Source organism: Homoserinimonas sp. OAct 916 (assembly GCF_003260275.1).
Classification (GTDB): Bacteria; Actinomycetota; Actinomycetes; order Actinomycetales; family Microbacteriaceae; genus OACT-916.
In genome coordinates this window covers 57,108-114,283 of the sequence record NZ_QJHB01000010.1, presented here as the reverse complement: position 1 = coordinate 114,283, position 57,176 = coordinate 57,108, and the positions used below count along the sequence as shown (strand labels likewise).

Below are 57,176 nucleotides of genomic sequence, written 5' to 3'. Positions count from 1 at the left end.
ACTCGCGGTGGACTGGCCGACGTGGCGTGCCGCATCCTGGCGGCACTGGGCCAGCTGCCGCGTGGTGTTGTCGAGCACACGGAGCGCGAGATCTGGATGCTCGACCAGTATCGCCCGAAAATCGGCCACCGCCAATCGCAGCGCACAGGTGGTCGATAGGGCGTCGGCGCTGTCGAGGTAGAACTGCTCGACCATGGCCTCGCCGCCGAACAGGTCTCCTGGGCCGACCACGTCGACGATGCGGCGCCTGCCGTCGATCCATGAGTGGGCGAGTTTCACCTGTCCGGACGCAACGATATAGATGTGTCCGGCCGCGTCGCCAGCGGTATAGAGCGCGTCGCCGGCCGCCCAGGAGAAAGAGAGGATTCGTTCGTCCAGGGCGTCCAGCTGATCGGGGGTCAATCCCTCCACGAGAGGGAGCGCCGCCAGGATGCGGCGACGAAGCGGTCGTGGGCAATCGTGCGGCTGGGCCAAGCTGGCACGCACGGGAGTGCGGCGCCTGGGCGTCGGGAGGCTCATCTCGTCGATGAGCGCGCGGCGGCGGTCTGTTTCGCATTGGCGCGGCGCCTGGTCGCGAGGTATCCGCTGACCCAGCCGACGCCGAACATCAGCACCAGGATCAACCACTGCGGTGACTGAACGCTGACCCAGAACAGCTCAACCGAGACCGGTCCGCGATTTTGCACGATGAAGAGAATCGCAACGATGACAAGAATGATCCCGATCCAGTGGGAAGGCTTGACCTTCGACCAGAAGCTGGGCTTCGACGAGCTGTCTGACACGGGGCCACCTTCACGATTTCTTGAGGCATCGCCGAGTCGCGTGGGATTCACACGACCCGGCGATGGCGGAGTTTTCAGGAGACGATACCCGAACACTGACTCAGGTCAGTGTGGCTCAGGTCAGTGTTGCTCAGGTCAGTGTTGACCCGGGACAGCATCGACCAAGTTCAGCATCGACTCAGGTCATCATAGGCTCAGGACATCATTGGCTCAGGACGGTATTGGCTCAGGACGGTATTGGCTCAGGACAGTGCCTTGGCCTTGAGGGCTGCGAACTCGGAGGCGTCGATCGCGCCCGAATCCAGCAGGGCTTTCGCCTTGTGGATCTCATCAGCAGTGCTACTGCCTGCCACCTCGCGGATGTACTGGTTGGCGCTCTCGTGGGCGCGCGCAACCTCGGCCTGTCGACGCTCGGCCATTCCTCGACCGCGCGCGATCAGGTAGACGAGCACCGTGAGGAACGGCAGGAAGACCAGGAAGATGATCCAGATCGCCTTGAACCAGCCATTGAGGCTTGAGTCGCGGAAGAGGTCGATGATCACGTTGAACATTGCCATCAGGTAAACGAGCACAGCGAAGATCCAGAAGAAGAGCCAGATCACGTTCCAAATGTTGCTCCAGAAGTCGGCCATAATGGTGCTCCCTTTCGATGGCGATATTTGCTCAGTCGCGACGACGCGACGCGAAATCTAATCGAATTCTACTGCGACCGGGACTTATGTGCGGGATTTGGCACCCCCGTTTATCGAAGGGTTCCGCGAGGGAAGTGATTACCGCGTAGCCTGACGTGGTGCAGAAAACGATGATGGAGCTCGACTCCACCCCGGAGCGCCTCTCGGCCCGCGACACCACCGTGATCGCACTGTTGCTCGTGTCGGCGTTCGTGGTGATCCTGAACGAGACGATCATGAGCGTCGCGCTGCCGGTGCTGATGGCCGATCTGCGCATCCCTGCGAGCGCCGCCCAGTGGTTGACCACGGCCTTCCTGCTGACGATGGCGATCGTCATTCCGATCACCGGGTTTCTGTTGCAGCGTTTTCACACCCGGTCGATATTCATCGCCGCAATGACGTTCTTCAGCATTGGCACCCTGATCTGTGCGCTCGCGCCCGGCTTCGAAGCGCTGGTGGGTGGGCGGATCGTGCAGGCCTGCGGCACTGCGATCATGTTGCCCCTGCTGATGACCACGGTGATGACCCTCGTCCCTCCGTCTTCGCGCGGCAAGACCATGGGAAACATCTCCATCGTCATGTCGGTGGCTCCGGCGATCGGCCCCACACTGTCGGGGCTGATCCTGCACGTGCTCGACTGGCGGTGGCTGTTCTGGTTGGTGCTTCCGATCGCGATCATCGCGCTGGTGATGGGGGCAGCGCGAATTCAGAACGTGACCACGCCGAGGCGCCTGGCAATCGATGTGCTCTCGGTGATGTTGTCGGCGTTCGCATTCGGCGGCCTGATCTTCGGGCTCAGCAGCCTCGGCGAGGCCGCGCGCGGCACGGTGCTCGTGCCGCCCTGGATTCCTCTGGTGACCGGAGCCATCGCCCTGGTCTCATTCATCACACGTCAACTGTGGCTGCAGCGAAGCGACCGATCCCTGCTCGACCTGCGCACGTTTCGTTCGTCGAACTTCACGGTCGCCACCCTCATGCTCGCCATCAGCATGCTGTCCCTGTTCGGCATGATCATCGCACTGCCTCTCTATGTGCAGAACGTGTTGCAGATGGACGCCCTGGCCACCGGCCTGCTGCTCTTCCCGGGTGGACTGCTGATGGGGTTGCTCGCCCCGCTCGTCGGGCGCATCTATGACGCGCGGGGCCCACGACTGCTCGTCGTCCCCGGTTCGATCATCGTCAGTGCGGTGTTCTGGGGCGCGACCCGGATGGATGAGAACACACCGTTCCTCTTCGTGCTCGTTCTGCATCTGGGCCTGAGCGTTGGCCTCGCGCTGCTCTTCACCCCGTTGTTCAGCGCCAGTCTCGGCTCGCTCAAGCCCCAGTTGTACTCGCACGGCAGCGCGATCATTGGAACTGTGCAGCAATTGGCGGGTGCCGCGGGCACCGCCTTGTTCATCACCGTGATGACGGTGCAGTCAGTGGCGTTGACGGCGGAGGGGGCCACTGGTGTGGCGGCCGCTGCAGGGGGTATTCAGTCGGCATTCATGGCCGGTGCGATTCTGTCGCTACTTGCGGTTGTGGCTGCGTTCTTTGTGCGCAAACCCGCAGACCACATCGAGTGAGGTGTCTCGGGCGCACGGGCGCCATCCGGCCCTTGTGATTCGGCAGGCCCACCCAGTTTCGTGACGCATTGGGTTGCCCGGCCTCCCGTGCTGGTGCCGGCCCGGCCGCTCGCGAAGGAGGTGCAGCTGTCCTCATCATCCGCTGACGCCGTCCCAGCGACACGCGTTCGAAGCAACCTCCGGAGCAGTCCGCGCACGCGGAGATGATCCAATGTCGGTGGCCGCTGACAGGGTGTGGTTGAGGGCCGCGACTGCGGTTTTCGCATTCAAAGATGAGAGTTCTTGCACATATTGTGCGAGAAGTACGAGAAATTCGACGGGATTTCTACATTTGACAGAGGTTTTGCACGAGAGCATCCCCCGGAGTGGGTATTTGTCGCTGGGGTACCACGACGTAGCCTCGCAAGTGGGCCTCAGTTCAATTGGGCGAGACCGATGGGGAGAAGGAATGCTGGAATGAACGTGGACATTGGGGTAACCGACCGCACGGCGGGCGTCATCCTCGGCGCGGCAACCGGAGATGCACTGGGCGCCGGATATGAGTTCGGTCTACCGCTTGGTGCAGACGACGAGGTCGAGATGCGCGGTGGGGGACCGTTCAATTGGGCGCCCGGTGAGTGGACCGATGACACCTCGATGATGTTCCCCATTCTGGAAGCCGGTGTGGCCGGCCGAGACCTTACCGACGAATCCGTTCTGGATGCCATCGTCGCGGGCTGGGTCGACTGGGCGAAGACCGCTCCCGACGTGGGCAACCAGTTGCGGGCCGTATTGTCTGGGGCCGAACCGCGCGCATCCTCCGCCCGGTCGATGGCGCGACTTCACCACGAACGCTTCGGCCACTCGGCTGGCAACGGGTCGCTGATGCGCACCGCCCCGGTCGCTCTGGCCTATCTGCACGACCGTGATGGCCTGATCGACGCTGCGCGCGTCATCAGCGACCTCACGCACTACGAATCTGACGCCGGAGACGCCTGCGTACTGTGGTCGCTGGCGATTCGGCACGCGATCCTGCACGATGAACTGGATGTGCGGAGTGGTTTGGACGCACTACCTGTGGAGCGACGGCAGTTGTGGGCGGATCGCCTCGACGAGGCCGAGGTCCATGAGCCGAGCCACTTCTCGCGAAATGGCTGGGTGGTGCAAGCACTGCAGGGCGCGTGGTCGGCAATCTGGCACACGGGAGACTCTGATCCAGAGCTGAGGCACGACCGCACACACCTGAGGCGTGGAATCGAGGCTGCGGTGCGCGGAGGACGTGACACGGATACGGTTGCGGCGATTGCAGGCGCACTGCTCGGGGCTCGCTACGGTGTTGGCGCTGTCCCGACAGAGTGGCGTCTGCTCCTGCACGGCTGGCCGGGGGCGACGGGTGAAGATCTCGAGCGATTGGCCGTGCAGACGGCACTGGGCCGGGACACCGTTCCGTTCACGTGAGGCACGGCTGGCCCCGTGGCTTGAGAGCCGTGCGCTCCCGTTGAAACGGTTCGCGCACGTTCAAACTGTCGCGTTGTGATCCACGAGGCGCGAAGCGCGTAAACTACCGCGAGTCATTGTGCGGGTGCCTGCTGCCGTTCCCTTGACGCCTTTTCGCGAATCGTCTGGTCGGTGATGGCTGGGGTATCCGCGATGAAGAGGCTCAACTCCAAACCGCTGACGACTGTTGCCGGGTGGGGGCCACCCGCGAGCAGGCGGTCTGTCCAATCGTTTGAGAGTGGCTGGCCAGAGCCGACCAGCACCACGTTTCCAGAATCGCGCAGTGCGAAGGTATAGGCGTTGGTCAGCGCGGTCACCGAAGGCACGGAACGGGCGAGTGTCGCGCTCTGGGCCCGGGCGAACTCGAGACCGACCCCGTCCATCACGTTGACCAGCATCACGCCATCTGGCGAAAGGAACTTCGCCACGGCGGTGAAGAATTCGACCGTGGTCACGTGCTCGGGGGTGTGGGCTCCACTGAAGATGTCGACGATGATCACGTCGACGCTCCCGTGAAGGTGGGTGGGCAGCTGGTTCAGGGATTCTCGCGCATCGAGGGTGTGAAAGTGGAGGTCGGCGCGACAATCTGGTGCGAGCGGCAGGTTTTCCAGTACGAAGCCGACCAGGTCTGCCTCTACTTCGACCACATGTTGTTCGGAGCCGGGGCGGGTGTGGGCGATGTAGCGGGGCAGCGTGAGCGCCCCACCCCCGAGATGCAGCGCGGTGATCGGCTGGCCGGGAACGGCCACGGCGTCGATGACATGGCCCATTCGCTGGATGTACTCGAAGAACAGCAGGCCGGGGTTGTCGAGGTTGACGTGCGACTGCGGTACATCGTCGATCTGCAGGGTGAACGATCCCGGCGTGAAGATGAACGGGTGGATGGCGGCACCGAGGCGGCTCGAGCTGAGCACCAGGTACGGGAAGTCATCCATTCTTCAAGGGTAGCCGTGGAAGATGTGCGCCTGGTGGCTGTGCCAGGCGATCAGTCGCGAAGGGTCTGGATCGGGATGCTCGACGTGTCGTCGTAGCGGCGATCCCGGCGGGGGATGAAGGAGGCCAGCGCGACACCCAGCACCGCGATCACCGCGGCGGTCAGAAAGATGGTTTGAAAAGCCCCCTGGGTGGGGATGGCGACACCCTGTCTGGTGACCGACTGGGTGGACAGAATGATCCCGACGAAGGTCGCGGCGGAGGTGGAGCCGAGGGTGCGCATGACCGAGTTCAGCCCGTTGGCTGCTGCGGTCTCGGTCGGAGGCACCGAGTGCATGATCAGGGTGGGCATGGCCGCATAGGCGAAGCCGACACCCACTCCGACGACGGTGGAGATCATGATGATGTGCCACACCTCGGACATCCAGAAGAAGGCGAGTGCGAAGGCAACCGCGATGATCGCGCCTCCGAGCATGAGACTGGTGCGCGGTCCGCGTGCGGTGGACAGCCTGGCCGCATACGGGGAGACGAAGAACATCACCAATCCGTTCGGCATCAGGCAGAGGCTGGCAATCACAAGGCTCTGGCCGAGGCCAACACCCGTCGACGTGGGAGACTCCAGCAGCACGGGCAGGGCCGCGGCCACGGTGAAGAAGGTGAAACCGACGGCGATCGAGCCGAGGTTGGTGAATAGCACCGGGCGCCTGGCGGTGACCCGCAGGTCGATCAACGGGTCGACGGTGTTGAGTTCGAACAGGCCCCAGACGACCAGGATCAGGACGCCCCCGATCAGCAGGCCCAGGGTGAGCGGGTTCGTCCAGCCCCACTCCGACCCCTTCGATACCGGAAGCAATATGCCGGTGAGCCCGACCGCGAGCCCGATCGCGCCGATCCCGTCGAAGCGCCCGGCTGTGCGCAGCGTCGATTCCGGAATGATCCAGAAGACCAACCCGAACGCGACCACCGCAAGCAGCGCCGCCAACCAGAACAGGTAGTGCCAGTCGAGGTTCTGGGCGATCACGGCCGAGACCGGCAAACCGATCGCGCCTCCGATTCCCAGGGTGGCGCTGACCAGGGCGACGGCGGCCGCGAGACGTTTCGGGTGCACCACGTCGCGCAGGATGCTGATGCCCAGGGCGATCAGGCCCAGGGCGACGCCCTGCAGGGTGCGACCGATGAGCATCGGAACCAAGGAGAACGACAGTGCGGAGATGATCGAGCCGATCACCATGATCGCCAGAAGGATCAAGGCGACCCGCTTCTTGCCGAACATGTCGCCCAGCCGCCCACTGATCGGGGTGGTCACCGCCGCCGCGAGCAGCGTGGAGGTGAGCACCCATTGCGCATCCGCAACATTCGTGTTCAACAATTGCGGCAGATGGGGGATCACCGGGGTGACCAGCGTCTGCATGAACGCCGCGATCAGGCCGGTGGCGGCGAGCGTGGCGATCATGGCCCGGTCGCTGGGAATGCGCGTCAGCCGGCGCCGTTCCCTGTCGCTCAGCCACTGGTCATTCGCACCCGTCATGATTCCCCAACTCTAACCGCGCACGTGCCCGTCACACGGTCATCTGAAGGTGGAGGGCATGCAGGTGGTGCCGCATCCACCTGGGACCGCCCAGCCGCACGGTAGCCTTGCACGGTGACGAATCATTGGGGGCGCGTTGTGAGTCTCGCCGTCATCGGTGTTCTCGTCGGCTTCTTCTCCGGACTCTTCGGCGTCGGCGGCGGCATCATTCTGGTTCCGATGCTGGTCGGGTGGCTGGGCTTCGACCAGCGCCGCGCCAGCGGGACGAGTCTCGCCGCCATCCTGCCGACGGCCGTATCCGGCATGATCACCTATGCGATGCAGGGCTCGGTCGACTGGATCGCCGGTGCCTGCCTGGCCATCGGGGCCATCGGCGGCTCGCTGCTCGGAACCTGGCTGCTGAGCCGCATCCGCCAAGACATCCTGCGCTGGATTTTCATCGCGTTCATCGTCCTGGTCGCCGTGCGCATGTTCTTTCTGGTTCCGAACCGAGCGGTTGAACTGCAGTTCGATCTCGGAGAGGTTGTTGCCCTGCTGGCCGTCGGATTCGTGACCGGAACCCTCTCCGGGCTGCTCGGCATCGGTGGTGGCGTCGTCGTGGTCCCCTCTCTCATGCTTCTGTTCGGCGTCGGAGACGTCGTGGCCAAGGGCACCTCATTGCTGATGATGATCCCGACCTCGCTCACGGGCACAATCGCCAACGTGCGCCGTGGAAACTCAGATCTCCGCGCCGCCCTCGTGATCGGCTGCCTTTCTGTTCCGGCGTCGATCGGCGGGGCAACGCTGGCCGGAGTGTTGCCGCCGCTTCTCAGCAGCGTGCTGTTCGGCCTGTTGTTGCTCTACAGCGCGGCCCAACTCGGCCGGCAGGCGTTGCGCGCACGGCAAGTACGCCGCCCCGTTCCGGCACCGTAATCTCTGCCGAGCGCCCGACCACCCTCCTCCGGAACCCGTCGCAGATCCACAGCTAAAACGCGGGAACAGCGGGTACCGTTGTCTCGCGTGGCTGGGGGCGGCATCCGATCTTCGATGACGGATGATCCGACGATCCTCCTTCTCGCGATTGGCAACGGTACCCGGTACGTATACGACAGAACTGACTCTCCAGCGGAGCGCACCTCGGCCCCAACTTCTCAAGAATGTTCCGGTTTGGACCTGGCGGGCGTTGATGACGCACGTCGGGCCGAGGGAGAAGCGCCGGTTCAACGCAGAACCGGTTCGAGAGGTGGACTACCACCTCGATATCGATTTTGTGGGACACGGCCACCGCGACCAGAGGCTCGACGTGATCGTCCCCCACCAGGTCGACAGCGTGGACGAGAATACCATGAGACCGGACGGCCTGGGCGCGCACAACGAGCGCCAGACCGAACCCGCGGTCGCGGATCGGGAGCAGGTAGGCCTCTTGCCGGTGTATGTGTACCTTCACGGCGGGGGCTGGACCTGCGGTGACAAGAGCGCGACGCTCAAATACTGTGCCAATCAGGCGATCGGTGGCATGGTCGTGGTCAACGCGAACTACCGCAAGGCCCCGTCGCACCACATGAAGCACATGCTGCAGGACGGCATGGCCGCATTGGACTGGGTGCGGGAGAACATCGCCTCATTCGGCGGTGATCCGACCCGGATCGTCCTCGGCGGCGATTCAGCCGGTGGGCAGATCTCGTCCCTGCTGGGGGCGGCCATCCATCGGCAGGATCTCGCCGATCGCTTCGAACTGGAGCAACCGGTTCAGCCCGACCACCTGCGTGGCATCATTCAACACTGCGGTGCGGTCGACCTCTCGGTGCTGTTCACCCCGGGCTCGTTCCTCGGCCTCGGCTTCCTCAAGGTTCAATTGCCGAAGCACCTGTGGCGCGGCGACCTGTTGCGTGCCGCCCGACTGCTCTCCCCGATCGAATGGCTGTCGCCCGGTTTTCCCCCGCACTTCGTCACCACCAGCGAACGTGACTTCTTCTACGGTGCGAATCTCAACTTTCTGCAACGGCTTCGGGCAGCGTCGATACCGGTCGAGACGCTCGTCTATGACCGCAGCCACAAGCGCGCCGGCCATACGTGGCAGCAGAACTTTCGACACCCGGAGTCGCAGGAGGTCTATCGCCGCGTGCGGGGCTTCGTGGGGAGGGTGACTCAGTTGCCGACGGCCCTGCCGGCAGTGTCGCCGGCACTGTTGCCCGCCTGAGCAATCCGTCGATCAGCTGACGTGCGCTGTCAGCTGACGTGCACTGTGGGCCTCAGGGCCGGGTTGTGCTCGGCCTCGCGCAGCACCTCTCGGGTCACCGGGGCCACTTCACCGCCGCCGGTGAACAGGAATTTGAACATGTTCGAGACCGGGTTGCCCTCGGTCCACTCGAAATAGATCTCCGGCACGACGCCTGTTGCATCCCGAATCTCCAACAGGATCGAGGCGATTGTGTTGGGAATGTTGCCGCTGACCACGCGCAGTACTCGGTAGCCGAAGCACATCTCGCCGTGGACTGCCAGATCTTCTTCAAAGTCAGAGGAGTTGCCGGTGTTCACCTCGACGAAGATGATCGGAGAGCCACGCGGAATATTGCTGTCGCGTTTCTCCTCCCGACTCTTGAGCCGGTACACCCCGGCCGAGTCTCCGCCGGGTTCCTTCGCGATGATCCTGATCACGCCCTGGGATTCCGCGTCGTCGAGGACGAAACCCAATGCGGCGTCATCGAGGGTGATCGATGTCGCGCGCAACTCGAACGAACGCCCCACCCGGGAGATCAGCGAGACCACCATGATGCCCAGAATGAACAGGGCGCCGATGCGCAGGCCGTCGGGGCGTTCGAAAATGTTGGCCACCGTGGTGTACAGCAGCACCAGGGTGATCAGGGCGAAGCCGATGGCCCGTACCTGCTGGCCCGCCCGCCGGGCAGAGAGGGTGACTGCGATGGCGGCAGTGGTGATGAGCACCAGCACGCCGGTCGCATAGGCGCCGCCCTGCGCGTCGACATCAGCCTGGAACACCAGTGTGATGACCACTGCGATGGCTGTGAAAACGAGCACGAGGGGGCGTACCGAACGGGCCCATTTCGGCGCCATGCCGTATCGGGGCAGGTAGCGGGGCACCAGGTTCAGCAGGCCGGCCATGGCCGAGGCTCCGGCGAACCAGAGAATGGCGATGGTGCTCAAGTCGTACAGTGAGCCGAATCCGTTGCCCAGATATTCGTGGGCCAGGTAGGCCAGCGCCCGGCCGTTGGCCGCGCCACCCGGTTGGAACTCGGCCTGCGGAATCAGCAGGGTGGTCACGATGCTCGAGGAGATCAGGAACCCGCTCATGATCACAGCTGCCGTGGTGAGCAGGTGCTTCGTGCCGCGGATGCGTCCGGCGGGTGGCGGCGCCAGCCGATCAGCGGTGTCGATCACGTCTCCTGGGTCCCCGGTGATCTGTGGCATCACAGCAACGCCGGTCTCGAACCCGCTCAGCCCCAGGGCGAGTTTCGGGAAGACCAACAGGGCGATCGCGATCATCAGCCACGGGTCGCCGTGCTGGGCGTTGAGCGCGGCCCACCAGTCGGTGACCGTCGTCGGGTGGCTGAAGACCTGGCCGAACGCGACCGCGATCACCACCAGGTTGAAGGCGAGAAATACGCTGACCAGGCCGACCGCGATCCGGATGGCCTCCCGAAAGCCGCTCAGAAACACGAAGCCGAGCAGGCCGATGAACACCAGCGTGATGGGAACGTTGCCTCCCTGGAACCATGCCGGGGTGAATGGGTTCTCGATGACGTGGGCCGTGGCATCCGCGGCCGACAGTGTGATCGTGATCATAAAATCTGTGGCGGCGAATCCGAGCAGTACCAGAACGAAGATCTTTCCCGCCCACCACGGCAACAGGCGTTCCAGCATCGCGATCGACCCGGATCCGCGGTAGCTCTCCCTGGCCACTCGGCGGTACACCGGCAGCGCGCCGAACAGGGTCAACAGCACCAACACAATTGTGGCCATCGGGGAGAGCAGGCCCGCGGCGAGCGCTGCAATGGCCGGCTGGTAACCAAGCGTGGAGAAATAGTCCACACCGGTCAGGCACATCACCTGCCACCACGGGTGGGTCTTCTCACCGCGCGAATGGCCGTGCGGCCCGACGTGGCTGCCCGCCGAGTCGACCAGCCCGTGCAGCAACCAGACGCGACTGCGGGTCAAGAGCCCCACCCGCGAGGGGATGGGGGGAGGTGCCGATTCCGGAGCAATGATTCCGCTAGCCATGGGCATCCTTTGCGGCAGGAACATCCTGGGTGAGGAAGTAATGCCTGATCCACTCACAATACGCTTTCGCGCGCGTGTTCCCAGTAGCGGCATTGCGGCCACAATCTCAGTTACAGGGCTGTTGCCGTTCGTCAGATTCGAGCCGCGCCCTACTCCGCGGGGCGCAGGCGCAGATTCTGCATTCCTCCGTCGACGGCGAGTGACACCCCGGTGGTCGAACCCGACCGCGGACTGGCGAGGTACGCCACCGCGTCGGCAATCTCGTCCGGGCTCACCAGACGGCCGTGCGGCTGGCGCGCGTTGAGGGCGGCGCGCTCAGCAACAGGGTTGTCCGCCTTCTCCAGCAGTCGCCCGATCCACGGGGTGTCAGCGGTGCCCGGGCTCACACAATTCACCCGGATGCCCTCCCGCAGATGGTCGGCAGCCATCGCCCGCGTGAGTGACAGCACCGCGCCTTTCGACGCACTGTACAGCGCCCGCTGCTGCAAGCCTGCCGTGGCCGCCACCGAACTCGTATTGACGATTGCGGCCGCCGGAGATTCACGGAGGTGGGGGAGGGCGGCCCGACTCACACGCATCATGCCGAGCACGTTGACGTCGAGTACCCGCGTCCACTCGTCGTCATCGTTGTCCTCGACCGAGCCCTGCGCGCCGATCCCGGCGTTGTTCACCACAATGTCGATCCGGCCGAACTCCTCGACAACCCGGTCGACTGCCGCACGCACCGAGGCGTCATCCGCCACATCACAGCGCACGCCGAGCATGCCGGAGCCGGCGTCGGGGTTCAGGTCGAAGACCGCGACGCGCGCGCCTCCCGCGGCCAACGCGCGCGCAGTCGATGCGCCGATTCCGGATGCGCCGCCCGTGACGATCGCCACGAGTGAGTCGAATTCCTGCACCATAGTGATTGCCTTGTCTCGAGGGGAATAGGAAGAGGGTTGCTATGCGTCGATGAATGTCTGACGCTGGCGTCCGAGACCCTCGATCTCGATCTCGACCACGTCGCCGGCACCGAGGTACGGGAACCTGCCAGACAGGGCCACACCCTGCGGGGTGCCGGTGAGAATCAGGTCACCGGGTTCCAGCGCCATGTACTGGCTGAGGTGATGAAGGATGAAGGGCACATCGAAGATCATGTCGGCCGTCGATGAATCCTGCCTGATCTCGCCGTTCACCCAACTGCGCAGCCGGAGCGCGCCGTGCTCCACCTCGTCCGGGGTGACCAGCCAGGGACCAGTGGGGTTGAACCCCGGGGCACATTTGCCCTTCGACCACTGCCCACCGGAGACCGCCATCTGGAAGTCGCGTTCGGAAAGATCGTTGGCCGTGACGTAGCCGGCGATGTAGTCCGACGCATCGGCGGGGGAGGCGAGGTAGCTCGCTCGCTTTTTGACCACAATGCCGAGCTCCACCTCCCAGTCGGTCTTCGAGCTGGTGCGTGGGATCGCGACCGTGTCATTGGGCCCGACGACAGTGTTCGGCGTTTTCAGGAAGATGATCGGGGTCTCAGGCGGAGCAGACCCGGATTCTGCAGCATGCGCCGCGTAGTTCATACCGATGCAGACGACTGCGGAGGGCCGCGCGATCGGTGCTCCTATACGCAGCGACTCGGCATCTGCAAGTTGCGGCAGTGAGCGATCAGCCAGCAGGTCGCGAGCCTTATCGAGCCCGCCCGACGCAAGAAAATCGCCGTCGATGTCTCTGGTCAGTGTGCTCAGGTCGTAGACACCATCGTCTTCTATGACCACAGGGGTCTCGCGGCCAATCGGACCCAATCGGGCGAATTTCATGATTCTGCTCTTTCTGTCTGGGGCGCTCCCTCACGCGTGAGCACCCAACGATTGGCGGGACAGGACCATGTCGCTGATCCTCTGGATCGTTGTGAAAGTCACGGCTGCAACGCAAGCCTATGGGGTGGGCCAACTGACCCGACCCAGTCTGGTCCGACCACGAGCCGGAACATGATCCGAACGACTGGCTGAGTGTGTCCCCTGAGCGAGGCGAACCGGCTCGCGCAATTGGGAGTGAGCGCACCCATCTGGGCCCAGCGATGCAGCCACGATTCTTCGAAAATCTGCTGGCCCCTCCAGCCGCGGGCGTTCGAGTTCTCCGCCGCCTGACGATGACGCGTCCAGCCGCTGCCCAGAGTTGACCTTGACGCGCTCGGGTGAAAGTATCAAGATGCACTATGAACAGCCCCTCGGGGTTGATCTCAAACCCGATCATTGCCGGGTCGACTCCCTGCCCTCTCGAGCACGTTTCCTCCTAGAGAAAGACGCCGGTGGATCTCACCCTCATCGTCGTGCTAGTTATCGTGCTAGCGCTGTTCTTCGACTTCACGAACGGCTTCCACGACACCGCCAACGCGATGGCGACCCCCATCGCCACGGGCGCATTGAGGCCGAAGACGGCGGTTGCGCTCGCGGCGGTGTTGAACCTGGTCGGGGCCTTTCTCAGCACCGAGGTTGCGCGCACCATTTCTGCCGGACTGATCAAGGAGGGCACCGACGGCATCCAGATCTCGCCGGAGATCATTTTCGCCGGCCTGACGGGTGCCGTGATCTGGAACATGGTCACCTGGCTGTACGGTCTGCCGTCCAGCTCGTCACACGCGCTCTTCGGGGGTCTGATCGGTGCGGCGATCGTCGGCTTCGGATTCATGGCCATCGATTACAGCGTGCTCCTGTCGAAGGTGATTCTGCCGGCCATCATCGCGCCACTCATCGCCGGTCTCGTCGCCTTCACCGCCACCAAGGTGGCTTACAAACTGACCCGCCGGTACGACGGGCGGCCCGACGGCCGGGGCGGCTTCCGGCGCGGCCAGGTGTTCTCCTCGTCCCTGGTTGCCCTCGCGCATGGCACCAACGATGCCCAGAAGACCATGGGGGTCATCACCCTCACCTTGATCGCTGGAGGTTTCCAGGCCGCCGGCACGGGTCCGGAGTTCTGGGTGATTCTGGCCTGTGCGCTCGCGATCGCCGTCGGTACCTACACCGGAGGCTGGCGGATCATCCGAACCATGGGCTCCGGTCTGACCGCCGTCAAGCCAGCACAGGGCTTCGCCGCAGAGACCAGCACCGCGGCCGCGATCCTCGCCTCCAGCCACTTGGGTTTTGCCTTGTCCACCACTCAGGTCGCCTCCGGTTCCGTCATCGGCTCGGGGCTCGGGCGCAAGGGATCGTCGGTGCACTGGCGCACCGCGGGCAAGGTCGGGCTCGGTTGGCTGTTCACTCTGCCGGCGTCGGGTGCCGTCGGGGCCATCGCCGCCCTGGTGGCCCACCTCGGGCCGATCGGAATCATCATTGACGCGGTCGTCGCGACCGGGTTCATCGTGGGCATCTTCCTCTGGGCCAGGCGCAACCCTGTCGACAGCCGCAACGCGATCAGTGACGTGGATGCTGCGGGCGGGGTCATCAAACAGAAGAAGGTGCGCCGCAAGAATGGCGCGCGGGTGAAGACATGATCGACTGGCTCGCCTTCGGTGCCGTAGCCGTTGCCACTTTTGTCGCGACCGTTCTCGTCATCATCCTCTATTCCCTGGGAATCAAACTGTTGTCGGTACCGGCCGTCGGCACCGTGGCCGAGGCCGGGGCCGCCCGCGATGAGGAGACCGATGACGTGGAGATGAACGGTCGACCATTGTGGGCAACGATATTGGCGAACGCCTGCTTCACCCTGTGCGGAATCGCTGTGCTCTACGGCATCTATCTCATCGTTCCGGCGCTGCACCGTTGAACGCAGACGACCCGCAGGGTCAGTGAACCGGGCGGGCACCGGTGGCGGATACCGCGCGGGCAGAGGCCCGCGACCCTGATTCGGCGGCAGCGCGCACGTCGCCGTCGACCAGCCAGGATGCGAGGAAGCCGGCCGCGAACGCGTCGCCCGCGCCGGTGGTGTCGATGGGGGTGTCTGCGAGCGTCGGAACCCGGAACGGGGCACCCCCGGTCTCTTGCACGATCGCACCGTCGGCGCCGAGCGACATCGCCACCACCGGGAACCGCGCGGTGAGCGCCTCGACGATCGCGGCCGGGTCGGTCAACGCGGTGAGCACCATCCCTTCATCGAGGTTGGGCAGCAACACGTCGCAACCGTGCACGGCACTCTGAAACATCTCCACGCCGCCGTCGGCGAGAAAGCCGACCGACGAGGGATCCACCGAGACCGTCGCACCCGCAGCGTGCACCCGGGCGATCATCGCCTGGAAGTCTGCGGGCGGGGCCCCGCTGAAGATCGTGTAACCGGTGAAGTGCACGTGGCTGATTCCTTCCAGCGCGCTGACGGTGACATCTGCGGGCCCGGCCACAACGTTGGCACCCTTCTCGGTGAGCATGGTGCGGCTGTGCAGCGCGGGGTCAACGATGACGACGATCGTGCCCGTGGGCAGGTCGTCATGGCCGACCAGGTGGGCCCGCACCCCGTGCGCCGCGAACTCGGCGACGTGCCTGGTGACGTCCGCTGCGCCGACATGGCCGAGAAAATCGACCTCAACGCCAAGCGCACCGAGCCAGCTGGCGACGTTCGAGGCCGATCCGCCCGCCCGCCGGTCGATCTGCGCGAATGTGTCGGTGTCGGGTCGGATCGGTGCACGGGGAATGACGATGATGTCGTCGATCACATCGCCGAACACGAGTACCCGGCCGGCATCAGCCCCGGCGGTTCTCGGGTCGGAGTGTTCACGCATTGGTCAGTGCAGACCACGCGATCGCGATCTCGCCACCCAGCCGCACGTTGTTGCGCGCGATGTCGAGGTTCACCTCGAGGCTGGTGCCGCCCGACGCATCGACAATGTAGCCCAGCAGGAACGGGGTGACGGCCTTTCCGTGAATGCCCTGCGCATCGGCCGCAGCCAGCGCCTCCGCGACGATCCGGTCGTGCTCGGCCGGCTCCCACTGCTGGTCGACGGGCAACGGATTCGCAACCGCGATGCCCTGGCCGTGGCCGATCGCATCCTGGCTGCGCATCACGCGCGCGATCTCCTCGGCCGACTCGACTCGCCAGTCGAGCGGGAACTCGGACTCCCGCAGCCAGAAGCTCGGGAACGTCGAGGTGCGGTAGCCGATCACGGGCACACTGAGTGTCTCCAGACGCTCCAGGGTGGCGGCGATGTCGAGCACCGACTTCACACCGGCGGAGACGACGGTGATCGGTGAGACGGCGAGCGAGGAGAGGTCGGCAGACTCGTCGAAGGTTTCACTGGCGCCGCGGTGCACCCCGCCGAGCCCTCCGGTCGAGAACACGCGGATACCCGCCTTGGCGGCGAGGTAGGCCGTTGAAGCCACGGTCGTGGCGCCGTTTCCGGCCCGAGCCATCAGGATCGGGAGGTCGCGCACACTGGCCTTGGCCATTTCCTCTTCTGCGATACGGCGAACACCCTCGTCGTCGAGTCCGATCTGCGGAACTCCATCGAGCACGGCGATCGTCGCCGGGGTGACTCCCATATCGGTGAGGATCTGTTCGAACTCCTTCGCCGCCTCGAGGTTGCGCGGTCGGGGGAGCCCGTGCGAGATGATGGTCGACTCCAGGGCGACGACGGGGCGGTTCTCGGCCAGAGCCTGGGCAACGGCATCCGAAACGGTGAAGGGTGCGGACATAGGAAGATTCTCCTTGACGATAGCGACCTGCGGAGGATCTCCGGCAGTGAAGTCGCGAACGCCTCGCGAAATACACATGTTACTCGAATAGGTCAGATTTGTCACCGGGCGGACGGCAGCTCACAGCCCGTCGAGGCGCTGCTCGAGGCGCTGCTCGAGGCGCCCCTCAAGAGCAGCGCGCACCGTCGGCCATTCCGGCAGCAGAACCGAGAAGTACGCAGAATCACCGCGGCTGCCGTCGGCTGCCACCCGATGCCCGCGCAACACGCCCTCTGGGATCGCGCCGAGACGGATCATCGCGCCCACGCTGCGCGTGTTCCGGCTGTCGCAGCGCAACCCCACCCGGTACACGTCGAGAGCATCGAACGCATGCGAGAACATCAACCACTTCACCGCTGGATTCGTTCGGCCACCCCACCAGTGCCTCCCGTAGAACGTGCTGCCCACCTCCACACGCTGCTGGGCAGGCACCAGGTCGTAGAAACTGGTGGAGCCGCGCACCGAATCATCGTCGCCGATGACCGCGAACGAGACGCCACCGGGGGCGGCGATCTGGGCGATGATTGCACGGGCGTGCTCAGCCGCGGTGCGGGGTCTGGGGGAGGTCATTCCCGCCCAGAGATCGTCATCAACCAGCGCATTGAGCGCAGCAGCGTGATCGACCGTCAGCGGTTCGAGCCTGACCCCGAAGCCAGCCAGGTGGATGTCGTGCTCCATCAGATCCTCACCCCTCTCACCCAGCGTTGCATCGGATTGCACGGTGCGGTTGACAGATTGGCCCGGCAGTGGCCCGTCGGGCAAGAATACAACGGGTCAAACCGTACCGGGAACCTCACTGTTTTCGCTAGGCTGTGAACTCGATGACCACCCTCCACCACCGAAGGACACCATGAAACGTCCGGCCACCGACCAGACCGAACCATCACACGGCGAGGAGGTCGAATCGACATCGTTCCGCAGTCGGATGGCCCCGGCGGGCTCTGGGCTGAAGACCCGGCTTGACCTGTTCTTCGAGATCTCCAAGCGCAATTCCACACTCAGCCGCGAGGTGCGCGGTGGCTTGGTCACGTTCATGACCATGGCCTACATCGTCATCCTGAACCCGCTGATCCTCGGCGGTCAACCTGACGTCACCGGCGCAGCGCTCGACGGCGCCCAGGTCGCCGCAGTGACCGGGCTCACCGCCGGTGTCATGACGATCCTGTTCGGCCTGGTGGCGAACCTGCCGTTCGGTCTTGCAGCAGGTCTCGGCATCAACTCCTTCCTCGCCGTGAGCGTGGTTGGCCAGGTCACCTGGGCCGAGGCAATGGGCCTCGTGGTGATCAATGGCCTGATCATCGTGGTTCTGTCGGCGACGAAACTGCGCGAAATGATCTTCCAGGCGGTGCCAGCCCCGCTGAAGACGGCCATCACCGTCGGAATCGGCATGTTCATCGCGTTCATCGGCCTGGTCGACGCGGGATTCGTGCGCACCAGCGGCGCCAATTCACCGCCGGTCCAACTCGGTGACGCCGGCTCGATCACCACGATCCCCACCCTCGTTTTCATTCTCGGACTGTTGATCATGGGCATCTTGATGGCCCGCAAGGTCAAGGGTGCGCTGCTGATCGGAATTGTCAGCACCACCGTCATCGCCATCGTCGCCGAGTGGATCTTCAAACTCGGCGGCTCGTTCGAGAACCCGGGCGGTTGGAGCCTGAACGTCCCCGAACTTCCGCAGGCGATCGTATCGCTGCCCGACTTGGGCCTGATCGGTGCATTCAGCTTCGGTGCCTTCGAACGCATCGGCATCCTCGCCGCCGTGATGCTGGTCTTCACCCTGGTGTTCACCAACTTCTTCGACGCGGTCGGCACCCTTACTGGTCTGACCCGTGAGGCCGGGCTGCAGGACGCCAGGGGCAACTTCCCCCGACTCAAATCCTCGCTGATCGTCGAGGGAATCGGTGCGGTCGCCGGCGGCGCCACCTCCTCGTCATCGAACACCATCTTCATCGACTCCGCGGCCGGTGTCGGCGAGGGTGCGCGCACCGGCTTTGCGAGCGTGATCACTGGGGTACTCTTCCTGGCCGCCATGTTCTTCACACCGCTGACCCAGGTGGTGCCGCTCGAGGTCGCGGGGGCGGCGCTCGTCGTGGTGGGTGTGCTGATGGTCTCGCAGATCCGTGAGATCGACTGGAGCGACTTCTCGATCAACCTGCCCGTGTTCCTGACCATTGTCGTGATGCCGCTGACCTACTCGATCGCCAACGGGATCGGCGTCGGCTTCATCAGCTGGGTGGTGGTGCGCACGCTTTCCGGAAGGGGCAAGGGGATCTCGCCACTGCTCTGGATCGTCGCCGTCGGCTTTCTGCTCTACTTCGTGCGCGGTCCGATCGAGGTTCTGATCGGAGCCTAGCCCTGGGCCAGGTTGCCGGAAAGCGGCGAGGTGAGGGTCGGGTTTTGCCGCCGCGCCGAACCCGTGGTTTCTGGGTATGTGATTTCGGGGGCCGCACAGTGACCTGGGAGGGCAGGGCAAGGGGAGGCTCCCCTTGCTGGAAATGTTGCCTGACGAGCGCTTAAAGTGGTCGTATGACGACAGACGCGACGGCGATTCCAGTTCCTGACCAGCATCCTGGCGAACCACATCAGGGCAGTTTCGCGCAGCGACTCAACTGGCTGCGCGCGGGCGTGCTCGGTGCGAACGACGGCATCGTGTCGGTCGCTGCCACGGTGGTCGGTGTCGCCGGCGCCACCACCTCCCCACAGGTGATCCTCATCGCGGGAGTGGCTGCGCTCGTCGGCGGGGCAATCTCGATGGCCCTTGGTGAGTATGTCTCCGTCAGCAGCCAGAGCGACAGCGAGAAAGCACTGATCGCCAAGGAGACCCGGGAACTGGCGGAGGAGCCAGAAGCAGAACTCGCGGAGCTGGCCGGCATCTACCAGTCGAAGGGCCTCAGCCCGGAGACCGCGCACCGGGTGGCTGTCGAACTCACCGAGCACGACGCGCTCGCCGCCCATCTGTCCGCCGAGCTGAATATCAGCGAGTCGGACCTGGTCAGCCCGTGGCATGCCGCATTCGCATCTGCGCTTGCGTTCACCGTCGGAGCGATCCTGCCGTTGCTCGCGATCCTGCTGACCCCTGAGCCCTGGCGGGTTGTCGTCACGTTTGTCGTCGTTCTTGTGGCGTTGGCGATCACGGGTACGCTCGCCGCCGCGATCGGCGGCAGTTCACGGCGGCGCGCCGCCGTTCGCGTTGTCGTGGGTGGAGCACTGGCCCTCGCTGCAACCTATGGAATCGGTCTGTTGCTGGGGGCATCTGGATTGGTCTGACATCAAACGGGCACCAGCGTGTGACACACCATGGTTCGGCCATCAACGCAGGGAGGAATAACCCACATTCTGGTCTGAAGGGCGCGCAGGCCGCCCTGGGGCGCAGACATTGTGCGCCGAAGCCGGAGTTCGCGCATGATGGGGGTATGACGGCGATTGAGAATTCACAGGGTTCGAAGACGAACGATGACGATTCATCGATGATTGCAGGCCGGGTGACAGGCCTGCGCGAGATGTTCGACGCGGGTGTGACCAAGCCGGTGGCGTGGCGGCGTCGCCAGCTCGAAGGTCTTCGCCGCCTTCTTCTCGACCGCGCAACGGAGTTGGAGACCGCTCTTTTCGACGACCTGGGCAAATCGCCGGTCGAGTCGGAGGTGACCGAGATCGGCTTTCTCGTCGCCGAGATCGACCACACCCTGAAGAACCTCAAGCGGTGGCTGCGCCCGGATCGGGTACCGGCTCCCGCCGCCCTGCTGCCGGCCAGTGCCCGGGTGATGCGTGAACCATTGGGTGTCGTGTTGGTGATCGCGCCGTGGAACTATCCGGTGCAACTCCTTCTGGGCCCGGTCATCGGGGCGCTCGCGGCCGGAAACGCAGTGGTTGCGAAACCGAGCGAACTGGCTCCGGCGACATCCGCGCTGCTGGCCCGTCTGGTTCCGCAGTATCTCGATCCCCGTGCTGTCGCTGTCGTCGAGGGAGCGGTCTGCGAGACGACCCAGCTGCTCGATCAGCGATTCGACCACATCTTCTACACCGGCAACGGCACCGTCGGGCGCATCGTGATGGCCGCCGCGGTGAAGAATCTCACCCCGGTCACGCTGGAGTTGGGTGGGAAATCGCCCACCTTCATCGACGAAGGCGTCGACCTGAAGGCGGCGGCCAAGCGTATCGTCTGGGGAAAATTCTTGAACGCCGGCCAGACCTGTGTCGCCCCCGACTACCTCTTGGCCACGAAACAGGTCGCCGCCGCGCTCGAACCGCACCTGGTGGCGGCGGTGCGCGAGTTCTACGGGGATGATCCGGCATCGAACCCCGACTACGGTCGGATCGTCAACGACAAGCACTTCACACGTCTGACCGGGCTGCTCGGCGACGGGCGCATCGCGCTCGGCGGGTGGGACCAGGCCGATGCGAAGACCCGGTACCTGGGGCCGACGATCCTGATGGACGTGCCCCGAGACTCGGCCGTGATGGCCGAAGAGATCTTCGGGCCCATCCTGCCGGTCGTGACCGTTGACTCCGTCGACGATGCCATCGGATTCATTCGATGCGGTGACAAACCGCTGGCACTGTACGTATTCAGCGATTCGGCCCGGGTGCGGCGACGCTTCCTCACCGAGACCAGTTCGGGTGGTGTGGGGTTCGGAGTGCCGGCCGCCCAGCTCAGCGTGGCCGGGCTGCCCTTCGGCGGTGTCGGTGAATCGGGAATGGGCGCATACCACGGCGAATGGTCGCTGGACACGTTCAGCCACCGCAAGGCGGTGCTGAGCAAACGACTCACTCCAGACACACTGCAGCTGATCTATCCGCCGTTCACCGAGGGCAAGGAGAAGCTGATCCGCAGGGTGCTCCGCCGCCTCAGTTGACCGGATGCCCCGAGACTCGGTTCGTTGCCCGGCGGCCTGACCGGGTGCGCTCACCCTGTGCTCCAGCGCTCGAATGGTCGGCCTCGCGGTGCGATAGACTCGGTACTCGTCAGAGCATTGAGCTATCGCCCCCGAGCAGGCAACGGAGCCATACGTGTCTACTAGCGTGTCCGAAGAATCAACTCCCACCGTTCGAGTCGAAAGCGACTCCCTTGGCCCCCTTGAGGTGCCGGTGGACGCCTATTACGGAGTACACACCCAGCGAGCGATGGATAACTTCCCCATCACGAAACGGCCCATCTCGGTCTATCCCGACCTGGTCATCGCCCTGGCACAGGTGAAGCTGGCCGCAGCGCGGGCGAATGCGGAGATCGGAGTCCTGTCCCAGGATAAGTCCGACGCCATTCAGGCTGCGTGCCAGGAGATCATCGACGGTAATCTGCACGAAGAATTCGCGGTCGGCGTTATCCAGGGCGGAGCGGGAACGTCGAGCAACATGAACGCGAACGAGGTGATCGCCAACCGGGCGCTCGAGATCCTCGGCCACGTCAAGGGCGAGTACCAGTACATCCACCCGATCGACGACGTCAACCGCAGCCAGTCCACCAACGACGCGTATCCGACCGCGCTGAAACTGTCGGTGATCTATTCACTCAAGCGGTTCCTCGATGAACTCGATCTCTTGCGCAAGTCGTTCCTCGCCAAGTCTGAGGAGTTCGCCCACATCCTCAAGGTGGGGCGCACCCAGATGCAGGATGCCGTGCCGATGACCCTCGGCCAGGAGTTCCACGGTTTTGCGACCACCCTGGGCGAGGATCACAGCCGGCTCAAGGAGACGATCTGGCTGATGAGTGAGATCAACCTCGGGGCGACGGCGATCGGTACCGGTATCACCGCCGACCCACGTTACGCATCCACGGTCGTTCGCCACCTGCGCGAAATCACCGGCCTCGACCTCGAGACCGCACCTGACCTGGTGGAGGCCACCAGCGATGTGGGCAGTTTCATGTCGTTCAGCGGTGCGATGAAGCGCAGCGCGATCAAACTCTCCAAGATCTGCAACGACCTGCGGTTGCTGTCCAGCGGCCCGCAGGCGGGGCTCGGCGAGATCAATTTGCCCGCGAAGCAGGCCGGTTCCAGCATCATGCCCGGCAAGGTCAACCCGGTCATCCCGGAGGCGGTCAGCCAGGTCGCCTATGCCGTGGCCGGCGCCGACATGACCGTCACGATGGCCGCCGAGGCGGGCCAGTTGCAGCTGAATGCGTTCGAACCGGTGATCGCGCATTCGATCCTGCAATCGATCACCTGGATGACGGGAGCCTGCTGGACGCTGCGCGTCAACTGCATCGATGGCATCACCGCGAACGTGAAACGGCTGGATGCCATGGTCGGCTCCTCCGTGGGCGTGGTCACCGCCCTCACCCCCTACATCGGCTACTCCGCCTCGGCGGCGATCGCGAAGACCGCGCTGCTGACCGGCGGAAACGTGGCCGACATGGTGGTGGAAGCCGAGTTGATGACACGCGAGCAGGTCACAGAGTTGCTCTCTCCGGCGAGGCTCTCCGGGCTTGAGACTGTGACCATGGCCAACCCAGTGGTCGCGAAGATCCTGGAGAAATCTGATGTTCCCACGGTTGGTGCGACGCTCGGTGAAAGCCAACACCCCGACGAGTAGGGAACAACCGAAAATGTGAGGATGCCCCGGCCGGTGCCGGAGCATCTGCGTTTTCGGTCAAACCATCCGGCAGTAGGTGGTCAGCTGGCCGATCCTGTCGATGGTCACGGTCACGGTTGAGTGGTCTCCGAGGAACACCTGGGGGTCGCGCGAGTAGCCGGCCCCGCCGGGGCTGCCGGTTGAGATCAATGTGCCGGGCATCAGCGTTGTGGATTGCGACAGGTACGAGATCACCTCGGCGACCGTGCGCACCATGTCCCCGGTCGAGGCATCCTGCATGATCTTGCCGTCCAGGTTGGTGGTGAGCCACAGGTCTTGCGGGTCGGGGATCTGGTCGGCGGTGACGACGACCGGCCCTGTTGGCGTGAACCCGTCAAACGACTTGCACCGTGACCATTGGGCCTCGGAGAACTGGATGTCGCGGGCGGTGATGTCATTCACCACGGTGTAGCCGAAGACGTGGTCGAGCGCCCGGGCGACCGAAACATTCGATGCGGGGCGACCGATGATCACGCCGAGTTCCGCCTCATAGTCGATGCTGGTGCTGAGTTTTGCGGGCCACCTGGTGACGGCCTCGTGGCCGGTGAGCGAATTGGGCCAGAGGGAGAAGACGGTCGGCTTGGTGTCGGCGCGCAGCGCGAGCTCCGCCGAATGTGCGGCATAGTTCAAGCCGATGGCGAGGATCACCGGTGGTCGAAGCACCGCAGACGCGCTGCCGAGCTCTGACATGGGCGTACCCGCCACGCGGTTCGCGGTGGCGTTATCGACAATCGCCTTCACACGGCGTAAGGCCTCGGGGCCTTGTTCAATCAGATCCTGGAGGTCGCGCGGGGCGTCGTCCATGAACTCTTCCAGTATCAACGCCTCGAGATCCCTGATCACCGCGAGGTGGGGGATTGGTCCCCAATCGCCGGGTTCGCTCGTGGGCGTGGCTGGTTTGAGGACGTGCGCGAATTTCATTCTTTCAAGAGTATCCGGCTCCGGGCCCACTTCCGACCGACCGAAGCTGTGACGTGGGCCGGGTCAGGAGCCTTTCCGTCCGGTCTTGTGCACCACCGCCTCGGTGTTCAGCGGGAAGTGGCAGGCAACCAGGTGGCTGGCAGGTCCGCTCGACGTGGGCAGGGGATGGGGCCGAATGCCACCTCCGCCGACCTGCAGAGGTGGCTCGATTCGTGCGCAGATCTCCTGCGCCGCGGGGCAGCGTGTGCGAAACCGGCAGCCGCTGGGCGGGTTCATCGCGCTCGGAAGCTCCCCCCGCACGCCGAGTCTGGCTTTCGCGCGCTCGGCGGCAGGGTCGGCGATCGGGATCGTGTCGATCAGGCCGCGGGTGTAGTGGTGCTGCGGACGGGCGTAGACGTCGGCGGCCGGGCCGATCTCCACCAGTTTGCCGAGATACATGACGGCGATCATGTCGCTGAGGTAGCGCACCACCGAGAGGTCGTGGCTGATGAACAGGTAGGCGAGCTCACGGTCTCGCTGCAGCTCCTTCATCAGGTTGAGCACCTGCGCCTGGATGGAGACATCCAGGGCGGAGACTGGCTCGTCGGCGACAATCAGGGCGGGTTGGAGGGCAAGGGCGCGGGCCAGGCCGATGCGTTGGCGCTGTCCGCCAGAGAACTCGTGCGGGTACCTCTCGGCCGCGCTGCGTGGCAGGCCGACGGCGTCGAGCAATTCGTCGACTCGCTTGTTCCGGTCGCGGGAGTTGCCGACGTGCTGGATCTCCAGCGGTTCACGCAGCACGCTTCGCACGCGCATGCGGGGGTCGAGCGACGCGTAGGAGTCTTGGAACATGAACTGGATGTTGCGCCGGCCCTCCCGAGCCTCGGCGCCGCGTAACATCTGTACCCGGCGCCCGCGAAAAAGGACCGAACCGCTGCTGGGCTTCTCCAACCCCACCACCAGGCGACCCAGAGTCGTCTTGCCGCAGCCCGATTCGCCAACCAGCCCGAGTGTCTGCCCGCGCCCGATGGAGATGCTCACCCCGGCCACCGCGCTGATCGCTCCGACCCGCCGCCGAGTGATGGCACCGGCCGTGACGGGGAAGTCTTTGACCAGGTCCTCGGTGCGCAGGAGCGTGACGCCGTCTTCTGGCACTTCGGTGGTGGGTGCCACCCAGGCGCGATCGGCCACGTCGACCGGACGTGCGTCGAGCTCGTGCCGAGCGACGAGTTCATCGGCCGAGAGAAGCGGTCCTGTGCAGGGCACGAAGCAGGCGAACTCCTGCACGGAGCCCGGTTCGGTCAACGAGTCGTCTGGTACCGCCTCCATGTCGGGCACGATCGTGCGACAGCGATCGATGGCGAATCGGCAACGGGGTGCGAAGCGGCAGGCAGGCGGGGGAGACACCAGGTCGGGCGGCAGACCAGGAATCGAGTACAGCTCCATCCCGGTGCCGGCGGCCCGCTCGGGAAGGGCTTCGAACAGAGCCTCGGTGTAGCGGTGTCTGGGCCAGGCGAACAAGGTCGTGGTCGATGCCATCTCGGCGATCTTGCCCGCGTACATGACAGAGACCCGGTCTGCGCGTCCGGCGATCACGCCGAGATCATGGGTGACCAGGATCATCGCCATGTTGCGTTCTACCCGCAGCCGGTCGATCAGTTCGAGGATCTGCTTCTGCACGGTCACATCGAGTGCTGTGGTCGGTTCATCGGCGATCAGCAGTTTGGGTTCGCAGATCAGCGCCATCGCGATCATCACACGTTGGCGCTGGCCGCCTGACATCTGGTGTGGGTAGGTGTTCAGGCTGCGTTCTGTCGACGGCAGGCCGACCAGTTCGAACATATCTCGAACGGCGGTGTGGACTGCGCTGCCGGACATTCCACGGTGCAGCACCAACGGTTCGCCCACTTGTTCGCCGATGGTCTGCACCGGGTTCAGGCTGGTCATCGGGTCTTGGAAGATCATGCCGATGTCGCCGCCGCGGATGGATCGCATCGACTGCTCGGAGGCAGCGGCCAGGTCCACGCCGTCGAACCAGATCTCACCGCCCACGATGTCGCCGCCTGAGGGAAGCAAGCGTTCGATCGACAACGCCGTCATTGTCTTGCCGCTGCCCGACTCGCCCACCAGACCGAGCGTCTCGCCCGCTTCGACGGTGAGCGACACCTCGTCGAGGGCATGCACCGTCGACCTGCTCAGGCGGATGTCCGTGCTGAGCCCGCGGATTTCCAAGAGTGGCATACCCTTTCCCCTCCTTAGTATCGGATGCTAGACCGCTTGGGTGACGATGCAAACGTCAGCGGCGTTGCAGCCGTACTTCGACTGAGTCGCGCAGGCCGTCGCCAACCAGATTCACCGCGACCACGACGATGATGATCGCGAGCCCGGGCGGGTAGATCAGCCACCAGTAATTGGTGAAGAGGTTCTGGGTACCGTCGCTGAGCATGCCGCCCCAGTCTGTGGCCGGCGGTGCGATGCCCAGCCCGAGGTAGCCCAGATAGGCGACCAGCAGGATCGCGTCGGCGACCTGGAAGGTGGCGTTCACGATCACGGTGCCGATCACGTTCGGCATGATGTGCCGAAGCACTGAGCGCCAACTGGATCCGCCCATCACCGTGACCGCCTGCACATATTCGCGCACCCGAATGGTGAGAGATTCGCCGCGCACCAGTCGGGCGGGAATCAGCCAGGCGGTCAACCCCAACACGAAGATCATCACGGGTACGCTCGGCTGCACGATGGTGACGAGGAAGAGCAGTAGGAACAGGATCGGGATCGACAGGATCGCATCAACGATGCGCATCATGAAGCCATCGATGACGCCGCCGAAGAATCCGGCGATCGCGCCCCACAGGGTTCCGATGACCGTTGCGATCGCGGCGGCGGCGAATCCGACGACGAGGGAGGTCTGGCCACCGACCATCATGCGCCCCAGCTGGTCGTACCCTGCCGCGTCGGTTCCGAGGGGGTGCCCGGGGCCGGGCGGCAGGTCGACGATCGCAAGGTTCACGTTAACCTGGTCCGTCGGGTAGACCAGCGGGCCGAGAAAGCAGAAGGCGATTGCGAGGACGAGCACGACGACTCCGACGATTGCGAGCCGGTTCTGCACGAATACCTCGACGCCCAGCTGGAACATGCTGCGCGGCTTGCCGACCGGCAACCCGGTGGGGAGGGCGATCACCTCCGCCAGTTCCCCGGGTTCACCGGGATGGAGCGGATTCGACACGTTCATGTCGCTGTCGTCGGGGCTCTCGGCGGGATTAATGCTGAAGGTCATAGTTGCACCCGGGGGTCGATGGCCGCCAACGATACGTCGGCGATCAGGTTTCCGATCACGGTGGCGAATGCGGTGATGATCACAACACCCAGCTCGATCGGGTAGTCGGACTGTTGGGCGGCGTTCCAGAACAGCAGCCCCATGCCGGGAAAGTTGAAGATGGACTCGGTGATCAGGGCGCCGGCGAACAGCGCCGGTAGGGAGAGGCCGAGCAGGGTGATGATCGGGATCAACGCGTTGCGCAGCACGTGCCGGGTCAGGATGCGCGTCTCGGAGGCGCCCTTGGCGCGTGCGGTGCGCACGTAGTCCTGGTTGACATTGTCGAGCACGGACGAGCGCATGTAGCGGGAGAATCCGGCGATGCTGAGCAGCGCCAGGGTGACGATCGGCAGGACCATCGCGTCGAAGTCCTGAAAGATTGGAATGATCCCGTCGGATTGTGGGGCCTCCGGCGGGAACCAGGGCAGCTTCTGGGAGAACCAGTCGATCAGAACCAGGCCGATGAAGAAGGTGGGTGCGGCGTAGAAGATGAAGGACAGCGCGGTTGCGATGTAGTCGAAGGTGCGGTTGCGCCGGACCGCCTGAATGATGCCGATCGGGATGGCGACGATCACGGTCAGCAGAAGAGCCAGCCCGCTGAGAATGAGGGTCTTCGGCAAGCGCTCCCACAAGAGCGAGGAAACGGACTGGTTGAGCTTGTAGGAGAACCCGAAGTTTCCGGTGACCCAATTGCCGAGGTCGTGGAAGTACTGCAGGATCAGCGGCTGGTTGAGTCCGTTCTGCTCGTTGAACGTGGCGATCTGGGCGGGTGTTGCGCGTGGCCCCAGGATGGCGTGCGCCGCACCGCCAGGCAACGCCTGAAGCAGCAGAAAGACGATGATCGTCACCACGATCACCACCGCGACTGATTGGAGCAGGCGGCGCAGGATGTAACCGATCATGTGGTCACCTCCTGCGCTGCCTGGCTTGTACTGTTTTCAATTGTTGTATTGGGATTGTTGTTTCATTCAGCTATTCAGCTATTCAGTTATTCGTTTGTTCTATTGATTGATCAGTAGTGCCACGCCTCCGGAGTGAGGGAACCGAACGGGTTCTGCGGGGTGACCCCCTGCAGCCCGTTGGCCACCTCGGTCAGCGAGTAGGTGTAGTTCGGTGACCAGATGACGGGGAGGTCCTTGGCCAGGGCATCCTCGTACTTTTGCATGACGGCCGTTCCACTCTCGGTGGTCGTCGCGCCGATCAGTGTGTCGACCTCGGGGTTGGAGTAACTGCCCGAGTTCGACCCGGCCCCGGTCTGCCAGAGCAGTTCACCGGTCGGGTAGTAGTCGGGTGCGTACACCCAGCCGCCGCCCCAGTTGCCCATCTGCCAGGTGCAGGTCGCACCGGAGCAGGGAACCGTGTTGCCGATGACCGTGTTGAACGGTTCCGGCTTGAGGTTGAGGGTGATACCGATCTGCGAGGCGTTGGATTTCAGCGATTGCATCGCCGTGGCCACCGTCTGGTTGCCGTTGGCATACGGCAGGTCGAAGGCCAGCTTGGCACCCGCTGCGATCCCCGCACCGCACTCACCGGTCGCCGTTCCCGGCTTGGCGCAGGTGGATTCGCCGCCCGCTACCACGTTCCAGCCGTTGTCCGTGAGATACTTCTTCGCGGCAGCCATGTTGAACGGGTACGGGTTGCTCTTCTCCGTTTGCGAGATCAGTGGACTGTTCTCCGGAACCAGTGGAATCGGGCCCGTGGTCTCCACGCCGTAACCCTTTGCGGTGGACGTGATGATCGACTGCTGGTCATAGACCGATTGCAAGGCCTGCCGGAAGTACAACTGCTTGAGGATCGGCCCAACGGTGGGGTTGTTGAAGTTGATCGGGAAGTAGTTCACGCCGTACAGGAACCACGGTGCGAGCGTGTAGTTCGCGCTCAACGGGTTCGGCCCTGGCTCGGTGGCCGGGGTGTTCGGCGCCTTCGGCTGGCTGATGTCCTGGGTCGGAATGTAGCCGACATCGATCGTGCTAGCGGCGTGCAGCACATTGAACTCTGCCGCATCCGTGGTGAACGGAACCTCGATGAACTCCTTGATGCTCGGCTTGACCGGCCCGGAGTACTTCGTGTTGGGAACCATCGTCACGTGCCCGTCCGAGCTGAAACTCTTCAGCTGCCACGGTCCGTCGACAACGGACCAGACGGGGCTGGTTGCATAGCTCGGCAGGTCTTTGGACTGGGCGGTCAGATACTTGAACACAGCGGCACAAGCAGCTTCATCGGTTGCACAGGTGCCCTTCTGGGTCGCACTGGTCATGTCCCATGCCATTGGCATCGGGGTGATCTGCGCCAGCTGGTTGTATTCGAACCATTGCTCGCTGTAGGCCTTGTCGGTGTTGAACACCACCGTGGTCGCGTTCGGGGTCGTGATGGACGTGACGTTGTCGGGGAACTGGCCCGGAACGTATCCTGCCCAATTCGCCTTCTCGGCCTTCTCCATGTTGAACCAGAAGACCACATCCTGGCTGGTGACCTGCTCGCCGTTGTTCCAGACATATGGCTTGAGAGTCACGGTGACCGTCTTGCCGTTGTTGCTGAAAGTCGGCGCGTTGCCAATGCTGAGTTGGTCGTTCACCGCCGGGGAGCCCTGCTCGTCGCCGAACCAGTACAGCGGCCGGTACATGGGCAGTTGCAGTTCTGACGAGTTGGTCAGGCTGAAGTTCGCGATCGGCGAGAACGGCCAGATCCAGTTCGGCACGGTGTTCGGTGGATCGGCGAAGGTCACCGTGTTAGCGGCCTTTCCCGGGGCGTTTCCTCCAGAGCTGCCGGACGGGTTGGTCGTGGATCCGCCGGTTGAGCAACCGGCCAAGACCACGAGCGCAAGCGCGCCCACGATCAGGCCGACTTTTTTCAGCCCGCCCATCTTTCCTGGAATTCTCATGACTCTGCACCTCCATGACTGGCCCGAGCAACCGTCGGGTGGTGGAGTCGAGTCGAGTCTCTGAGCACGACATTACGCTCAGGAGAAGCCCTCAGATGATGAGTTTTATGTGAGTTCTCTGGCAGTTTGCAACGAAAGGTTCTGCGCGCTTCACGGGGGTGCCCGGCGACGACACTGAGGGGGCCGGTCGGCCGCGGTGGATCACGTGGGGCCGGCTGATGGCTGCGGTCAGTGCACCCTGAACTGTGTCGTCATCGGGCATTCGAATGGGTCTCGCGCCGCGAGGCCCACCCGGTTCAAATATTCGACCACGATGCCGTACGACTCGATGATTCCCGTTTCGGTGTAGGGGATGTTGTGCGTCTGGCAGTATTCGCGCACCACTTCGCCCGCGCGCTTCAGGTGGGGCCTCGGCATGTTCGGGAACAGGTGGTGCTCGATCTGATAGTTCAGGCCGCCCATGAAGGTGTCTACGGCGAAGCCACCGCGAATGTTGCGGGAGGTGAGCACCTGACGGCGCAGGAAGTCGACCTTGCTGTCATGGGGGAGAATGGGCATCCCTTTGTGGTTGGGAGCGAAGGAGGCACCCATGTACACGCCGAAGACGGCCAGTTGCACCCCGACGAAGGCGAATGCCATTCCCAGTGGAAGGAAGTAGAAGACAACGGCCAGGTAGCCGATGATGCGAACCGACATCATCGTGATCTCCAGCGCACGCCCATCGACCTTGTGCTTGCCGAAAACCGACTTGAAGCCGTGCAGGTGCAGGTTGGCGCCCTCGAGCATCAGCAGCGGAAAGAACAAGTAGCCCTGACGCTTGTTGATCCAGCGAACCAGCCCCCGGGTTTTGGCGGCATCCTCCTCCAGGAAGGAGATGGTGTCTTGCTCGATGTCTGGGTCTTTGCCGACGACGTTCGGGTTGACGTGGTGGCGGGAATGCTTGTTCATCCACCAGGAGTAGCTGATCCCGACGATCAGGTCGGCCAGCAGGCGCCCGGCATGGTCGTTGACCTTTCCAGACTTGAAGACCTGTCGGTGGGAGGCTTCGTGCGCCAGGAACGCGAACTGTGTGAACAGGATGCCGAGCACTGCGGCGATGATCAACTGGTACCAGGAGTTGCCGAGCAGGGCGAATCCGGTCCAGGCGCCCGCCATGGCGATGACGAGCACGGCGAACAGGCTCCAGTAGAAACCGGTGCGTCGACGCAACAGCCCGAGCCCCTTGATGGTCTGCAACAGGGCCGAATAGGCCGAGGTCGGGTTCTCGCGGCCACCGCCAGGACGGGTTCGAATGATTTGGACGTTGGAAACGGCGGCATTGCTCATACTGTGGACAGGCCTTCTTTTGTCTGGTTCGACTTCCCAAACAAAAGTTTCGACCCTGAAAGCCAAGTACTTTGAACGAAATGTCGCGTTACTGTTACTCATTCTTATCCCGTCGGACTGTGAACGGGCTGTATTGACACACGGGGTACGCCAGACTGGACGGATGCACTCACCCCTTTCCCCATCAACCCCGGTTTCCGATGCTCCCGGGGCATCCGACCCGGTGCACGTCGCAGTCGTCGGCTCGGCAAATCTCGACATCGTGATCGAACTCGATGCGTCGCCGGAGCCCGGCCAGACAGTTCTGGGAACCGGCTACTCGGAGCACGGCGGCGGCAAGGGCGAGAACCAGGCGATCGCGGCCGCGAAGCTGACATCTACCGCGTTCATCGGCGCGGTGGGAACGGATGCGGCAGGCGATCTGCTGGCTGAGAACATGCGTTCGTACGGCGTCGACACGAGGTGGATCCGCCGGAGCGAATTGCCGTCCGGGAGGGCCTTCATCACACTCACCCCCGACGCCGAGAACTCCATCGCCGTGATCCCGGGAGCGAGCACCACCCTGACTGCCGATCAGGTGACCCGTGCGCTGGAGGAGGCGCAACCGATCGTCGTCGTCACGCAGCAGGAGATCAGCTCCGAAGCGGTAGAAGCCGCCGCGGACTGGGCGCGGGCCAACGGTCGCCGTTTCGTGATCAACGCCAGCCCGGTGCGGCCGGTCGGCGCTGACGTGCTGTCGGGGGCTGACCCCCTGATCGTGAACGCCGACGAGGCCCGAGATATCCTGGCCGGTACCGGCCAGGCAGAGGGTGCTGACGAGGTGGCCGATGGTGATCCGGAGCACCGGTTGGCCGAACTGTTGCTCGCCCTCTCTCCTTCAGTGATCGTCACCGCGGGCAGGCGCGGCGCCTACCTGTGCGCCCGAGGGGGTGTGGTCGAGCACGTGCCCGCCGAAACCGTTCGGGCGCGGGACACGACCGGCGCCGGCGATGAGTTCGCGGGCACGGTTGCCGGCTGCCTCGCCCTCGGCCAGACGCTCCGCCAGGCTGCGGAACGCGCGAGTGCAGCCTCTGCTGCCCTGGTGCAATTGCCGCGAGACCAGCGCTGAGCCTGCTGAACGCATCGGGCCGGGGAGGGGGCCGTTAACGAAACTCACCACCCAGTGGTGCGGCTGTGCCTGCGACTCGCCTGGGCGGTGAGTGGATTGTGGTTCTGATTACAAGGGTGCCAAACTTATCGCCGTCGCACAAGAGGTGAAGGCCTTGAACTTCGCGCCCGGCAGAGCACTTCGCGCCCGCTTGAACCGGCGCGAAGTGTTCAACTTGGCGCGATCTGGGGTGGGAGGTTTTCGGGCCGCCGCGGACGACGGAGTAAACTAGGGCGCTGGAAATTCTTGGGGGTGCCATGTGACTGTAGATCTGGAACTGGCTCGCGAACGCGAGCATATGCGGGTGCTCTATGCCCGTTTGGACGAGTTGCGCGAGCAGGCCGAACAGCTGCTGACCGAGGTGCGGGCACAGGATGTCGGCGGCAGCCACCAGCACCGTTCGGAGCGAGACGCGTACGCCAGGCTCTATGAGGACCGCATCCTGCAATTGCGCGATGTTCACGACCGGCTGGCCTTCGGAAGACTCGAACTTGCCGCGCCTGATGACGAGGACGCCCTCACCGACGATTCCGAGCCGAACCCACGCTTTCGCTACGTCGGCCGGATCGGCTTGCGCGACGAGCAACAGAACTCCATGCTGCTGGACTGGCGCGCCCCGCAGGCCAGTGCGTTCTATCAGGCGACCGCGGCGACCCCCATGGGTGCACGGGCCCGCCGGCACCTGACCACGCGCGGCCGCGAGGTCATCCGCATCGATGACGAGATCTTCGATGCGGCCCTGTACGAAACCGACCCCGACGAACTGCAGGGTGAGGCCGCGTTGATGGCGGCGATCTCGGCGAGTCGCACCGGCCGTATGCACGACATCGTCTCGACGATCCAGGCCGAGCAGGACCGGATCATCCGCTCCGAGTTGCGCGGTGCGCTCGTCGTGCAGGGCGGGCCAGGCACGGGTAAGACGGCCGTCGCGCTGCACCGCGCCGCCTACCTGCTCTATTCGCACCGCGCCCAGTTGAGCTCCTCCGGTGTGCTGGTGGTCGGCCCGAGCCGGTCGTTTCTGCAATACATCGAGCAGGTGCTGCCGTCGTTGGGGGAGACCGGCGTGGTCCTGCAAACGGTGGGCGGGCTCCATCCCGGCGTTGAGACAGCCACCGAAGACGACCCAGCGGTTTCTGCGCTCAAAGGTTCGGCTCGGATGGCCGAAGTGATCGCACGAGGCGTGAGGTCGAGGCGGCGAGTTCCGGCCGAACCGCAACCCCTCACGATCAACGGGGAGACGATCATCCTCGATCCAGGCACGGTCGAGCAGGCGATCACCCGGGCGCAACGCAGCGGGAAGCCGCACAACAGGGCCAGGGTCACTTTCGTCAAACAGGCGATCGCGCAGCTCACCGCTCAACTGGCCGATCACCTGCGTCGCCGGGGTTCGACCGTCGATGAGGAGGATGAGCGAATGCTGCGGGAAGACGTGCGCTCCTCCTTTGACGTGCGGGTCGCGCTGAACACGGCCTGGATGCCGCTCACCCCGGAGAAGTTCATCGAGGACCTGTTCGCCCGACCGCAGTGGTTCGCATCCCTGACCCCCACGTGGACGAGCGAGGAGCGCGCACTTCTTCGGCGCGCTCGCGGCTCGAAGTTCACAGTGGACGATGTGGCCCTGCTCGACGAGGCAGCCGTTCACCTCGGCGAGTACAACGAGGCGACCGATGCTCGTTCGCGCCAGGCGGGTCAGCAACACCGACGCGACGTGGAGAACGCCGAGCAGGCGATCGTGAACATGGGTGTTGAAGGCCTGGTCAACGCCGAAGACCTGGCCGCCGGATTCGCCGAAACCGTCGACCGGGGCACGATCGCCGAGCAGGCGGGGCAGGACCGCGGCTGGACCTATGGGCATATCGTGGTGGATGAGGCGCAGGAACTCTCCCACATGCAATGGCGGGCGCTGATCCGGCGTTGCCCGTCGAGGTCATTCACCATCGTCGGCGACGTCGCCCAGGCCGGCTCTGCTGCAGGGGCGACCAGCTGGGAAGAAATGTTGGACCCGCTGTTTGCTGACCGCTGGCGGCTCGAAGAACTCACGGTGAACTACCGCACGCCTGCGCAGGTCTCGCGCGCCGCCGAGGAGATGGCGGTGGCGCACGGGCTGCCGGTCACATTCTCCCGCGCCGTGCGCGAGAGCCAGTGGCCCGTGCGGCGCACCACCGCCGGTGCCGATGTGGCGGCCGACACGGTGGCCGCGGTGACCAGGGACCGAGACATCGACGCCAACGGAACCTGCGCCGTGATCGCGCCGGCGGAACATATCGACGCGATCAAGGCCGCACTGGCAGCCCATTTCGGCACCGAAGTGGCTCAGTCCTCCCTCGGCCTGAGCCACTCGATCTCGGTGCTCACACCCCGCGAGGCCAAAGGGCTCGAGTTCGATTCGGTTATTGTGGTGGACACGGATCGTATCCTCGCCAATGAAGTCAGGGGGGCGGCAGCACTGTACGTCGCCATGACCCGACCCACCCAGCGACTTCATCTGCTCACCGTGTGAAGCGCGAAACCCAATGAGAGAGTGACTTCGCATGCCTGTGATCAGTGAGAGCCTTCAGCCGATCTACGAAGAGGTTCTGCGCCGTAACGCGGGGGAGCTCGAGTTTCACCAGGCGGTCGGCGAGGTGTTCGAGTCGCTCGGCCGGGTGGTCGAGCGAAACCCGCACTATCTGGACGAGTCCATTGTCGAGCGACTGTGCGAACCGGAACGGCAGATCATCTTCCGGGTGCCGTGGGTCGATGACGCCGGCGTCGTGCAGATCAACCGCGGCTTCCGGGTGCAGTACAACTCGGCACTGGGGCCGTACAAGGGAGGCCTCCGGTTCCAGCCGTCGGTGACTCTCGGCACAGTGAAGTTCCTCGGGTTCGAGCAGATCTTCAAGAATGCGCTGACAGGTTTGCCGATCGGCGGCGGGAAAGGCGGCAGCGACTTCGACCCGAAGGGCAAGTCCGACGCCGAGGTGATGCGGTTCTGCCAGTCGTTCATGACGGAGCTGTACCGGCACATCGGTGAGTATCGTGATGTCCCCGCCGGTGACGTCGGCGTGGGCCCGCGTGAGATCGGCTACCTGTTCGGTCAGTACAAGCGCATCACCAACCAATACGAATCGGGCGTTCTCACCGGCAAGGGTGTCGGCTGGGGCGGTTCGCGGGCGCGTCCCGAGGCCACCGGCTACGGCACGGTCTTCTTCACCGAGCGGATGCTCGCCGAGCGCGGCCAGGACCTCGACGGCACGCGGGTGCTGGTCTCCGGTTCCGGCAATGTGGCGTTGTACGCGATCGAGAAGGTTCACCAGTTGGGCGGCACCGTGATCGCCACCTCCGATTCGAGCGGGGTCGTCTACGATTCCGACGGCATCGACCTGGATCTGCTGTGCGAGGTGAAAGAGGTCGATCGGGGGCGCGTCTCGGACTACGCCGAACGACGCGGGCGCTCAGCCGAGTTCCGGGCCGGTTCCAGTATCTGGCAACTGGCCGCGTCCACCCGCGTCGACGTTGCCCTGCCGTGCGCGATCCAGAATGAGATCGACGAGGCGGATGCTCGCGCACTGGTCGACGGGGGAGTGCTCGCAATCGCAGAGGGCGCCAACATGCCCTCCACCCCGGAAGCGCTGCACGTGTTCCAGAACTCGAATGTGTTGTTCGGCCCGGCCAAGGCGGTCAACGCGGGCGGCGTGGCAACATCAGCGCTGGAGATGCAGCAGAACGCATCCAGGGACTCCTGGTCGTTCGAGCTCACCGAGTCGAAGCTAGAGGCGATCATGGCGGGCATCCACGAGCGGTGCGCCCGGGCCGCCGAAGAATACGGGGAGCCGGGCAACTACGTGCTCGGCGCCAATGTCGCCGGCTTCACCCGGGTCGCCGATGCCATGCTCGCCATGGGAGTCATCTAGAATTCGGGCACTCTGCCTGCGAAAGCCCGGCCCAACTTTGACGAGCCGCCTTTTTCGTGTTGGATGGTCGAATGACTAATTCACAGAAGCCAGAGATCGACGCCCCCACCGGGCCCGCCCCCGACCAGCTCGAGGTCACCGACATCACGGTCGGCGACGGTGCCGAGGCACAAGCCGGTTCCACGGTGGACGTGCACTACCTGGGTGTCGAGTACTCCTCGGGCGAGGAGTTCGATTCGAGTTGGAGCCGTGGCCAGTCGATCAACTTTCCGCTTCGCAGCTTGATCGCCGGCTGGCAGGAGGGCATCCCCGGCATGAAGGTCGGTGGTCGCCGCAAGTTGGTCTGCCCGCCACAGCTGGCCTACGGTCCCGCCGGCGGTGGGCACCAGCTTTCCGGCAAGACCTTGATCTTCGTGATCGACCTGCTCGGCGTAAGCTGATCTGACCGGCCGCCAGCGGCGGTGGGCCGGCCCCAGAGGCGAGGATCACCATGACGTTCGTAGACGAGGCCACCGAAATTCTGCCCGAGTTGGTCGCCCTCCGGCGCCTGTTGCATGGAGCGCCGGAGGTCGGACTCGTGTTGCCTGAAACCCAGGCCGCCGTTCTGGATGCGCTCGACGGACTCGAGCTGGAGATCACGCTGGGTTCTGGAACGACGTCGGTCACCGCCGTGCTTCGCGGAGCCCGGCCCGGCCCGACGGTGCTGCTGCGCGGGGACATGGACGCGTTGCCGGTTGTCGAGTTGACCGGCCTCGAGTATGCATCCACCAATCAGAACATGCATGCCTGCGGGCACGACCTGCATGTGGCCGGCCTGGTCGGTGCCGCCCGACTGCTGGCCGCGCGCAGGCAATCGCTCGCCGGGAACGTGGTGTTCATGTTCCAACCGGGCGAAGAGGGTGACGGCGGGGCGAAGGTCATGCTCGACGAGGGGCTGCTGGACGCCAGCGGTGAGAAACCCGCAGCAGCCTACGCGATCCATGTCGTGCCTGGTCCGCGCGGGGTCTTCACCACTCGACCCGGCACCATCATGGCGGGGGCGAACGAGCTGCAGGTGATCGTGCACGGGGCGGGTGGGCACGGGTCGAAACCGCAGATGTCCCGCGATCCGGTTCCGGTGGTGGCCGAGCTGGTCACCGCGCTGCAGACCTATGTCACCCGTCGGTTCGACGTCTTCGACCCGATTGTGCTCACCGTCACGCAGCTCGCTGCCGGCGCTGCGTCCAACGTGATCCCCGACAGAGCGTCGCTGGGGGCCACCGTGCGCACACTCTCCGCCGCGACGCATGCACAGTTGCGCGAAGAACTGCCCGACTTCGTCGAATCGATCGCGGCCGCCCATGGCTGCACCGCCACGACCACGTTCATCACTCAATATCCGGTCACCGTCAACCACGCCGTCGAGACGGAGGCCGCAATCAGTCACCTGCGCGGTGTGTTCGGTGAGAACCGCGTGCAACGTGCAGAACAACCGGTGATGGGGTCGGAGGACTTCTCGTTCGTGCTCCAGGAGGTGCCGGGCACGTTCATCTTTCTGATGGCCAGCCCGCCGGAGGTCGACCCGGCGACCGCGGAATACAACCACTCACCTCGGGTGCTGTTCGACGATGAGGTGCTCGCCGACCAGGCTGCGGCGCTCGCCGAACTCGCCTGGTCTCACCTGGGCTCAGACCGCTGACAGGGCGCCATCCAACTCGGTGAGGAAACGATCGGCGTCGGAGGCCGAGAACGGCAACGGTGGCCTGACCTTCAGCACATTGTTGTGCAACCCTGATGCACTGATCAACACCCGTCTGGCCCGCAGTTCGTTCACCACGGCGATCGCCCTGTCGCCGTCGGGAGCGCCGGCGGGGGTGCAGAGGTCGACACCGATGAACAAACCGGCGCCCCGCACGGCGACGTTCGCGTCGTGGCCGCCTGCGACCTCGAGAATGCCGTCGACGAGGTAGCCGCCGACCCGCCGCGCATTGTCGATCAGAGCCTCGTCGCGCAGCACATCGAAGGTGGCCTGTGCGGCAGCAATCTGCACGGGGCTGCCTCCGAAGGTGTTGAAGTACCGAACGTCGTGCCCGAACGCATCCACGATTGCTTTGTGCGCAACGACGGCGGCGACCGGGTAGCCGTTGCCCATCGGTTTGCCCAGGGTGACGAGATCAGGCACGACTTCGTGCCGGGCAAACCCCCACATGCCCGCTCCCAGCCGGCCGAAACCCGCCTGCACCTCGTCGGCGATGAACAGGCCGCCGGCGGCGTGCGCTGCATCAACTGCCGGGCGGAGGAACCCGGCAGGCCCGCCTGGCAACACCCCGTCGGAGGAGAAGATGGTGTCGGTTATCAGCGCTGCCAGCCCGTGGCCGGCCGCATCCAGCGACGCGATCGCGTCGTTGATCTGATCAGCCCAGCCGACGCCGTCGCCCCACGGGGCCGGAACGATCCGCACCCAGTCCGCGACGCTGGCCGTCCCTCCCAGAGACGGCGAGATCGCGGCGACCTCGGTGCTGGTGCCGTGATACGCGTTGGCGGTGACAATGACGCCGCGGCGGCCGGTCGCGTGTTTGGCCAGCCGCAGGGCCAGATCGTTGGCCTCGGAGCCGGTGCAGGCGTACATCACGGTGTCGAGCACGGCGGGCATGGTTGCCAGCAACTGCTCCGAATAGTCGACGATGCCGCGGTGCAGGTACCGGGTGTGCGTGTTCAGCAGGGCGGACTGGTCGCTGATCGCGGCCGTGACCCGTGGGTGGGCGTGGCCGACACTTTGAACGTTGTTGTAGACGTCAAGGTATTCAACGCCGTCGGCATCGTAGAGCTTTGTCCCTGAACCGCGCACGAACTCGATCGGCTGTTCGTAGAACAGGCGGTAGGCCGAACCGAGGGCGTGTTCGCGCCGCCCGATGAGGTCTCGGGTCTTCTCAGGCAGCAGGTTGCGCTGAGCGCCGGTGAAGTAACTGGTGGGGTCGGCCATCAGCGCGAATCTGTGTCGGCCCTCTGAACACGGTCGACCAATTCCCGCCAGGGACCGTCGAGTTCATTCTCGGCGATGACCGCCTCGTGCGGCTCCGCCTTGATCTCGTAACAGAATCGGTCGGGCTGGACCGGCCCGCTCGGCGCACTCTGCCATGGCAGGTCCTCGAGCAGCCGCCACCAACTGTCGGCATCGGGCTGGTCATCGACCCGCACCTGCCAGGTGAGCCGGATGCCGGCCACTCCGCCCACACGAGAAACATAAACCTTCATACCGTGATGCTACTGCCGGCTCACCCCGGCAGCACCCCCACCGTTTTCCAAGCACCCAGCACGGCCGCGTGTTCGGCCGAGGAACCTCCGAAGCGGGCTTCCGCGGCCCGTGCTGTGGCTTGTGCGAAGGCGGCGAAGTCGCTGGTGGCTGCGAGGCCGCCGGTGAGGGTGTCGTACCAGATCTGCCCCGCAGCCTCCCAGGCGTACCCGCCGAGAGTGCTAGCCGCCAGGTAGAACGCATGGTTCGGAATGCCCGAGTTCAGGTGTACGCCGCCAGCATCCGAATCGGTTGTGACGAAACCTGCCATGTCTGCCGGCTGCGGGTCCTTGCCCAACACCGGGTCGTCGTACGCGGTGCCCGGCGCCTTCATCGAGCGCAGCGCCACTCCGTGCACCTGCGCGGTGAACAGGCCCTCGCCGATCAGCCAACTCGCCTCATTCGCTCTTTGGCCCCTGGCGAACTGTTCGACCAGTGCCCCGAAGACGTCCGAGACCGACTCGTTCAGGGCGCCCGACTGGCCCTGGTAGACCAGGTTCGCGGTGTACTGGGTCACCCCGTGGGTGAGTTCGTGGCCGACGACGCTCGGCGAAATCGTGAACCGGTTGAACAACTGGCCGTCGCCGTCGCCGAAAACCATGCGACGCCCGTTCCAGAACGCGTTGTCGTAGTCCTGCCCGTAGTGCACGGTCGCATCCAGCGGCAGCCCCCGGCCGTCGACCGAGTTTCGACCATACGCCTCCCAGTACAGGCGCCAGGTGTCGCCGAGCCCGTCATAGGCCTCGGTGACTGCACTGTCGGCGGTGACCGGGCCACCTTCGGTGCGCACGATTTTGCCCGGCAGGTTTTCGGACCCCTCGGCATCCGATACTGTTCGGTCGACCGTGGGCGCTGGGCCGGATTCGACAGGCATGGCAGGGTCGGCAATCCGTGGCACCGGTGACGGCTGGTCGGTGGCCAGCGAGCGGTCGCCCAGTCGACGCAACGGGGCGTCGTGCACCAGCGACCTGCGTGCCGCCGTCGCCGCGTGCGCCATTTCGGGGCGCTCGCAGGCGGCGATCTTCTCCAGGAGGTAGGGCGGAAGGATCTGGCAGGGCATCATGGACTCACGATGCCATTCTTTGACGAGCACGGCCAGCCCCTTGACCGGATCTACCTGTTGCAAAGGGCCCCTCGGCACTTTCAGCTGCTGGAACCGATCAGCTTTCTCGAGGTCGGGCGTCCGGAATCAGAACGCGTTCAGATCCCGGCCCATGATCCGGATCGCCCGGCGGTCGGAGACAACCAGACCGACCTGGCCTCGGTGCCCACCGTCCTCTGGGGTCTGATCGCCAGCTACGGGCGGCAGACCAGCGCCGCACTGCTGCACGACCACTTGAGCGATGAGGCCCGTCACGGCGACCCGGCCACGCGCCTGGGCCGCCGGAGGGGTGCGGATCACCTGTTCCGGATCGCGTTGATCGAGAGTTCGATCTCGGCGACCCGATCGTGGATCATGTGGGCGGCGGTCGCCATCCAGAAGTTCTGGGAGTTCCGACGGTGGCAGGCGATCGTGATGACAATGCACGCGATCATTGGGGTGCTGCTGCTGTATGCGGTTGTGGCGCTGGCGATCGGTGGGGGCGGCTCCGAACGTGGGTTCCCGTTGTGGATGCTCGCGCTGTTGGCGTTGCCTGCTGCTACTGGTCTCGTCTGGTGGCGCGATGCGATGGCCTTCCTGGTCGTGACCTACTGCGGCGCGTTCCTCGCACCCTTCATGGTGGCGGGCTTTCTCGGGCAACTGGTGCTGCTGGGGCTGGAGGCCGTGGGCTGGCTGGTGACCGGCACCCGCACACCGCCGCCAAAGATTGGTCCGACGGTGATGGCCAGGCGGCAACCCTGACACGGTCGGCGCGACCGGTCCGTGCCTGACGGGGGCGCCTACCGGGGCCGCCTACCGGGGCCGCGCGGCGCTCAGATCGCAGAACTGTCGCCAGGTGACCTCCAGATTGCGGCCTGTGTACGCGGCGTTCTGCGGGGCGTGCGCCCCCCACCACGAGGCCAGCAGCATGCGCTGGGCGAGCCGCCCCAGCACGAGGTCAGGGATCAGGCCCAACTCGTCGACCGTGAGTCCGATTACCTGGCTGTATCCGATCAGCAGCGCGGATGCCGCGGCCCACGGGTCGGTCGCCCGGCCATCCGGATTGTCATTCACGGCATACATGTCGGCGTACGACATGGCGACGGCGAGGTCGGCGGCCAGGTAGCTGCGCACCGTGTCGCCGAAATCGAGGATGCCGGTGATGAACTTCTCGGAGCCGGGGTCGGCGATGAGGTTGCCGCCGTGGAAGTCGTTGTGCACGACCTGCTGCCGGGTGAGTTTCAGGGCAGGGAGTGTCTCAGCCCGCAGGTGGTCGAGAACCCGTTCGAGTGGCCGCTGGCGCTCGGGATCGACCAGGGGCAACAGCGCATCGAACTCGTCGACGTGTTGCAGGTCCCACGGCAGGTAGCGGTCGGCGGCCGGATGCTCGAAGTCGTGCAGCGCGCGAGTCAGGCGTGCGAGCATGCGCCCACTGGCCTGCAACTGACCGGTGGTCGCGCCGACGTCGTTCAGAAGTGCGCCCGGAAGGAAGGTGCACAGGCGAACAATGCGGCCGTGACTCTGGGTGGAGGTGCCGCCATGCACCGTCTCGATGATCTGTTGCACAGGGATCGCGGGGTCGCGGGCCAGAACGTGGGCCATCGCTTCGGACTGCAGGTCGATGTCGATCGGGTCGTCATCGGGGTGGGAGACCTTCAGCAAGAACGACGTGTCGGAGACCTCAACGATAAAGGTGTCGTCGCGCTCGGTGTCGATACGGCTCACTGCTGTCGGCTGCAATCCCCACTTGTCGGCGACGAGGTCGGAGATCTCGGTGGCATCGACGCGCGCGAACGGTGCGCCGATGCCGCGCTCGAGTCGCTCCAACAGGGTTGGGCCAGGTGACGTCATGTGCTCTCCCAGGGTTGGCTCGCCGGATCAGGCTTCAGCCTAGTCAGCACCGGGTCGTGCCACCGGCTCGCCGGCCCCACAGGGGTGAATCACGCCGGCACGTGCTGCTCAGACCCCTGGCGGTACGACCAGGAAGTGCCAGGCCAACCACCACCAGAACACGACCAGGGTGACCCGGGCTGCTCGCCGGCGCATCACCTGGTCCAGAAGACTGCCGAACGTGGCCAGACTGGCCGAGTTGAGCCTCGACCAAGCCACCAGGATCAGGGCGAATACTCCTTCGAGAAAGAAGCCGAGAATCGTGATCATCCGAATCATGTGCTCCTCCCTCGACGCAACAGGGCGATTCCGCCGAGAATCCAGGCAGCGACCAACAGGGTGCGGCCGACCAGGCTGTCGAGCATCGGGCCGACGAGGTCGGACAGCGGCGGAAAGTTGTACTCTGCTGCGGGCGAGGGTCGACCGAGAAAATAGGCGGACAGCTCCCACAGGCACAGAACTAGCCCCAGAATGATCCACAAGACGGCCGCCCGCCGCCCGGCGTGCGAGTTTCGTGCACCGCCGTCGGTTCGGATGCGTGCAGCCCGCGCGGAGTGCGGTTCAGCAGGTGGGTCCGCCCAGACCACCACGAGAATCACCGCACCGAGCGCAGACAGAATGAGTGTTTCGGTCGCACTGTAGCGAGGGGCGAGAACCATCGGAACGCCGAGCACGATGGCAAGCGCGAACAGTACCCGGCCGTGCGGCAGATGGAGCCGAGACCGGGCAGGTGGAATCATTCCTGTGCTGTCCGCCAGCAGAGGCAGGGCGACCACCAGAAAGATCACACCGTCAACCGCTGCCCCCCGAAAGAAATGGAAACCACTGGTGATCAGCATGATCGCAATCCAGGGTGCGCCGGACTCCACTATCCACCACCCGCGGGAACCGGTCACGGACAGTCCGGGGCGATCGGCCCTGTGGTCGGTTCGACGTTCGCGCGCACGCCGCTGCGGCGGCTGATGATCTGCCGGGGAAGGAGCCGGAGGATCATGTCGTTGTTCTGCCATCGGGTCACCTGGAACCTGGAGATCGTGCGCCGCAGGCTGCTGAGTGGGCGGCTCGTTTTCAGGCTACCCCGACCGTTCTTGTCGTCACATGCGAGTGAACCCCAGGACTCTGCTAGAATAACTCGGTTGCCGTCTAACGGCCGCGGATAAAGAGAGCCCACACACAAGGTGCCGGGCACCGCGCAACAAGAAGAAAAGGGGATCCATCTATGGCACTCGAACCAGACGTCAAGAAGGCGATCATCGAAGAGTTTGCAACCCACCCAGGCGACACCGGTTCCCCTGAGGTCCAGATTGCGATGTTGACCACGCGCATCAAGGATCTCACCGAGCACCTGAAATCGCACAAGCACGACCACCACTCACGTCGTGGGCTGTTGCTGCTGGTTGGCCAGCGTCGCCGTCTGCTCGGTTACCTGTCGGATGTCGACATCACTCGATACCGCACACTGATCGAGCGACTCGGACTGCGCCGCTAAGCACTCGTCGAAGACAACGCGATCTTCTTCGCTTCGGGCCGTTTCCCACCGGGAAACGGCCCGAAGTCGTTTAACCCCGCAATTGGTCGGATCATGAAGATATCCGCGGGTTCAAGGATCTACGGGACGAGGATCGACTCGAGATCACCGATCGTTGTGATTGGTCAGCGCCCGATCGGACGGGGTACGCCGGCGCAGCGTTCGCCCACCCATTGCTCGACTGCCCAGCCTGCAACCCAAGGCGTGCAGGAGTCGTACCGCGTCTAATCGCCGGAGGCCGCTTCGGCCCGGCGTCGGTCGCGCTCGGCATCAGCCTGCATGGCCTCCTCCGGAGTGGGTGCCGTCCCGCCGCGTGCCCGGGGCTGCCACCACTTCCCGGTGCCGTCGACCGGGTAGTCGGTCTGGAGCCTGTCGACCAGGCGTTGCAGCGTCTCTCGCAGGCGCGAGGTCTCCGTTTTGACGTCTGCGCCTTCGGTGACGACGATGGGTGCCCCGAACGCGAAGCTCACCGGTATCCCGAATCGCTCCCGGAAGCGGATCTTTCGGTTCTTCGTGAGCAGGCGGTGCCCGCCCCAGACGGCGATCGGAATGATCGGCACACCCGCCTCCTGGGCAAGGCGCACGGCTCCCGATTTGAGGGCGCGCACGTCGAATGACGCGCTCACGCCGGCCTCGGGGAAGACACCGACCAGTTCGCCGCGTGCCAATGCATCGACCGCGTTTCGATAGGCGGCGGCGCCAGCTGTCATGTCGACGCTGATGTGCCGCATGCCCCGCAGCAGTGAACCGACGACCGGTTTGTCGAACACGCTCTTCTTCGCCAGAAACCGAACCCGGCGGCGGTTGTGCAGCCAGGTGACCCACTCGACAAGAGCGAAGTCGAGGTATCCGAAGTGGGTGATCGCGAAGACGGCCCCGCCAGAGTCCGGGATGTGGCCCGCACCCACGACTGTGGGTTTCAGCCGCCAGAATCCAAACAACCCGCGGCCGGCGACGATCGCACTGGTGTAGACGGGTTCCCGCTGCATTTTCACCCTTCAAGCGTAGGGGTGGATGCTGGGGTTACGGTGCACGCACGCCAACGGGCATCATGGGAGCATGACGATTCCGAGCAGAACGCTGAATGACGGCCACTCCATCCCGGCGATCGGGTTCGGCAGCTATCGGCTTCGCGGTGAAGAGGGGACCACCGCAGTGGCCCAGGCGCTCGACGCCGGCTATCGCCTGATCGATACCGCGTCCGCCTATGAGAACGAGCAGGAGGTGGGGGAGGGCATTCGCGCCTCGGGACTGCCCAGGGAACAATTGTTCATCACCACCAAGCTGGCTGGGCGCCACCACGGCTACGACAAGACCCTGGAGGGATTCGACCAGTCGCGCACGGCTCTCGGACTCGACTTCATCGACCTCTACCTGATCCACTGGCCGCTGCCCAGGCTCGACCTGTTCGTCGAGAGCTGGCACGCGCTGGTCAATCTGCGTGACGAGGGTCTGGTGCGTTCGATCGGCGTCAGCAACTTCACCGAAGCGCACCTGACCCGGCTGATGGATGAAACCGGAATCGTGCCCGCGGTGAACCAGGTGGAGATGCATCCGCGGTTCGGGCAGCAAGCGCTGCGGGCCTTCCACGCCGCGCACGGCATTCTCACCCAGGCGTGGAGCCCTCTGTCGGCAGGCCATGGTGTGCTCGACGACCCGGTGATCGGCCGCATCAGCCACGCCCACGACGTCAGCCCCGCCCAAGCTGTGCTGCGCTGGCACATCCAGCTGGGATCGGTGCCGATCCCGAAGTCGGGCAGTGGTTCCCGGCTGCGACAGAACCTCGACGTTTTCGGCTTCGAATTGACGGCTGCAGAACTCGACGAGATCTCGGGGCTGGAGGCCGGCCGCCTCTGGGGCGGCGACCCCGACACGCACGAGGAGTTCTAACCCCGGAAGGCTGCCCGGCTGGGGCTACGCTACAAAGACGAAGAAGTATCAGCGCCGTACCGCAGCGGGCAAGGTCCGTGGCGTGACCGGCCCAGGGAGAGGGGCGCGCATGCAAGTGGGCGTGCTATCGGAACGCGTCGACGGTGAGCGCCGCGTGGCGGTCACGCCGGAATCGGCGAAGCAACTCATCGCGGCCGGGCTGGAGGTTCTGGTCGAAGCGGGCGCCGGGGTGAAGGCGGGGCTTCCGGACTCCGCCTACACGGAGGCCGGCGCCATCGTTCAGAACTCTGTGGACCTGTCGGTGCTCGACGTGCTCTGCCACGTGCGCCCGCTCACCGCCGCGCAGGTGGCCGAGCTGCACCGAGGCGCCATCACGGTCGGACTGGCATCGCCGTCGACCGAACTGGCCACCGTGAAGGCGCTCGCCGCCGGCGGGATCACCTCGTTCGCTCTCGAACTGGTGCCGCGCATCTCGAGGGCCCAGTCGATGGACGCCCTCACCTCCCAGTCGCTGATCACCGGCTACCGGGCCGTGCTCGAGGCGGCCACCCGGTTCTCACGCTTCTTCCCGCTGTACATGACCGCGGCCGGCACCATTCCGCCGGCGCGGGTGCTGGTGCTCGGCGCCGGAGTCGCCGGGCTTCAGGCGATCGGCACCGCGAAGCGGCTGGGCGCCCGTGTGTCGGCCTACGACGTGCGGCCAGCGTCCGCCGACGAGGTGACCTCGATGGGTGGAACCTTCGTACACCTCGACCTCGATGCGGTCGAGGGCCAGGGCGGCTACGCCCGAGAACTCAGCGAAGACCGGGCACTCAGGCAACAGCAGCTGCTCACCCCACACGTGGCCGGCGCCGACGTTCTGATCACGACCGCGGCCATCCCCGGCCGGGCGGCTCCGCTGCTGGTCACCACCGAGATGGTCGCCGGCATGCGGCCCGGCTCGGTGATCGTCGACCTTGCGGCCGAGACCGGCGGCAATGTCGAAGGCGTTCTGCCGGGTGTGGACCATCAGGTGCCCACCACGGTCGGCGACGGTGCAGTCACCCTCTACGGGTTGAAGGATGCTGCATCCGACATGGCAACTGATGCGTCCCGGCTGTATGCAAAGAACGTGTCGAACCTGATCGAGTTGATGACCGCCGAGGGCGAGGTTGCCCCCGATTTTGACGATGAACTCGTGGCCGGAACCTGCCTGACCCATGACGGGCAGGTTCGGCATGCGCCCACCGCGGCGGCATTGGAGGGAGACTGATGGATGCAGTCACCCTATTGACGGTTGTCGTATTGTCGGTGTTCGTCGGCTTCGAAGTGGTGTCGAAGGTGACCAGCATCCTGCACACCCCGTTGCTCTCGGGTGCCAACGCGATCCACGGAATCGTACTGATCGGCGCGATCATCGTCGCCGGGCAGGCCAGCGACCCGTGGTTGCTGACGGTCGCGTTGATCGCCGTGGTGCTCGCGACCGCGAACCTGGTCGGTGGATTCGTTGTCACCGACCGGATGCTCGAGATGTTCCGTGGCCGCAAGGCCCCAGCCACGACCACCGCCGAACGGCAACCGGAGACCGCCGCGAAGGGTGACACGAAGTGAACCTGCTCAGCCCCGAATGGACGGCCCTGCTCTACCTGGTGGCCGCCATCTGCTTCATCCTCGCGCTCAAGGGGCTCAGTTCGCCCCGCAGCGCCCGCCGCGGCAACCTGATCGGTGCTGCCGGTGCCCTTCTCGCCGTGCTCACCCTCTTCTTCTCGATGAAGATGGAGAATATCCCGCTGATTCTCGCCGCGATCGCGCTCGGATCGCTGATCGCGGTGCCCGTCGCCCGGCGGGTTCACATGACCGCCATGCCGCAACTGGTCGGTGCCTTCAACGGTGTCGGTGGCGGTGCCGCTGCTCTGGTGGCGTTCCTCGAACTCGAGGAGCACAGCGCGAGCCCGTGGATTCGGGTCGCGATCGTGTTCACCATGTTGGTGGGGGCAATCTCGTTCTCCGGTTCAGCCGTGACAGTCGCGAAGCTGCAGGGCATCATCAGCGGGCGCCCGCTGATCTTCCCCGGCATGCGCTGGGTGATGGTGCTGGTGCTGGCCGCGGCGGCGGCGATCGCTGTCCTCCTCGTGACGACCGGAGACGGAATGTGGGGCGGCATCCTGCTGGCAGTCGGGCTGGTTGCCGGGTTGCTGCTGGTGTTCCCTGTCGGCGGGGCCGACGTGCCGATCGTGATCTCGTTGCTGAACGCGTTCACGGGCCTTGCAGTCGCCGCATCCGGTGTGGTGCTCGGCAACGTGTTGCTGGTCGTCGCCGGAACCCTGGTCGGTGCCAGCGGAACGATCCTCACCCGCGTGATGGCCCAGGCGATGGGGCGCAGCGTTGTCGGCACCATGTTCGGTGCGTTCCGTGGCGGCTCCACGGCCGGCTCGACCGCGATCAGCGACCGCCCGGTGAAGTCGATGACCGCGCAAGACGTCGGTGTGCTGCTCGCCTATGCGCAAAAGGTGGTGATCGTGCCCGGCTACGGCCTCGCCGTCGCCCAGGGCCAGCACACGATCGCAGAGTTGGCCCAAGTGCTCGAGGCGCGCGGGGTGGAGGTGATCTTCGGCATCCACCCTGTGGCCGGCCGGATGCCCGGGCACATGAACGTGCTGCTGGCCGAGGCGAACGTGCCCTACGAGTCGCTGAAAGAGATGTCCGAGGTGAACCCCGAGTTCAAAACCACCGATGTGGTGCTGGTGGTGGGCGCGAACGACGTGGTGAACCCGGCCGCTAAGACCACGCCAGGCTCACCGATCTACGGCATGCCGATTCTCGAGGTCGGGGATGCGGGCCAGATCGTCTTCCTCAAGCGTTCGATGCGGCCCGGGTTCGCCGGAATCGAGAACGAGCTGCTCTTCGACCCGAAGACGTCGCTGTTGTTCGGCGATGCCAAGGACTCGTTGACGCAGGTGCTCACCGCGGTCAAAGAGAGCTGACGCGCGACCGGGGCGGTTTCGGAAGCCCCGCAGGCGCGTGAAGCTACAGGAGCACAGGGTCGCCGGGCCGCTCTGAGCCCCCGCGAGCCTCTCATCCTGAACTTTTGGCTGCGGCGGTCGCGATTTCAGCGAAGCTGATCGTCTGTGGTTGGGTCGCTCAACCCGCGGTGAGCCCGGCTGCGTTCTACGTTGGCCGATGCCGCCCGCAGCGATCGTCTCGACGTCACGACCGGATCAGGTCGCTGTGCCGGAATAGTCCCCGCCCGTGCGTGGTTGAGGGTGAGGATGACTACTGTGCCTGCTTCCGAACCCGTGTCCGCCCCAGACTCCATCCCGACGTCGCGATCCGGCTCCCTCGCGCTGTCGGTACTCGACCTGATTCCGGTTCGTGGCAACCAGACTTCTGCCGACGCCATGCAGGCCACTGTGGCCTTGGCGAAACGCGCCGACGAGCTCGGCTTCACGCGCTACTGGTTGGCGGAGCACCACAACATGCCGTCGGTGGCGGCCACGAACCCGCCGGTGCTGATCGGCCTGATCGCGGCGCAGACCGCCCGCATCCGGGTCGGGTCTGGCGGGGTGATGTTGCCGAACCATTCGCCCCTGGTGGTGGCGGAGCAATTCGCCCTCCTCGAGGCGGCGTTCCCCGGCAGAATCGACCTGGGCCTTGGCCGGGCGCCGGGCAGCGACCCGGTGATCACCGCGTTCCTCAGACAGAGCGGCACCACCAGCGAGGTGGACAAGTTTCCGGACCACATTCGCGACATCCGGGCGTTGCTCCATCCTGAAGGAGCCTCGTTGCGTATCGCCTCAGGCCAGGACTACCTGCTCAAGGCCACCCCGCGTTCGGGCAGTGTGCCTGACGTGTGGCTGCTCGGCTCCAGCGACTATTCGGCGAAGCTGGCCGCGGCACTCGGGTTGCCCTATGTGTTCGCCCATCACTTCTCCGGTGAGGGCACCGAGCGTGCGCTCGAGCTGTATCGCACCGGATTCACCCCGTCCGAGGCGTGGGCCGAACCTCGTACCTTCTTGACGGCGAATGTGTCTGTGGCGCCCACCCGGGCCGAGGCGCTCGCACTGGCCCTGCCGCAATTGCAGCAGATGGCCCGGCTGCGCTCCGGCCAACAGCTCAGTGCGGTCGACACCGTTGAAGATGCCGCCCGGGCATCGATGACCGAACTGCAGCAGCAGATGATCGACCGGATGATCGAACGCTGGATCATTGATGAGCCTGTGGCGGCAGCCGACCGACTGCGTGAATTGGCATCACGATTCGGCGTTGATGAGGTGATGGTGTCTCCGTCGGCGTCCGCCTATGCCGCCGAGTCGGCACAGGCCGCCCCCGGCCGGGTGCGCACGCTTGAGCTGCTCGCTGCCGAGTTGCTCGTCTGATCCCGCCCGCACCCCCGAGCGTGCAGTAGTCGAGGGAATAGTCGATTCATTCCCTCATCTACCGCCCACTGGGGCTCCTTGAGGGGGAAAGGAATACATTCGGCACAGACGGCGTTATCATACCTATATGCAAACGCATGAAGATTGTGGCGAGTAGGCACCACACGCAGGCGGAGGACAGAATGCAGTTCGGAATATTCAGTGTCGGTGACGTGACGACCGACCCGACCACGGGGTACACCGTCACTGAGTACGAGCGAATCAAGTCGATGGTGGCCATCGCCCAGAAGGCCGAGGAGGTTGGCCTCGACGTCTTCGCGACGGGGGAACACCACAATCCGCCGTTCGTGCCGTCCAGTCCCACCACTCTGCTCGGGTTCATTGCGGCGACGACGAAGAGGCTCATCCTGAGCACCTCAACGACGCTGATCACCACCAACGACCCGGTGAAGATCGCCGAAGACTTCGCCATGTTGCAACACTTGGCCGACGGCCGCGTCGATGTGATGATGGGGCGCGGCAACACCGGCCCCGTCTACCCGTGGTTCGGCAAGGACATCCGCCAGGGCATCGAACTGGCGGTGGAGAACTACGCGTTGCTGCATCGGCTGTGGCGGGAGGACGTAGTGGACTGGTCGGGTAGGTTCCGCACCCCGTTACAGGGTTTCCAGTCCACGCCCAGGCCGCTGGACGGCGTTCCCCCCTTCGTCTGGCACGGCAGCATCCGCTCGCCGGAGATTGCCGAACAGGCGGCCTACTACGGCGATGGCTTTTTCGCCAACAACATCTTCTGGCCGAAGGAACACTACATGCGGCTGATCTCGCTCTATCGCCAGCGGTTCGAGCACTACGGCCACGGAACCGCCGACCAGGCGATCGTCGGGCTCGGCGGCCAGGCGTTCATGCGCAAGAACTCGCAGGACGCGGTGAACGAGTTCCGGCCGTACTTCGACAACGCCCCGGTCTACGGCCACGGTCCGAGCATGGAGGATTTCACCGCGCAGACCCCGCTCACCGTGGGCAGCCCGCAGGAGGTCATCGACAAGTACGCCTCCATGCGCGACAGCTTCGGCGACTACCAGCGCCAACTGTTCCTGATGGATCACGCCGGCCTTCCCCTGAAGACGGTGCTCGAACAGCTCGATCTGCTCGGCGAGGAGGTCGTGCCAGTGCTCCGACGCGAATTCGCTGCTGACCGTCCGGCTCACGTTCCCGATGCCCCCACCCACGCATCCCTGCTCCAAGCGAAGCTCACCCAGCAGTCGGCAGGTATAGGCTCGGCAGGGTCAGCAACCGGAGAGTCGGTGTCGGGATCCGCCCTGGTAGATGCGTCATCCCCGTCAGTGAAAGCAGTTGAATGATATGGCCTCCCGCAGGATTTCGGTGGTCACCGCCGGGCTCAGCCAGCCGTCGTCGTCGCGGCTGCTCGCCGATCGCCTGGCCGATGCCACCGTGGCGCGGCTTCGCCTGGACCAGATCGATGTCGCCGTCGACGTGTTCGAACTGCGCGACATCGCCACCGAGGTGACCAACAACCTGCTCACCGGCTTTCCGAGTCCGGCCCTTGGCCGCGTCATCGACACGGTCACCACTGCTGACGGACTGATCGTGGTTTCGCCGATCTTCACCAGCAGCTACAGCGGCCTGTTCAAGTCATTCGTCGACCTGCTCGAGCCGCAATCCCTGTCCGGCATGCCCGTGCTGATGGGAGCCACGGGCGGCACGCCGCGCCATTCGCTGGCACTGGAATATTCGATGCGACCGCTGTTCACCTACCTGCACGCGATCGTGGTGCCGACGGCCGTCTTCGCCGCCACCGCAGACTGGGGCACCGAGGCGGATGTCGCGAACACCCTGCCCGCACGGATCGAACGTGCCGGCGCCGAACTCGCTGAATTGGTGTCCGTCTCCACTCGTTCGCCCTCGCCGGTCGACCCGCTGGCGTTGACGACATCGTTCACCGATCTGCTCGGCGAGCACACGCCCCGCTCCAAGTGAGAATCTGGTTGAGCGCCTGGCGCTAGAACGGGCTGAAGAACTCGCCGGCAACCGGGCCGAGCACGACCGTGAACATGAAATAGACGATCCCGGCGAAGATCAGGGCAAAGATCACGATGCCCGGCCACGGCGTTCGTCGCTTCAAGCGAGAACCACCTGCCCCGATCCGGTTTGAGCTCAAGGAGACCCTGGCCAGTGGGTCGCCGGCTGCGACCATCCGCTCGTCCCGATACCGTTCACTCTGGCTGAGGGTTTTCGCACCGACCGTGTCGACGATCCGGAACAGCCGGCGCAGCGTCACCTCGTCGATCATGTCGAACGGTGTCGAACTGTAGACGAACATCCAGTCGTCGACGATCTCCACGTCGAAAGCACCGGCGTTGTCGATCAGCAGCGCCATCAGGTCGGGGGTGAAGATGTAGAGCGCGTCGCGCTGGTAGTCGCGCGGGCAGTACAGCGTGAAATGGCGGTCGAAGTCGCCCTCCAACGAGAGCACCTGGTCTTTGCTGAACGACACAGGCAGGTTGGAACCGAACAGGGCGTTGTTGCTGCGCGCGTCCAGCATCATGTGGGGGAGTCGCCGGTCGAGTCGGAGGGCCATGAAACCCCAGAGGCGGGTCACCTTGTCGTCTCCGGAGCCGGTGCTGAAACGATAGTTGCCGATGTCGAGGAAGCGGCCGGACGCCGCCTGCAGGCGGTCGTAGGCGACCCGATCATTGCCGTAGCCGAAGATGCTGCCCGGATACTGCGGATTCGTCGAGTGCGGATGCGCGCTCAGCCCGTTCGCGGCGGCAAACGTGAACAGGCGGTACCATCTCGCCCATTGGCCGCCGGCGCTACGTTGACGAATGATCCGCACGATGACCGCGACGAAGATTGCGACAGCCGCCAGGCCGATCACGGGCGCGGCGAGGGCGCCGCCGCCACCGAAGCCGTTTGGCGAAAACCCGCCCGATGTGCTCACCATCGTGACCACGACTCCGCTCAAGATCATCGCGCCGACGACAAGAAAGACGATCACAAGGACCGGGACGATGATCCAGATGAGCAGCGTGGACGGGGCGAATGCCGCCCACGGTTCGCGGTCGGCTTTCGCTCGGCGCCGGAATTCGCGCACCGCCGCCGGGTCGAGTCGAGCGGTCAGTGCGCTGTAGTTTCGTCCGTCGGACTGTGCCTGGTGTTCTGGCGTGGCCGGTTCGGCGGAGAAATCGTCAAGCACCGGGTAAGCCTACGCCTGCCAGGCAACCACGTCCCGCAGGGCGGCCCACAGCTTTTCTACGTGTCGGCGCTCGGTGCCGAGCGAGCCGACCGACAGGCGTACCATCCACTGGCCGTCGAGGATGGCCGGCGTCACGAAAGCGTGCCCCGAGCTGTTCAGCGCCTCGGCCCAGGTCTGCGTGTGCGCATCGAGTTCGTCGCGGGTGAGTCCGTCCGGTTCGTGGCGAACGCACACCGTCTGCAGGTTCACCGGTGCAACGACGTGCCACCCTGGTTGCGCCGCCACCTGCTCAGCCAGCCAGCGGGCATTCTCCAAGTCACGGCGCAACCTGGCCTGAATCGCCTCGACCCCCTCGGCGCGGAGCATGAACCAAAGCTTCAGCGCACGAAAACGGCGCCCCAGCGGGATGCCCCAGTCGCGCAGGTTCGCCACCTCGCTGTCGACGCTGGACTGCAGATAGCTCGGGTTTGTGCTCATCACCCGCACCAGATGCTGCGGGTCGCGCACGAAGTAGAGCGAGCAGTCGAACGCCACCCCGAGCCACTTGTGCGTGTTCACGACAATCGAATCGGCGTATTCGATGCCCGCCCACATCCAGCGGCATTCCGGCAGGATCATCGCCGATCCGGCCATCGCCGAATCCACATGCAGCCACACGCCGTTCGCCTCGGCGATCCGCCCGATCTCCTCCAGCGGGTCGATAGCGGTCGTCGCCGTGGTGCCTGTGGTCGCCACCACGGCGCACGGGGTGAAGCCGTTCACCGTGTCATCGGCGATCGCCAGGGCCAATGCCTCCGGGATCATCGCGTGATCGGCATCCGTCTCGATGTACCGGATGTTGTCTCGGCCGAAGCCTGCGAGCAGGGCCGCCTTGTCGACCGAGCTGTGCGCGTGCGCCGACGCGTAGATGCGCAGCGGCCTCTGACCGTCCTGCAGTCCTCCGCGAACAAGGGCGTAGTCGGATGCCCGTTCCCGGGCGCTGATCAACGCAACCAGGGTGCTGGTCGATGCCGTGTCCTGGATCACCCCGCTGAACCGGTCGGACAGCCCCAGCAACTGCCGCATCCAGTTCACGGTCACCTCCTCCACCTCGGTCAGGGCCGGGGCGGACTGCCAGGACAGGCCGAGTGAGCCGAGCCCGGTGGAGACCAGGTCGCCGAGCACCGAGGACAGGCTGGAATTCGCCGGAAAGTAGCCGAAGAATGACGGATGCTGCCAGTGCGTCAGTCCCGGAACGATCAATTCGTCCACATCCGCGATGATGTCTTCGAACGGCTCCGGTTGCTGCGGCGCCGCAGTCGGGAGTTTCGCCTTCACGTCCCCGGGGGACACCTGTGACATCACCGGGCGGTCCTCGATCTGCTCGCGATAGTTGGCGATCAAGTCGATCAGCTCGTGGCCGTAGGTGCGGAATTCGTCGGGGGTCACGGCTGCTCCTTGCACTGGTGGAATCTGTCGCTCCCATTCTGGCGTGCGCGAGGAGGTTCCACGAACAGGGCGGAGCGCGACCACCAGCCTGTGCGGGTGGGGAGCCGGACGTGATCCGGCGGTAGCCTGAACAGATGACCGATTCTCTTCCCCTGTGTCCCGAATGCGCCAGCGAGCACGCCTACGAGCTGGGAACACTGCTGGTCTGCCCGATGTGCGGGCATGAGTGGGCGCCGGTCGCCGATGCGGATGGAGAGGATGCCGACGATCCCGTTATCAGGGACGCTGTCGGCAACCCGCTGGCCGACGGCGACACCGTCACCGTTATCAAAGACCTCAAGATCAAAGGCAGCTCCACCGTGATCAAGGTGGGCACCAAGGTACGCGGCATCCGATTGGTTCAGGGGGTCGGCGACCACGACATCGACTGCAAGGTCGACGGCGTGGGCCCCACCCAGCTGAAGTCGAGCGTCGTCAAGAAGGTCTGAGCTCGGCCGTTGGCCTCGCCCTTCATCGTTGTTTGTCCTTCGGATCAGCAAGAACGATCGAAGTTGTACGTGCGAGTGAGTCCACCACGGTGATCCACCGGTTTTTCGCGGTGCCCGAGGCAATGTCGGTGGCCTGTGGTTGACTCTTCATATGGAACAAACGTTCGAATACCCGGCCGGCGACGGGCCCCGCGTCACGCGGGTTCCCCGGGCCGATGGCGCGGTACCGAGCGCCTCCTTCACCCCGGCCGGTTTCGACGAGGAAACCTGGGTCAACCTTCTCGCCGAGGCCTATACCGCGATGCCCGACACGGACCTCACCGACCTCGACTGGGACGCCCTGGTGCGTGGGTGGGACGTCGATGACTTGATACCCCCCGGTGACCGGATCGGGCCCCGATCCGGCGAGAACGGCACGGTCCGGACCGGTGCTGACACGAGCGGTGCCGGACAGTTCAATGCCCACAATGACAGTGCCAACGAGTACAGCTACAGTGCCAACGAGTACAGCTACAGTGCCAACGAGTGCAGCGCTGGCCGGCCCAGTGACGACCAATTCACTCCGGACAACTTCACTGCCGGCCTGTTCGCGGCTGACCGGTCCAATGTCGGCGCCCCGTACGGCAACCCGTGCGGCCACCCGTACGGCGACCCGTGCCGGGGCGACGACGGCACCGAGTTCGGTCCGGGCGACGAAACAGCGGCGGCGGCGATCGTCCGCACCGTGGCGCTTCGCCGACAGATGGGTGCGCTACAGGCGGCAGAGCTGCGCGAGCTGGCGGCGTTGGCGGTGTGGGTGCGGGCCGGGAACACCGAACTGTACGGCACCGCGTTGGACAGCACCGGGCGGTCGATCGCGCACCGGTCGGTGGTCGCCGATCTTGCCCTCGCGCACCGGGTCTCCGACCGCAGCATGGCTCGTCGGGTCGGCGACGCCGAAACCTTCGTCACCGACTACCCCGTCACGGTCAAAGCCCTCGAGGCCGGCCGGATCGATCTCGGCCACCTGAAGGTGATCGCCGAGCACGGCCTGCCTATCCAGGACCCGGCCGCGCGCGCCGCCTATGAACAGGCGGTGCTCGAGAAAGCGGCCGAGGTCACCCCGGGGCGACTCGGCCGGTATGCGCAACTGACCGCCGCGAAACTGGGCGAGGTGTCCTTCCAGCAACGGTACGACCAGGCCCACCAGCAG

The 57,176-nt window shown here is 64.9% G+C and carries 53 protein-coding genes (2 of these 53 cut by a window edge); 26 read left to right on the top strand and 27 right to left on the bottom strand.

What is annotated here, in order from left to right; all coding sequences use genetic code 11:
- The 3 genes from DL891_RS12905 to DL891_RS12895 all read right to left on the bottom strand — a co-directional run.
- On the bottom strand, nt 1-519 hold the 5' portion of the coding sequence (locus tag DL891_RS12905; protein ID WP_111720842.1) for a Crp/Fnr family transcriptional regulator. It extends 237 nt beyond the left edge of the window; 519 of the gene's 756 nt are visible here — the first part of the coding sequence; its start codon is at nt 517-519; its stop codon lies off the left edge, out of view.
- Entirely contained in the window at nt 516-782 is a 267-nt protein-coding gene (locus DL891_RS12900; protein ID WP_198668889.1) for a LapA family protein, read from the bottom strand. Before DL891_RS12900 ends, DL891_RS12905 begins: the two co-directional genes overlap by 4 nt.
- A 242-nt stretch (nt 783-1,024) precedes the next feature.
- Nucleotides 1,025-1,414 carry an SHOCT domain-containing protein gene (locus tag DL891_RS12895; RefSeq protein WP_111720841.1) on the bottom strand — a complete coding sequence of 130 codons (390 nt, stop codon included), beginning with the start codon at nt 1,412-1,414 and terminating at the stop codon, nt 1,025-1,027.
- Between the two features lie 170 nt (nt 1,415-1,584).
- Between DL891_RS12895 and DL891_RS12890 the strand changes: the two genes are divergently transcribed.
- Together DL891_RS12890 and DL891_RS12885 are read left to right on the top strand one after the other, a co-directional pair.
- A complete protein-coding gene (locus DL891_RS12890; protein WP_111720925.1) occupies nt 1,585-3,018 on the top strand; it encodes a DHA2 family efflux MFS transporter permease subunit in 1,434 nt (477 codons plus the stop codon).
- Between the two features lie 456 nt (nt 3,019-3,474).
- On the top strand, nt 3,475-4,455 hold the full coding sequence (locus tag DL891_RS12885; RefSeq protein ID WP_111720840.1) for an ADP-ribosylglycohydrolase family protein: 981 nt from the start codon (nt 3,475-3,477) through the stop codon (nt 4,453-4,455).
- A 113-nt stretch (nt 4,456-4,568) separates the two neighbouring features.
- Here the strand turns inward: DL891_RS12885 and DL891_RS12880 are convergent, their stop codons facing one another.
- Nucleotides 4,569-5,429 (bottom strand): spermidine synthase, encoded by an 861-nt coding sequence (locus DL891_RS12880; protein ID WP_111720839.1) that lies wholly within the window; start codon nt 5,427-5,429, stop codon nt 4,569-4,571.
- 50 nt (nt 5,430-5,479) lie between these two features.
- A complete protein-coding gene (locus DL891_RS12875) occupies nt 5,480-6,955 on the bottom strand; it encodes an MFS transporter (RefSeq protein WP_111720838.1) in 1,476 nt (491 codons plus the stop codon).
- Between the two features lie 114 nt (nt 6,956-7,069).
- On the opposite strand from DL891_RS12875, the gene DL891_RS12870 reads away from it, so the two are divergent.
- Complete coding sequence (locus tag DL891_RS12870; RefSeq protein ID WP_232819163.1) at nt 7,070-7,867, top strand: sulfite exporter TauE/SafE family protein; 798 nt, start codon at nt 7,070-7,072, stop codon at nt 7,865-7,867.
- Between the two features lie 253 nt (nt 7,868-8,120).
- Entirely contained in the window at nt 8,121-9,134 is a 1,014-nt protein-coding gene (locus DL891_RS12865; protein ID WP_111720837.1) for an alpha/beta hydrolase, read from the top strand.
- A gap of 29 nt (nt 9,135-9,163) precedes the next feature.
- Here the strand turns inward: DL891_RS12865 and DL891_RS12860 are convergent, their stop codons facing one another.
- The 3 genes from DL891_RS12860 to DL891_RS12850 all read right to left on the bottom strand — a co-directional run bounded on the left by DL891_RS12860 (nt 9,164) and on the right by DL891_RS12850 (nt 12,963).
- Entirely contained in the window at nt 9,164-11,173 is a 2,010-nt protein-coding gene (locus tag DL891_RS12860; protein ID WP_232819162.1) for an amino acid transporter, read from the bottom strand.
- 149 nt (nt 11,174-11,322) lie between these two features.
- On the bottom strand, nt 11,323-12,075 hold the full coding sequence (locus tag DL891_RS12855; RefSeq protein ID WP_198668888.1) for an SDR family NAD(P)-dependent oxidoreductase: 753 nt from the start codon (nt 12,073-12,075) through the stop codon (nt 11,323-11,325).
- A gap of 39 nt (nt 12,076-12,114) precedes the next feature.
- Nucleotides 12,115-12,963, bottom strand: coding sequence for a fumarylacetoacetate hydrolase family protein (locus DL891_RS12850; RefSeq protein ID WP_111720836.1), 849 nt, complete (start codon nt 12,961-12,963; stop codon nt 12,115-12,117).
- A 491-nt stretch (nt 12,964-13,454) separates the two neighbouring features.
- On the opposite strand from DL891_RS12850, the gene DL891_RS12845 reads away from it, so the two are divergent.
- On the top strand, nt 13,455-14,636 hold the full coding sequence (locus tag DL891_RS12845; protein WP_111720835.1) for an inorganic phosphate transporter: 1,182 nt from the start codon (nt 13,455-13,457) through the stop codon (nt 14,634-14,636).
- Nucleotides 14,633-14,908: a hypothetical protein gene (locus tag DL891_RS12840; protein WP_111720834.1), complete on the top strand. Its 276-nt coding sequence runs from the start codon at nt 14,633-14,635 to the stop codon at nt 14,906-14,908. Before DL891_RS12845 ends, DL891_RS12840 begins: the two co-directional genes overlap by 4 nt.
- 19 nt (nt 14,909-14,927) lie before the next feature.
- On the opposite strand, the gene DL891_RS12835 is transcribed toward DL891_RS12840, so the two are convergent.
- The 3 genes from DL891_RS12835 to DL891_RS12825 form a co-directional block, all read right to left on the bottom strand.
- Nucleotides 14,928-15,854 carry a carbohydrate kinase family protein gene (locus DL891_RS12835; RefSeq protein WP_111720833.1) on the bottom strand — a complete coding sequence of 309 codons (927 nt, stop codon included), beginning with the start codon at nt 15,852-15,854 and terminating at the stop codon, nt 14,928-14,930.
- A complete protein-coding gene (locus DL891_RS12830) occupies nt 15,847-16,764 on the bottom strand; it encodes a pseudouridine-5'-phosphate glycosidase (protein WP_111720832.1) in 918 nt (305 codons plus the stop codon). Before DL891_RS12830 ends, DL891_RS12835 begins: the two co-directional genes overlap by 8 nt.
- Nucleotides 16,765-16,884: 120 nt before the next feature.
- On the bottom strand, nt 16,885-17,481 hold the full coding sequence (locus DL891_RS12825) for a GNAT family N-acetyltransferase (protein WP_111720831.1): 597 nt from the start codon (nt 17,479-17,481) through the stop codon (nt 16,885-16,887).
- A gap of 247 nt (nt 17,482-17,728) precedes the next feature.
- On the opposite strand from DL891_RS12825, the gene DL891_RS12820 reads away from it, so the two are divergent.
- From DL891_RS12820 to DL891_RS12805, 4 genes are all read left to right on the top strand, one after another.
- Entirely contained in the window at nt 17,729-19,159 is a 1,431-nt protein-coding gene (locus tag DL891_RS12820; RefSeq protein WP_198668901.1) for an NCS2 family permease, read from the top strand.
- Between the two features lie 173 nt (nt 19,160-19,332).
- Nucleotides 19,333-20,073, top strand: a complete 741-nt coding sequence (locus tag DL891_RS12815) for a VIT family protein (protein ID WP_111720830.1) — start codon at nt 19,333-19,335, stop codon at nt 20,071-20,073.
- 200 nt (nt 20,074-20,273) lie between these two features.
- Nucleotides 20,274-21,659, top strand: coding sequence for an aldehyde dehydrogenase family protein (locus DL891_RS12810; RefSeq protein ID WP_111720921.1), 1,386 nt, complete (start codon nt 20,274-20,276; stop codon nt 21,657-21,659).
- Nucleotides 21,660-21,813: 154 nt separating this feature from the next.
- On the top strand, nt 21,814-23,334 hold the full coding sequence (locus tag DL891_RS12805; RefSeq protein WP_232819161.1) for an aspartate ammonia-lyase: 1,521 nt from the start codon (nt 21,814-21,816) through the stop codon (nt 23,332-23,334).
- Between the two features lie 57 nt (nt 23,335-23,391).
- On the opposite strand, the gene DL891_RS12800 is transcribed toward DL891_RS12805, so the two are convergent.
- From DL891_RS12800 to DL891_RS12775, 6 genes are all read right to left on the bottom strand, one after another.
- On the bottom strand, nt 23,392-24,294 hold the full coding sequence (locus DL891_RS12800; protein ID WP_111720828.1) for a fumarylacetoacetate hydrolase family protein: 903 nt from the start codon (nt 24,292-24,294) through the stop codon (nt 23,392-23,394).
- A 63-nt stretch (nt 24,295-24,357) separates the two neighbouring features.
- The gene (locus tag DL891_RS12795; RefSeq protein ID WP_111720827.1) at nt 24,358-26,514 is read right to left on the bottom strand and encodes an ABC transporter ATP-binding protein; all 2,157 of its coding nucleotides are present in this window, start codon (nt 26,512-26,514) and stop codon (nt 24,358-24,360) included.
- A gap of 55 nt (nt 26,515-26,569) precedes the next feature.
- A complete protein-coding gene (locus DL891_RS12790; RefSeq protein WP_232819160.1) occupies nt 26,570-27,550 on the bottom strand; it encodes an ABC transporter permease in 981 nt (326 codons plus the stop codon).
- Nucleotides 27,547-28,491 (bottom strand): ABC transporter permease, encoded by a 945-nt coding sequence (locus DL891_RS12785; RefSeq protein WP_111720826.1) that lies wholly within the window; start codon nt 28,489-28,491, stop codon nt 27,547-27,549. Before DL891_RS12785 ends, DL891_RS12790 begins: the two co-directional genes overlap by 4 nt.
- Nucleotides 28,492-28,601: 110 nt before the next feature.
- Nucleotides 28,602-30,470 (bottom strand): ABC transporter substrate-binding protein, encoded by a 1,869-nt coding sequence (locus DL891_RS12780; protein ID WP_198668887.1) that lies wholly within the window; start codon nt 30,468-30,470, stop codon nt 28,602-28,604.
- A gap of 228 nt (nt 30,471-30,698) precedes the next feature.
- Complete coding sequence (locus tag DL891_RS12775; protein ID WP_111720919.1) at nt 30,699-31,796, bottom strand: acyl-CoA desaturase; 1,098 nt, start codon at nt 31,794-31,796, stop codon at nt 30,699-30,701.
- 163 nt (nt 31,797-31,959) lie between these two features.
- Here DL891_RS12775 and DL891_RS12770 point away from each other — a divergent pair, with 163 nt between their 5' ends.
- The 5 genes from DL891_RS12770 to DL891_RS12750 all read left to right on the top strand — a co-directional run bounded on the left by DL891_RS12770 (nt 31,960) and on the right by DL891_RS12750 (nt 38,514).
- Nucleotides 31,960-32,904 carry a ribokinase gene (locus DL891_RS12770; protein ID WP_157962496.1) on the top strand — a complete coding sequence of 315 codons (945 nt, stop codon included), beginning with the start codon at nt 31,960-31,962 and terminating at the stop codon, nt 32,902-32,904.
- A gap of 337 nt (nt 32,905-33,241) precedes the next feature.
- Entirely contained in the window at nt 33,242-35,443 is a 2,202-nt protein-coding gene (locus tag DL891_RS12765; RefSeq protein WP_111720823.1) for a UvrD-helicase domain-containing protein, read from the top strand.
- Between the two features lie 40 nt (nt 35,444-35,483).
- Nucleotides 35,484-36,836, top strand: coding sequence for an NADP-specific glutamate dehydrogenase (gene gdhA, locus DL891_RS12760; RefSeq protein WP_198668899.1), 1,353 nt, complete (start codon nt 35,484-35,486; stop codon nt 36,834-36,836).
- A gap of 71 nt (nt 36,837-36,907) precedes the next feature.
- On the top strand, nt 36,908-37,276 hold the full coding sequence (locus tag DL891_RS12755; protein WP_111720821.1) for an FKBP-type peptidyl-prolyl cis-trans isomerase: 369 nt from the start codon (nt 36,908-36,910) through the stop codon (nt 37,274-37,276).
- Nucleotides 37,277-37,326: 50 nt separating this feature from the next.
- Nucleotides 37,327-38,514 (top strand): M20 family metallopeptidase, encoded by a 1,188-nt coding sequence (locus tag DL891_RS12750; RefSeq protein WP_111720820.1) that lies wholly within the window; start codon nt 37,327-37,329, stop codon nt 38,512-38,514.
- Here DL891_RS12750 and DL891_RS12745 read toward each other — a convergent pair.
- The 3 genes from DL891_RS12745 to DL891_RS12735 are packed head-to-tail and all read right to left on the bottom strand — an operon-like array spanning nt 38,503 to nt 41,167.
- A complete protein-coding gene (locus tag DL891_RS12745) occupies nt 38,503-39,798 on the bottom strand; it encodes an aspartate aminotransferase family protein (RefSeq protein ID WP_111720819.1) in 1,296 nt (431 codons plus the stop codon). The two genes, DL891_RS12750 and DL891_RS12745, sit on opposite strands and share 12 nt — an antisense overlap.
- Nucleotides 39,798-40,070 carry a protealysin inhibitor emfourin gene (locus DL891_RS12740; protein WP_111720818.1) on the bottom strand — a complete coding sequence of 91 codons (273 nt, stop codon included), beginning with the start codon at nt 40,068-40,070 and terminating at the stop codon, nt 39,798-39,800. The genes DL891_RS12745 and DL891_RS12740 overlap by 1 nt, the downstream gene beginning before the upstream one ends.
- Before the next feature lie 20 nt (nt 40,071-40,090).
- Entirely contained in the window at nt 40,091-41,167 is a 1,077-nt protein-coding gene (locus DL891_RS12735; RefSeq protein WP_111720918.1) for a M4 family metallopeptidase, read from the bottom strand.
- 12 nt (nt 41,168-41,179) lie between these two features.
- On the opposite strand from DL891_RS12735, the gene DL891_RS12730 reads away from it, so the two are divergent.
- A complete protein-coding gene (locus tag DL891_RS12730; protein ID WP_111720817.1) occupies nt 41,180-41,950 on the top strand; it encodes a DUF1353 domain-containing protein in 771 nt (256 codons plus the stop codon).
- A gap of 51 nt (nt 41,951-42,001) precedes the next feature.
- Here DL891_RS12730 and DL891_RS12725 read toward each other — a convergent pair whose 3' ends face one another.
- The 4 genes from DL891_RS12725 to DL891_RS17700 form a co-directional block, all read right to left on the bottom strand.
- The gene (locus tag DL891_RS12725; protein WP_111720816.1) at nt 42,002-43,039 is read right to left on the bottom strand and encodes a phosphotransferase; all 1,038 of its coding nucleotides are present in this window, start codon (nt 43,037-43,039) and stop codon (nt 42,002-42,004) included.
- A 108-nt stretch (nt 43,040-43,147) separates the two neighbouring features.
- Entirely contained in the window at nt 43,148-43,357 is a 210-nt protein-coding gene (locus DL891_RS12720) for a DUF6186 family protein (RefSeq protein WP_111720815.1), read from the bottom strand.
- Complete coding sequence (locus DL891_RS12715; protein ID WP_157962495.1) at nt 43,354-43,917, bottom strand: hypothetical protein; 564 nt, start codon at nt 43,915-43,917, stop codon at nt 43,354-43,356. The genes DL891_RS12720 and DL891_RS12715 overlap by 4 nt, the downstream gene beginning before the upstream one ends.
- Nucleotides 43,918-43,970: 53 nt before the next feature.
- Nucleotides 43,971-44,096: a hypothetical protein gene (locus tag DL891_RS17700; protein WP_255563097.1), complete on the bottom strand. Its 126-nt coding sequence runs from the start codon at nt 44,094-44,096 to the stop codon at nt 43,971-43,973.
- 201 nt (nt 44,097-44,297) lie between these two features.
- On the opposite strand from DL891_RS17700, the gene rpsO reads away from it, so the two are divergent.
- Nucleotides 44,298-44,567 (top strand): 30S ribosomal protein S15, encoded by a 270-nt coding sequence (gene rpsO, locus DL891_RS12710; RefSeq protein ID WP_111720813.1) that lies wholly within the window; start codon nt 44,298-44,300, stop codon nt 44,565-44,567.
- A 263-nt stretch (nt 44,568-44,830) separates the two neighbouring features.
- Here rpsO and DL891_RS12705 read toward each other — a convergent pair whose 3' ends face one another.
- A complete protein-coding gene (locus tag DL891_RS12705; protein WP_111720812.1) occupies nt 44,831-45,595 on the bottom strand; it encodes a 1-acyl-sn-glycerol-3-phosphate acyltransferase in 765 nt (254 codons plus the stop codon).
- 70 nt (nt 45,596-45,665) lie between these two features.
- Between DL891_RS12705 and DL891_RS12700 the strand changes: the two genes are divergently transcribed.
- From DL891_RS12700 to DL891_RS12670, 7 genes are all read left to right on the top strand, one after another.
- Nucleotides 45,666-46,496, top strand: a complete 831-nt coding sequence (locus DL891_RS12700; protein WP_111720811.1) for an aldo/keto reductase — start codon at nt 45,666-45,668, stop codon at nt 46,494-46,496.
- Nucleotides 46,497-46,605: 109 nt separating this feature from the next.
- Nucleotides 46,606-47,748 carry a Re/Si-specific NAD(P)(+) transhydrogenase subunit alpha gene (locus tag DL891_RS12695; protein ID WP_111720810.1) on the top strand — a complete coding sequence of 381 codons (1,143 nt, stop codon included), beginning with the start codon at nt 46,606-46,608 and terminating at the stop codon, nt 47,746-47,748.
- Nucleotides 47,748-48,086, top strand: coding sequence for an NAD(P) transhydrogenase subunit alpha (locus DL891_RS12690; RefSeq protein ID WP_111720809.1), 339 nt, complete (start codon nt 47,748-47,750; stop codon nt 48,084-48,086). The genes DL891_RS12695 and DL891_RS12690 overlap by 1 nt, the downstream gene beginning before the upstream one ends.
- A complete protein-coding gene (locus DL891_RS12685; RefSeq protein WP_111720808.1) occupies nt 48,083-49,459 on the top strand; it encodes an NAD(P)(+) transhydrogenase (Re/Si-specific) subunit beta in 1,377 nt (458 codons plus the stop codon). Before DL891_RS12690 ends, DL891_RS12685 begins: the two co-directional genes overlap by 4 nt.
- Before the next feature lie 294 nt (nt 49,460-49,753).
- Nucleotides 49,754-50,851 carry an LLM class flavin-dependent oxidoreductase gene (locus DL891_RS12680; RefSeq protein ID WP_232819159.1) on the top strand — a complete coding sequence of 366 codons (1,098 nt, stop codon included), beginning with the start codon at nt 49,754-49,756 and terminating at the stop codon, nt 50,849-50,851.
- Between the two features lie 182 nt (nt 50,852-51,033).
- The gene (locus tag DL891_RS12675) at nt 51,034-52,212 is read left to right on the top strand and encodes an LLM class flavin-dependent oxidoreductase (protein ID WP_111720806.1); all 1,179 of its coding nucleotides are present in this window, start codon (nt 51,034-51,036) and stop codon (nt 52,210-52,212) included.
- A gap of 1 nt (nt 52,213) precedes the next feature.
- Nucleotides 52,214-52,849 carry an FMN reductase gene (locus DL891_RS12670; RefSeq protein WP_198668886.1) on the top strand — a complete coding sequence of 212 codons (636 nt, stop codon included), beginning with the start codon at nt 52,214-52,216 and terminating at the stop codon, nt 52,847-52,849.
- Between the two features lie 22 nt (nt 52,850-52,871).
- Here DL891_RS12670 and DL891_RS12665 read toward each other — a convergent pair whose 3' ends face one another.
- Both DL891_RS12665 and DL891_RS12660 read right to left on the bottom strand, forming a co-directional pair.
- On the bottom strand, nt 52,872-54,068 hold the full coding sequence (locus DL891_RS12665; protein WP_111720804.1) for a hypothetical protein: 1,197 nt from the start codon (nt 54,066-54,068) through the stop codon (nt 52,872-52,874).
- 9 nt (nt 54,069-54,077) lie between these two features.
- Nucleotides 54,078-55,496 (bottom strand): pyridoxal-dependent decarboxylase, encoded by a 1,419-nt coding sequence (locus DL891_RS12660; RefSeq protein WP_111720803.1) that lies wholly within the window; start codon nt 55,494-55,496, stop codon nt 54,078-54,080.
- 134 nt (nt 55,497-55,630) lie between these two features.
- On the opposite strand from DL891_RS12660, the gene DL891_RS12655 reads away from it, so the two are divergent.
- Nucleotides 55,631-55,984: a zinc ribbon domain-containing protein YjdM gene (locus DL891_RS12655; RefSeq protein WP_111720802.1), complete on the top strand. Its 354-nt coding sequence runs from the start codon at nt 55,631-55,633 to the stop codon at nt 55,982-55,984.
- A gap of 151 nt (nt 55,985-56,135) precedes the next feature.
- A protein-coding gene (locus tag DL891_RS12650) for an HNH endonuclease signature motif containing protein (protein WP_111720801.1) crosses the window boundary here: on the top strand, nt 56,136-57,176 show its 5' portion. The gene runs 891 nt beyond the window's last position; the window shows 1,041 of its 1,932 coding nt (coding positions 1-1,041); the start codon lies at nt 56,136-56,138; its stop codon lies beyond the right edge, outside the window.

Bases quoted from the DNA above. Each gene is read 5' to 3' on its own strand.
- DL891_RS12765 (WP_111720823.1), top strand. From the start codon at position 33,242: ATGCGGGTGCTCTATGCCCGTTTGGACGAGTTGCGCGAGCAGGCCGAA.
- DL891_RS12705 (WP_111720812.1), bottom strand. From the start codon at position 45,595: ATGCAGCGGGAACCCGTCTACACCAGTGCGATCGTCGCCGGCCGCGGG.
- DL891_RS12770 (WP_157962496.1), top strand. From the start codon at position 31,960: ATGCACTCACCCCTTTCCCCATCAACCCCGGTTTCCGATGCTCCCGGG.
- DL891_RS12655 (WP_111720802.1), top strand. From the start codon at position 55,631: ATGACCGATTCTCTTCCCCTGTGTCCCGAATGCGCCAGCGAGCACGCC.
- DL891_RS12720 (WP_111720815.1), bottom strand. From the start codon at position 43,357: ATGATTCGGATGATCACGATTCTCGGCTTCTTTCTCGAAGGAGTATTC.
- DL891_RS12810 (WP_111720921.1), top strand. From the start codon at position 20,274: ATGATTGCAGGCCGGGTGACAGGCCTGCGCGAGATGTTCGACGCGGGT.
- DL891_RS12800 (WP_111720828.1), bottom strand. From the start codon at position 24,294: ATGAAATTCGCGCACGTCCTCAAACCAGCCACGCCCACGAGCGAACCC.
- rpsO (WP_111720813.1), top strand. From the start codon at position 44,298: ATGGCACTCGAACCAGACGTCAAGAAGGCGATCATCGAAGAGTTTGCA.
- DL891_RS12740 (WP_111720818.1), bottom strand. From the start codon at position 40,070: ATGAAGGTTTATGTTTCTCGTGTGGGCGGAGTGGCCGGCATCCGGCTC.
- DL891_RS12815 (WP_111720830.1), top strand. From the start codon at position 19,333: ATGACGACAGACGCGACGGCGATTCCAGTTCCTGACCAGCATCCTGGC.
- DL891_RS12865 (WP_111720837.1), top strand. From the start codon at position 8,121: ATGACGCACGTCGGGCCGAGGGAGAAGCGCCGGTTCAACGCAGAACCG.
- DL891_RS12700 (WP_111720811.1), top strand. From the start codon at position 45,666: ATGACGATTCCGAGCAGAACGCTGAATGACGGCCACTCCATCCCGGCG.
- DL891_RS12820 (WP_198668901.1), top strand. From the start codon at position 17,729: ATGGCCCCGGCGGGCTCTGGGCTGAAGACCCGGCTTGACCTGTTCTTC.
- DL891_RS12750 (WP_111720820.1), top strand. From the start codon at position 37,327: ATGACGTTCGTAGACGAGGCCACCGAAATTCTGCCCGAGTTGGTCGCC.
- DL891_RS12785 (WP_111720826.1), bottom strand. From the start codon at position 28,491: ATGATCGGTTACATCCTGCGCCGCCTGCTCCAATCAGTCGCGGTGGTG.
- DL891_RS12755 (WP_111720821.1), top strand. From the start codon at position 36,908: ATGACTAATTCACAGAAGCCAGAGATCGACGCCCCCACCGGGCCCGCC.
- DL891_RS12880 (WP_111720839.1), bottom strand. From the start codon at position 5,429: ATGGATGACTTCCCGTACCTGGTGCTCAGCTCGAGCCGCCTCGGTGCC.
- DL891_RS12835 (WP_111720833.1), bottom strand. From the start codon at position 15,854: ATGCGTGAACACTCCGACCCGAGAACCGCCGGGGCTGATGCCGGCCGG.
- DL891_RS12745 (WP_111720819.1), bottom strand. From the start codon at position 39,798: ATGGCCGACCCCACCAGTTACTTCACCGGCGCTCAGCGCAACCTGCTG.
- DL891_RS12715 (WP_157962495.1), bottom strand. From the start codon at position 43,917: ATGCTGATCACCAGTGGTTTCCATTTCTTTCGGGGGGCAGCGGTTGAC.
- DL891_RS12840 (WP_111720834.1), top strand. From the start codon at position 14,633: ATGATCGACTGGCTCGCCTTCGGTGCCGTAGCCGTTGCCACTTTTGTC.
- DL891_RS12730 (WP_111720817.1), top strand. From the start codon at position 41,180: ATGCCATTCTTTGACGAGCACGGCCAGCCCCTTGACCGGATCTACCTG.
- DL891_RS12850 (WP_111720836.1), bottom strand. From the start codon at position 12,963: ATGAAATTCGCCCGATTGGGTCCGATTGGCCGCGAGACCCCTGTGGTC.
- DL891_RS12725 (WP_111720816.1), bottom strand. From the start codon at position 43,039: ATGACGTCACCTGGCCCAACCCTGTTGGAGCGACTCGAGCGCGGCATC.
- DL891_RS12775 (WP_111720919.1), bottom strand. From the start codon at position 31,796: ATGAGCAATGCCGCCGTTTCCAACGTCCAAATCATTCGAACCCGTCCT.
- DL891_RS12780 (WP_198668887.1), bottom strand. From the start codon at position 30,470: ATGAGAATTCCAGGAAAGATGGGCGGGCTGAAAAAAGTCGGCCTGATC.
- DL891_RS12690 (WP_111720809.1), top strand. From the start codon at position 47,748: ATGGATGCAGTCACCCTATTGACGGTTGTCGTATTGTCGGTGTTCGTC.
- DL891_RS12675 (WP_111720806.1), top strand. From the start codon at position 51,034: ATGCAGTTCGGAATATTCAGTGTCGGTGACGTGACGACCGACCCGACC.
- DL891_RS12895 (WP_111720841.1), bottom strand. From the start codon at position 1,414: ATGGCCGACTTCTGGAGCAACATTTGGAACGTGATCTGGCTCTTCTTC.
- DL891_RS12825 (WP_111720831.1), bottom strand. From the start codon at position 17,481: ATGGAGCACGACATCCACCTGGCTGGCTTCGGGGTCAGGCTCGAACCG.
- DL891_RS12830 (WP_111720832.1), bottom strand. From the start codon at position 16,764: ATGTCCGCACCCTTCACCGTTTCGGATGCCGTTGCCCAGGCTCTGGCC.
- DL891_RS12855 (WP_198668888.1), bottom strand. From the start codon at position 12,075: ATGGTGCAGGAATTCGACTCACTCGTGGCGATCGTCACGGGCGGCGCA.
- DL891_RS12790 (WP_232819160.1), bottom strand. From the start codon at position 27,550: ATGACCTTCAGCATTAATCCCGCCGAGAGCCCCGACGACAGCGACATG.
- DL891_RS12860 (WP_232819162.1), bottom strand. From the start codon at position 11,173: ATGGCTAGCGGAATCATTGCTCCGGAATCGGCACCTCCCCCCATCCCC.
- DL891_RS12670 (WP_198668886.1), top strand. From the start codon at position 52,214: ATGGCCTCCCGCAGGATTTCGGTGGTCACCGCCGGGCTCAGCCAGCCG.
- DL891_RS12885 (WP_111720840.1), top strand. From the start codon at position 3,475: ATGAACGTGGACATTGGGGTAACCGACCGCACGGCGGGCGTCATCCTC.
- DL891_RS12795 (WP_111720827.1), bottom strand. From the start codon at position 26,514: ATGCCACTCTTGGAAATCCGCGGGCTCAGCACGGACATCCGCCTGAGC.
- DL891_RS12695 (WP_111720810.1), top strand. From the start codon at position 46,606: ATGCAAGTGGGCGTGCTATCGGAACGCGTCGACGGTGAGCGCCGCGTG.
- DL891_RS12735 (WP_111720918.1), bottom strand. From the start codon at position 41,167: ATGCCCTGCCAGATCCTTCCGCCCTACCTCCTGGAGAAGATCGCCGCC.
- DL891_RS12875 (WP_111720838.1), bottom strand. From the start codon at position 6,955: ATGACGGGTGCGAATGACCAGTGGCTGAGCGACAGGGAACGGCGCCGG.
- DL891_RS12890 (WP_111720925.1), top strand. From the start codon at position 1,585: ATGATGGAGCTCGACTCCACCCCGGAGCGCCTCTCGGCCCGCGACACC.